Consider the following 54,831-nt stretch of genomic DNA (forward strand, 5'->3'; position numbering starts at 1 on the left):
TCAGGATTTGTCTTTCCAGGTACAGGTAGCGTAAAAAACCTCTAAGGCCTGATCGTTCATGTATTCTGGTTTCAGGGGCGTATTTCCTGTTTCTCTCAGCCAGAAAAGCATCCATATGTAAGACATCCAGGTCTTTAAGCTCCATGCCCTGGTTTTGCAGGTAGTCATTAAGTGCGGATAGAGTCCCCCGGACCCGGTAGATCTGAACATGTCCCACCTGGCGGGTTTGGGTGTAGAATTGCAGATACTCTTCATAAAGCCTGGGCAGCTGGGCTCTTTGGAGCTTGCTCCTGCCTCTGCCTTCAGGCAAAGCACCCGGCGGCAAGCAGATTATGCCATTCTGGTGCAGGTAGCGCATGAATCCGCGCAGGACAAACCCGGCATACTTAACCTGGACATGGTCCTTAAATGCCTGCAAGGTATCCCGGGCAAAGGTACGCTCCCAGGGGATGCTATTTAGCACCACAAAGTCCAGCAGCCGGTTTAGAATTTGGCTGTGTTGGGCCATTGTCCATGGAGCATACCCGGCATTGTTCATCCATTCCAGGTAGTCCTGGATCTGCCTGTCCAGCATAACCTCTACCTGCCCAGCCTTTGTTCCATGTCCTGCAAAAACTCCACTGCCTCCCGGAAATTTAAGCCCTTGACCACCATGACCAGGTCAATGGGGTTGAAATTTCTTTCGCAACGAAAACACCTGGCCAGGTTGGTTCTGGGATTACAGGCGGTCAAAAACTCGGAGCAAAGCGGGCACAGAAAGCGCAAGTATCCGTCCCTGACTTTGGAGGGCATATCCAGGATATGGACAATAACGTCATTGACCAAAACCTTGTTTCGCAACCGCTGCAGTTCCTCTCTGGAATATCTTTGGGCCATGATTTCCTCCTCGAGATAAGTGTCAGTGATTAAGATTTGACTTCCCTATCACCACCCCGGCAGTGGAGGCTATCGAGTCCTACCTTTGCAATCAGGACCAAATCATGCGCAACCCATTGATACTTCTGTGATTTTTACGATTTTCGCGTCCATCTTTGCAATCAGCAGATCCTGGACAGAAATCATGGCGTAAGTTCCTGATATGTCACTGTTTTCAGCTGATAACGCGTCCAGCTTTGCAATTTCGCTGGAAATGGATTCGATGGCCCTCCTGCGCCGGTTTCTATATCGCTGTTTTTCCCGGTTGCTTCGAGTATAGTCAGGGTTGTTTTCCCTGTAGTTATTCCAGTAGTCAGGGTTCCTGGCACTCCAGCGTTGGTCTGAAGCCCTTTTATTGAGCCTGTAGGCCTGGTCCACCTGCATTTTCTTTCTTTGCCACCGGCGCTTGCGCGCTCTCTGGCAATCAGGCTTGGAGCAATACTTTCTGGTCGGGGTTACGTTTGGTAAGGGGAAAAAGACACCGGCTCACTGCAGCGTTTTTTGGACATACAACCTCCAGGAGCAGTTACTCCAAGAGGTTGTAGTTTTGGAAAGAAGAAAAATGAATGAAAAGAATTCAGGCGGGGTCAAGAAAAAATCAGGGATCAGTGCTGAGTACTGGAGTCTGACCACTGAACATTCCGGGAACTGCCTCAAGGGCGGGGTATATGTCTATACCTGGTGAGGCGGGGTGGATTAATTCTGTTGAGCCGAAACTTCCCTTAGGGCATTCAATCAGGGCGGGGTATGCAGGGTATGTTAAAAAAAATACTAAAGGCAGGCGGGGTATAGCGGGATACTGGCAACATAACTAAACTCGCAACATAATGTCCCTTATGTTGCGCTGAAATAGTCAAGCCGCAGCAAAGATACCGAATTATCAGCAGGGATCTTTTGAAAAGACTGCTGGATATAGACGATGATTTATCCAAGGTATACTCTGGATGGGTCCAGGCAGCAGTAGATGAGCGTACTCCCAGGCAACCAGGCTGGACTGAAAGTGTTGCCGTGGGCTGTAAGGTTTTTGTAGAAAAGATCAAGGAATTGCTCGGCGGAAAAGCTTGCGGCCGCAGGGTTCATGAAGTAGACAAGACCGGATCATATGCACTGAAAGAACCTGTATCGGCTTACAATGATGTTTTTGGGGGTGAAATGGGGCTTCTAAGGTCTGAAAATAGGCTGTTTTGGGACATTTATCCTGATATTTAAGTATGATGGTTAGGTCCGACCCCCAAAGAGCAAAGAAAAGAGACACGCTCACGTCCTCACCGACTGGTGAGGACGAGTCTCCGTCAGGAGACGACGATCATTCTTGCCCTTCTTGCCATTCTTGCCTTTCTTGTCCATTATTGCCCTTCTTGTCTTTCTTCTTTCGTGTGCACTCTGTTGAGCACTCTGTTGTGCACTCTGTTGTGCACTCTGTTGTGTACGGTTCGGGGCTTAACCCTTACCACTGCTGAGCTGCGGCTGGGTACTATTTTGTTTGAGATTTCCGGTGGTTCATTTGCTATTTTGGTCATCAGAGGCGAGACTTCACTATGGACTTCCGTTCTCTCTCAGCCTCACTATTCAGATCTCGGGGCCAAAATCACATTATGTGGACAAAAGCAGTGTCCAGAATGGACAGAGCAATTTATCGAAAGACCTGGCTATCCACAAAAAGAGCCCGGGCGTGATGAAACACCCGGGCTGGAGATTTTAGCAGCAGTTGTGAACCCATCAGCGGATCTTTCTGTCCGCAGACATGGGCACAGTGCCCCGGCTTCTGCTTATGGTTTCCTCGCCGCTTCTGGCATACTCTGCACTGTACCACACATTCAGTGGATCATCTCCACTGGTCCATACAAAGTACATAACGGAATCGCCCTGGGGGATGTTTCGCAGCTCGAAATTGTCTGCTTCCACATCCCGGCGTCGGTCAAGCTCCTCAAAGAACTCGTCCATGATCTCCGCAGCCGAGAGAACCGGGGGCAGGACCTCCTCGGCCACCAGAACCCCACCATCCTTGATTAGTTCCCATGCGGCCTTGTCCTTGCTTCCGGGCATTATCTCCGAGGCTGGGAGCATGGAGATTATGGAGTGGGACATATCGAACTCCAGTTGAAAGTGCTCGTAGCGGGGGTTTTTCACCTGAAGCATGAAATAGGCGTTGCCCCCGGTTTCCGCAAAGTTGTAGGTCTCGATGCTGTAGGACTCTTCCGTGTAGGTGTTCTGGTTAAGCAGGTCTTCGGGGGCTCTCTGGGCATTGGCCACGGTTGTGCTTAGCATAACAGCCAGTATGGCCATGAAAACAGGCAGGGTGGGCACCAGATACGCTTTATTGCAAAGTGCCTTTGATCGCTTGGTCATAACCGCCTCCAATGTTTTTTGTCTGCACACCTTACACAAAGTTCATACTGGCTTTCAAGATCAAGACAGACATGCAGGAATAGACCGGCATAAAATAAGCCCTCCGGGTCGAAGGACTATCAAGGAGGTCAAATGAACCGGATTCATTCTGACTGTTTAGAAGTCGGGCACCTCTTGCTTTTCTGGAGCATGGTCTTCGTAGCCTTCAGAAGATTCACTGCCGTCTTGTCCAGCATATTGCATCCCTGGCTCTGCCATCGCGGGGGCAATAGGAATAGAAGATCAGGCAAATCCAGCAGTGACTGGGCACAGGAGGAAGAATTGGATACAAAGGTTTGAAGATAGCCAATAAGGCAGGGGCAACCCCATTTGACAAACCCGGACCGCAGAGCGGATAAGCCTGCTCATCCCGAATGCCTGAGAGCAGCTACCTGGTGATCTTGACCTGGGCCCCGCACCTGGAGCGCTTCACCCAGCCATCCAGATCGGGATTTTTCACACCCCTTTACCCTTAACTGCCAGGTTCCTCACAAGCGCCCTGGTCCACTCATCCCTGCCGCTTAAAGTCGGGATTTTGGCATCCTTCAGTCTCTTGGCCAGCTCTACGTAGGTTATCCCCGGGTCTTTCTCCTTCTCAGATCTGATCCACTGGGTTACGGCTGCTTTGTCCGGCTTGCCGTTATGGATGCTGTTTCTTACAAACTCCAGGTCTGCATAAGCATAGTCGTCCAGGGGCGCAGGTTCTTGTGCTTCCTCCGGGATTGACTCAGCATCTGCAATATTGATCGATGGATGGCTGACCTGCATTTTCTCAAGGTCCAGGTCGCTCAGCTCAACCCCTTCAGCTGGATCAGCCCCCAAATCATTTTCCAACTGCCCCAGCCTTTCCTCCAGATTCTTCATTACCTGCTGAATCTGGGTGATTGCTTTGTATACCTGTACCATGGAGCCGTTTATTTCCGCAGTAAGCTTTAAAAGGGTGTCCTCCAGAGCATCGGCCAGGGTCTTGTTTTTTTCCTGGACTACAAGTTCAGCTTGGCTGGGCAAGGTAGCCTGCAGCTCCTGTTGGAGTTCGTCTTTTAGCTTAAGGAGCTGGGATTCTGAAAGATTAGAACCTTGAATACCTTTCTCACCTGGTTCATCCTTTAATCCATCCATCCCGTCATCCAATACTCCATCCATTGAATCATCCCTTAATCCAGTCATCCCTCCATCCACTGATCCATCCATCCCTTCATCCGTTAATCCCTTAATCCGATCATCCGTTAATCCCTTCATCCCTTAATCCATCCATCCAACCATCCGTTAATCCATCCATCTGCAAATATGCTGCTTTAATCCTATTTTTCCAGATAGTTACCCACTCAATCAGTTTGTTATCTATGTTATCAGGGATGTCACCGTTTAGCATCATGCGGATCTGATCCACGGTGTACCCTTGATCTTTAAGTGCAAAAATCAACACAAAAAAGTCTGTATATTCAGGGGCATACTTCATCAGCCTGCCTTCAGATGTGCCGAATACGAATTCTGACAATTCTCGCTTACAAGAAATCAATGTTCTGTAATTGACATCAATTTCTTCCGCCATTTCGAGGAGTGTAACAAGCTTTTCCTTGCCCATATTGTCACCAACCTGTATTTTTTGATACTTTTGCGATTATGTTACCATTAACACCCAGTTTCAGACCTGTAAGCAGCGTTATCAGTCGTTATCAGGTGGTAACATCTGTTAACAGCCGACCTATTGGTGGGTGAGGCCTCCAAAATGCTCTGGTCACTCTCACTTAAGCCGCCTTAACCGCCTGGATTTACACAACCCACCAGAACAAAAACCCATCAGCAAAATTTTCACCTGCATATATCCCACCAGTCATCAGGCTGCAGTGTCAAAACTTTTCCATTTATATCAGAAGCTTAAGTGCCAAATTCATCCACCTTATATCCCACCAGACAACGGGTTTGAGTATCAGCTTTTTTGCCCTGAACCACTCTCACCCTGTCCATTCTGGATGCTGGACCAAGCCAGTTCCGTGGCATCTCGTAGAGTATCTTGTGTCAAATGCGCATATCTTTGTGTCGTGGATATGTTTGAATGACCCAACAGCTTTTGCACCTCGTACAGGCTTCTGCCGGAGTTTACCAATAGACTTGCAAAGTTGTGCCGCAGGTCATGAATGCGTACATCCGGGATGCCTGCATTCTTGCGTACCCGGTCCCATGTATTATGGAAATGCTTTATAGGCCCTCCTGTTTTGGGGTTGGGGAAAACGTACTCTGAGCCGTTATGCTTTCTTTTCTCCAGAATCCTCAGGGCTCCCTGGGACAGGGGTATCGTCTTCCTGGTCTTGGCCTTGTTTCTTTCCGGGGGAATTGTCCACAGACCCTGCTTAAGATCCAGTTCCTGCCATGGCAGATTGACCACCTCGGACTTCCTGGCTCCGGTTAGGATCAACAGCTCGATGATGTCCGGTACTACCTGACTCTTGCAGTTTTTAAGCTCACCCAGGAGCCTCTTTGTTTCCTCGCTGCTCAGATAGCGTTCCTTGCAGTTATTATCCTCAAGCCTGGAGATATGCCGGGCCGGGGTCTTCTCTATCACATCCCACTTCTCGGCCAGATTGAATATGTATTTGACCAGGGCCATGTAGCGGTTCACCGTCCCCGGTTTGCAGCCTGCCCGCAAAAAGTTGGACTGGAACTGCTGCACATCATCCCTGGTTATTTCAGACATCTTCATATTTCCCCAAAGAGGCAGAACACGCAGTTCAAGCATTTTACTGTCCTGATCCCAGGACCTCTTGTGCACCTGGATGTAGGGGATGTACTGATCCCGGATGAATTCCTTGAAAGTCGGTGTATTGCGGTTTTTCTCGGCTTCATCCCTGGGATCAAACCCCATTGTGGTCTGGGACCTGATCTGCTTGGCTTTTTGTCTGGCTTCTTCCAAAGTGATGGAATCAACCGGAGCTATCCTGGCCTGTTTGAGGCGACCGAACTTGTCCCTGTATCTCTGGTAATAAGTGGACTTGCCAGTGCTGCGTACCTCCATAATAAAGCCGGGAACGTCCGAATCAAAATAGTCAACCTTGGCCTTGTTCCTGACCCTGGGTGGGTTGGAGACGAATGAGGGGGTTAGATGGATTTTGGGCATGGTGACCTCCTTTTCTCAATAAAGAATATGGCCACTATATGACACTTTTAACGATCAATCAAGCATAAAAAAAGTCACAATTGACACTAAATGGTCATAGGCATACTTGACAAGATATCTATACCAAACAACTAAAAGAGAACCATGATTACTCCAGCCCAGATCCGAGCCGCTAGAGGACTACTTAGATGGTCGCAAAAAGACCTGTCGAAAAAGTCAGGAGTATCCCTGCGGGCGGTCAACAGGGTGGAAAGTGAGGAATGCGATCCAAGAATGAGTACTCTGAAGGCTTTGGAATATACCCTGGAACAGGCAGGCGTAGTTTTTATCAACGAAGAGCATAAAGTGGGAGTTTACTTACGCTCTACTGGTCAGCTTTTTTGAAGTCCTGCTTTTGCTAGAGCTCTTGAAAAAGACGGATTTAGAGATAGGCAAATTGGTGTGGAAATGGATACAACAGAGTTCTCAACGAAAGATTGTTTTAGATGTACCTTGGGCATAATTAAACCTCCTTGTTTTAGTCTGTTTCAGACTTATAACCGAAGAAGGCTTAATTTTTGAATCCACACAAGGCCAAATAACGGCCTTAGATAGCAAAAGATGAGGTAAGGGTCGGATAAAAGGCTGGAAGCTCTGTGAAAGGCTGTGAGGGCTATTCTTGAGGGTGTGAGAGTGAAAAGACCGGTCTACATCCTATTAACAACGAATTAAGGTCCAACCTGTTGACATTATAGCAGCTTTGCTATACACAGTATCTATGAGCAAATGGACTGTGGAATTTCTCAACGACTCCGTGGAAGCAGAGTTTGACAACCTTCCTCCACAGGTGAGGGCTAAAGCGGTTCAGATATCCAAGCTCATCGTAGAGTTTGGTCCTGCCGGTTTAGGTATGCCTTATATCCGCCATGTGCAGGACAAGATCTGGGAGATCAGAGCATCACACGGAAGGTGCTTGTATATCTCTGCAACCGGGCGTAAGGTGGTAATCTTGCGGTGCTTTGTCAAAAAATCAAATAAATTACCGAAAAAGGAACTCAAAATCGCCTTTGAGCGAGCCAGGGAGATAGACAATGGGTAAGAGCATAGAAGAAAAACACAGGGAGATGCTTGATCGTGATCCCGGGTACGCCCTTGAATATGCCCGCATGGAAGAAGAGTTCCAGTTTGTCCGGGAACTGATCCGGGCCAGAGTGCGGGCGGGAATGACTCAGCAACAGGTGGCAGATAAGATGGGAACCACACAGTCTACTGTTGCCAGGCTGGAATCCGGTGGTACTATGCCAAGCCTTAGGAGCCTTCAGAAATACGCCTGGGCTACCGGGAGCAAGGTCAAGATCTCGCTTGAGGGTTGAGCCTCAAGCCCTGAAGGTAAAAAGACGAGCCCAAGGGTCGGATTAAAGGCTGGAAGCTCTGTGTGAGGGCGTGAGGGCTGTTCTTGGGGGTCTATAGGAAAATACGCCAAATAATAAAAGCGACTATCAGCAAAATTACAATGAGAAAACCCCAAAAAAACTCTGATTCTTCGGATTTAGGCGGCTTGTACCCTCATTTTAATGCTACCAAGTCCATCAAAGTAATGCCGCACTGGTCCATACTTTGACTCCAGTCTACGCCACCTTTGAGAGTGCCCCCACAAGGGCGGGGTATGCAGGGTACGTAAATACTAAAGACAGGCGGGGTATAGCGGGATACAGGCAACATAACTAAACCCAGTTGAACAGACCGAAGGTCTACGGCACAGCCGTGTTCAACAGGGTAAACTGGCAACATAATGTCCCGGTTCTTCCATTCCTCCTCCCTCACGCACCTTAAAAGCATGTTTTTGGGGCCAAAAAAGTGCTTTTAAGGGCCAAAAATGGCCCATATTTTGAATTAAACTACTGAATTTATTGCAATCTGCTCGGTCCGACCCCAAGCGACCTCCTTCACTGTCCACCGACTACTAACTACAAAAAAATACAGTTGACGCGGGTATTTTTTTCTTATATCCTTACAAAAAGGAATTCTTACACAGGAGGAGCTGATAGTATGCTGGTCAAAGTTACCTCGAAAAATCAGATCACCATCCCCAAAAAGTATGCGGACAAGCTGCAAGGTACAAAATATCTGGATGTCCAATACCATGACGGAGCACTGCTGTTAAAGCCAGTGCAGACTTATGAAGCCGATCTGGAAACAATCCGCTCCAAGATGGAAAAGCTGGGTCTGGGAGCGGAAACTGTTCAGGATGCCATCAACTGGTCCAGATCCAGGTAATGGATGTTGTTGTAGATACCAATGTTGTGGTCTCAGGGCTTTTGTTTAAAGGGCTGCCTGGCAGGATTGTTTCCTTATGGAAGCAACGGGATATTATCCCCTATGTTACCCGGGAGATAGTTGACGAGTATATCCGAGTCTTGACCTATCCCAAGTTTCAATTATCCGGCCTGGAAATCGAGTATCTGGTTTACCAGGAAATCCTGCCTTATGTTGAAATCGTGAAGCCTTTGACCAGGGTGCATGTTGTGCATGATGATCCTGCTGACGATATGTTTCTTCATTGTGCCCTTGCCGGGCAGGTAAAGACCATCATTTCAGGAGATAAACACCTTCTTGATGTACAGGCTTATAAATCAATAAGCATATTAGATCCAGCCGATTTCTTGCAGAAGTTCAGTGGTTAAGTGCTAAAAATACCAAGTCATTTGTAATTTCCAAATGATAAGCGACGTACTGTCCACTGTACTGACGTACCGAACAAGGCTTGGAAAAAGGCAAAAAAGAAGAAGCCCAGGATACCACGCCAGGCACAAACAAAAAAGCCCACCAGCGTGAAACCAGTGAGCTTTAAATCATTATACGCACCTTAAAAGCATATTTTTGAGGCCAAAAAAGTACGTTTAAGGGCCAAAAATGGCCTGTTTTTTAGATTAACCTACTGAATTTATTGCAATCTGCTTGGTCCGACCCCAAATTGCATGGTGTCTTCCCCATCAATACTTACTTCATGCCTTGTACCTGCATGACCAGTGCAGGCAGTAACCTTATATCCAAAATAGTGAGCCATGATCTGCAGACCCCGGCACACTCCAAACATTGGAAGCTCATTTTCCAGGGCATATCTGATTAAAAGTCAACTAATCAACCTGTTGGCTTCTTTTTTTAAAGCTTAAAAACCGGATGAAAAAAGCAGGCGGGGTAAATCTGTGTATAGCAGGATACTGGCAACATAATGTCACAGTTGGCTCCTCTGGCCGGTAATGCCGGTTATAAGGGCCGTTTTCATGGGTGTTATTCCAGAGATTTTAGGGCTACATCCGGGGCTTTGGATACTATTGTAAGTAATGCAGCAGCTGGTCCGGACGGCTTACGTCTATGTTGTTCCCAGTTTTGCAAAGTTTTCACGCTGACTCGCATCAACCGGGCAAATTCACTTTGTGACAGCCCGACTCTCTCGCGCAGGGATTTGACATCAGTTGAGCTTACTTCAAAACGGCGTGAAGGCTGAGATTCGCCATGGGAAATTTTTTTAGCTTCTTTAAGACTGCTTACCAGATCATCGAATAATTGTTGTTCCATAATCATAGCTCCTTCACAAGTTTACGTAAGACAGCCAATTCCTTTGAGGACAAGGTGTCTTTTCTGCTTTTTGGATATGCGACAAGAAAATAAATATGATTTCTATCTTTCATCCAATAGTAAATCACCCTAATGCCTCCGCTTTTCCCCCGTCCTTGCAGTGCATAGCGGATTTTTCTGAGTCCGCCCCCGCCCTTGATGAGATCGCCTCTTTCTGGATTCTCCGATAAGAGATTTTGTAGTCCCAAGTATTCTTCATCGTGCATAAATTCGGTGATCATTTGAGTAAAAGTAGGAGTTTCTATGAATACCATAAAAAGATTCTATCCGCCTTTGGCGGAGAGGTCAAGTCAGATTGTTGTACCTTAACCGATGTTTTTCAATCCTTAATCATACCAGGGTGGCTATATTTGTCTATCGCATCCAGCTCCCAATCGCTTCATAGAATACAAACCCTCCACCCCGCCTACGGGCGTAAATTTCCGCTCATCCTTGGACCCCAGCAGGTGTTTGACCTGATCAAATACCTCCTGCACAAAGTCCTTCCCGCCGATAACCCCGGAATCGGTAAAATACCGGCATCTGTACCTGAAGCGCTCTACACGGGAGATCTTGTAGCCCTTTTTCCTGGCCTTCTCCACAACTTTTTTTTCAATGGTCTTGCCTTTGCCCGCATCCACTGCGCCTGTTTCATAGACGAACTGCCTGTACTTGCGGACAATCTCTTTGGGGTCCAGCTCGTTCCATTCCTTGAGCCCGAAATCAATATCCAGCAGACCGTCTTTATTACCTGTCTGGGTATGATAACCAAGTGAACTCCAGCGGTAATTCTCCGGTTTCTTAACAATACCGGCACGGATAGGGTTTAAGTCTACATAAGCAAGCAGGTTCACCAGAGTACTGCCTTCCTGTACAATCATACTCTTAAACCGGCCACCCCAGAAAAATCCCTTCCGCCTGTGCTTTTTGTTGTAATACCTGGTAAAGTTCTGCTTGATGTCCTTCACATAGGCCCCAAGGCTGCAAAGCCTCTTCTTGACCTCAGCCATCCGGTCAGTAGGCATCTCGACCTTGTCACCATAATAGTCCTGCCATCTCTTGATGATGTCTGAGTTGGAAATTTCATCCTCAGGGTGCATCCGGGCCACTAGGTGGAAATGGTTACCCATGACCGCAAACCCAAGCACGTCAACAAAGTAAAGCCTGCTCAGTCTTTTGATAAGCCCCAGCAGATAATCCTTGTCAGTATCCTTGATGGGCAGGCCGGGCAGGGCAGTACGTGATATGACATGGTAGACGGTTTGGCGGTCATTACGGATAAAACGGGCTATGCGGGGCATGAATTACCTCCTTTAAGGCTGGTGGTTGAGCTGTTGGAAGAATGGATAGCATAAGCTGAAATAAAACGCAAGAAGAGACTGTCCCCTTCTTCTCATTATGCTGCATGTCTTCATATCCCCCTGGTATCCATGAAGATATGAAGACCCCGCCAAATCCGGTTTATTTACATGCATATCAGCCTGTTACGAGAACTCGCAACATAAGGGACAGGTTCTTTGAGTTGCCCTTTGAGTTGCCCCCACCAAAAATGTTTCTAAACTGATAACGGGGCTAAGGAGCGGTTTTTGTCTATTGATGAACTGGAGAGGCTCCTGGCTGAGATCAAGAACTGCAAAAGCCCGGTAGTGCCAGACGTTATTGAATTCCTGATATTAACCGGAGCCAGAAAGTCTGAAGTAGCCCACCTGCCCTGGTCCGAGGTGGATATGGAGGAACATATCTGGACCCTGCCCCCTGAACGCAATAAAGCCAAGTGCCGCAAGATAATTCCTTTATCCCAGGGAGCTATGAAAATCCTGAAACGCAGAGCTGGCAATGGTTCCGACTATGTGTTTCCTAATCCTGATACAGGTCTGCCCATGAAGCACATGCATGGGACCTGGGACCGTATCAGGCTTAAGGCTGGTCTGCCTGATGTGCGGATACACGATCTGCGGCATTCGTATGCATCCTTCCTGGTAAATTCAGGCCGGAGTCTCTACGAGGTGCAAAAACTATTAGGACACGCCGACATATCAACTACTCAAAGGTATGCACATCTGACGAAGGATACACTCCAGGAAGCCACTGAAATCGTCTCAAAACTGATTCGCTGAGTGAGTATATGCTGGGTCAAAAAATCGAGTGTTAGGGCTTTGTTGAGCCATGCATCATGCTTTGCACCAATTTTGGTGGTCGGTATATGCTGGGTCAGTCCAATGTGCAGTAATGAGTGACACTAAAGGGATGTGGTATTTCAGTGCCTTACAGAAAGCCGAGTGAAGGTGTCGGTGGGCTGGTTTGGTGGGTGACTACAGTGATGCTTTTAAAAGGGGTGATGTGACCGGGGTTTGGGGTCGGACCTAATTAAAGTTCTAAATTGATTGAATAAATGGCCTTTACAGAGCCCAAAATTTGCCTTAGAATGCCCTTTTTAATGCTCAAAAACCAGTTGTAAGCAAATATGCCCAGAGCCAACAGATATTTTTTGCCTGATCATGTGTGGCATATTACCCATAGATGCCACAAAAAGGAATTTTTGTTGAAGTTCGCCAAGGACCGTAGCACATGGGTTAAATGGTTATTTGAAGCCAAAAAGAGATACGGGCTACAGGTATTGAATTACACGGTCACCTCGAACCATATTCACTTGCTGGTACACGGTCAGTTATACCCAGGTCCTTACAATTGGTGGTGTACTTTCGGCAGACGTGCGTAAGCAGATAAATTTCACGGCAGCTGGCGTAGGCTTTGCTTGGAGGGCCAGTTCAGGGGCTGGTCAATTTTCGGTTATCACAGCACAAGTTGAGACACCTCCTCCATGACTCAAGGTCCAGGAGGAGGGTCTGCTGATATTGCGCTGGCTTGGCGTGGAGGAGATTATTCGTTGGGGAGGTTTTCTCGATAGTTCCAGGGCATCCATTTTTGTGGAGCCGCGAGGGCCTCTTCTATGTTTTTCTGAAGCTGGGTCAGGTAGTCAAAGGAGTTCACTTTGTTAAGCTGACAGGTATGAATGAAGCTCATGAACAGATCGCCGATCCTGGCCCCGCGCAGGGTGCGGTAAAATAAAGAATTCTTCCGGTGCTGGATGGCTTTTTTCAGGGCACGTTCGCAGATATTGTTGTCCAGGGGAGCACCTGGTTCTCTCAAAAAAAGAGTCAGAGGATCCCAGTGTTTTTGCATGTAAGCCAGGGCTTTGCCCAATCCTGAATTGGGCTCTACTTTTTTCTCCTCCAGCTGGGCCCAGGCCCAGGACTTGAGTTCGCTCATAACCGGTGCGCTTTCCTGTTGATGCCATACAAGCCGTTCTTGAGCAGACATCTCCTGCTTTTTGGCCATGTCATCATTTTTATAGACAATAGCCAGCTGTTCAATGACATACCGGCACTCATCAGGGAAATTGTCCAGGATATCGACAAAGTTGCGTCTGCCATGGGTCAGGCAATTGGCTAAAATGATCTGTAAGCCCTTGGGAATGTTTCGGGCCAGGGCATCACACATGTGTATTGGCGGGGGCAGGTTGTGGTCTCTTTTTTTGAGAATCTCCTCCAGATTCTCCCCCGCATGCTGTCTGCCGGTGGCAAAGAGAGCAATATGGCGTCCCTGAAGTACAGAGACAATCCCGGTGGTGAACATGCCTTTTCTTTTCGGCCCGGCTTCCTTGTTCTCCTTGATAAGCTGCTGGATTTTCATGTTGGTGTCGTCGTTATGCACGACCTCACCTTGAGCCGCTTGGCGGATGAGTTCATCATACACAGGAAGAAGCTGTGTTCCAGTTTGTTCGACCAGATCCCATTGTGTTGCGGCCGGCAGGGGTATGCCCAGAGATTCCTGGAGCTTTTCCAAGCGATGAAAAGGAAACCCGCTCCCGTACTTCAAGATGGCGATCATGCTCCGGGCAGGTTCGTCGTATTTTTTTTCTCCAATGTCTTCTGGAGGATCTGCGGTGAACACCTCGAGACAGCAGTTACAGCGAAGGCTCTTAAGCTCATGGATCTTGGCTGTAAGTGGAGCTGTGGCTGTAATCCGAATGCGGAACTTCGGTTTTATGGGATAGACTTTTCCTTGACCGCACAAGGGGCAGATATCGCCCGGCTTCAGGGTTTGGTGAGGGTATATGCATTTTGCAGCCCCGGTATAGTCGTCTTTTCCGTTTCGGCCGTGTCCCTTGGGTGGTTTTTCATCAGGAGGCTTTTGTACAGGATCTTGACTACTCTTCTGGTCCTTGTTTTGCTGGTCATCCTCCTGGAACAGTTTCTTTTTTGTCTCTGAAGAAGCGCCAAAGATCGTGCGCAGGAGACGCTTGATGGAGGCAGCTTTATCGTCCACAGCCTGATGCAAAAGCTGGATGGCTTGGACCAAGGCTTTGATGATATCCAGATCTGTCTCTTCCAGCTCGTTTTTTGATGCGCGCTGTAAAAGGGCGTCGATCTGCTCTTGGTCCAGATCGATGGATTGGACTTTCTTTTTCACCGGTTGAGCCCCCGCAATCGCTTCCGAAAGTCTCGGGTCAGGGGATAGCCCAGGACAGCCTTGAGTGAACGGTTTGCTTTGCCTGTGTGGTCGTTTTTGCCCCGGCCTGTAGTCTGCCCGAGATAGAGCCAGTTGGCTGCAAAATAACAGGTTCCTTTGAAGCGCTCTTGATCAACAAAGGTTTCCAGGTAATATATCGGATGCTTGTAGATGCTCTCCCAGTCCCTTTGCACAATCTTGGTCATTTGGGCCAGGATATGGGAGGCCAAGCAGGAGACCTGGATCCAGGGCAGGATGAGGAACCTGCTGTTGTAGGCAATAAGAAAGAGATTCTTTTCCCTGTCTTTTTGGGTCCAGCCGATGAAATTGTCCCGGACGCCGATATGCCTTGGAGCTGAAGACCAGGAAAGACAGGCTATGGGCTGCTTGTTTGCAAAGACCAGGTACTTGAGGTGCTCGCCCACAGGCTGGGTGTAGCCCAGATAATGATGCTCCTTGAGGAGGCTGGAAAACAGGCTCTCAAAAGGTGTCTTGCGCACCTGTCGAAACTCAAGAGGGGTGATGTCCTTGAGTGAAGATGTAAGTGGGGTTTGATCCACCTGAACCGAGACTGGTTCTTTGCGATTGTACCCAGTGGCAGTTACTTTTTGTGCCGGCGGAAGAATTATGTGCCCCTGTCTGTGCAGGGCCAGCATGAGCCCCCTGCAGACCATGTCCTTGAGTTGGCCGTTTTGCTGGACCCAGTTCCATGCTGTGCAGAGCTTTTTGGACAAGGCCCACCGGCTGTCTCCAGGATGCTCGAAAATGAGCTGTCTGATGAACCGGACATCTTCTTCTGTGATGTCCCTGCCCCTGTATCTCAGTATCGTTTGCATGGGAGGGAATATAGAGGAAAACGGATAGGAACGCAAGCCCCTAAGTTAAAATTCCGTGAGAATTTTTCTCCATTGTGGTGCAACCTGCGCATTTTGAGGATTGCCGTTCCAGATCAAAAGCTGCAGCTCATGGACTGCCAGAGGACAAATGCCGCTCTGGCTTTTATCAGGCCACCACTGAAACGTGCCTTGGGATAATCGCTTCTGGCACAGCCAGAAGCCTTGACCATCGTAGGTGATTATCTTGATGGCTGTTTTCTTTTTGTTGCAAAAGACAAAGACACAGCCTGAAAAGGGATCTGATTTGATCCTCTGCCGGCAGATTTTTGTCAGCCCGTCGATCCCTTTTCTGAAATCAACAGGCTCCACAGCTACAAGGATGCGCATCTGGGGAGTGAGCTGAATCATGCCCCTTTGCTCCAGAAAGCCGAGAGGATCTCAAGGGGATTAGGCAGGTCTGGACCTTTAAGCTGCATTTTGAGCTTTGATCCATCTCGAGCTTCGGTCTCCAGGTGATATTCGGTGCAAGGCAAAGATGACGTGAGTTCAAATTCAACAAAGGAAGGACCTGGCTGTAGGGACTCTTGAGCCTGCTCGGCCAGGACCCGCTTTTTGAGGTGGCTGTGATTGAGGTGCAAGACCTTTGCTATTTTGCAGATGGAATAATCCTGAGCAAGGCTGACTGCACTGGCCCATAGGTGGTTGGGAATCGGAGATCGTGTGTGTCTGGTTTCCCGCCAGTGCTCGAACTGTCTCTTGACTTCTTCAAGGCCTGGCCGGGTGGCTGGGGCTGATTGCTGTAGCATCGGTTGTCCTCCTTATGGTTTGGTAACCGATAGTACCCCAGGCCCTCAAATTTTTCACGCAGGCTTGCCGGAAAGACACAAAAGGTTGAGTTGCTTTCGTCGTACAGTGCGACCTGTACATCTCCATCACCGTTCCAATCTCCGGCCAGTGCCTGGTAATCGCCGTCATCAGCTTTACCTGTGTTGCCAAAGCTGATTGTATCTGAACCATCCTGGAAATAAAAGTTTGAGTTGGTTTGGTCATACAGTGCGATCTGTACATTTCCATCGCCGTTCCAATCACCGGCCAAACTGTGTCGTCAGCATCAGGAATGGAAAACGTAATAAGATTTTTTTGGAATCGGCAAAAAATCGATTCAGGAAGATTATTTGGATGGACAAAAAAAGGTCACACCATGACAGTGTGACCTTATATGGATGGGAAAAGTTTATTGGTGTTATTGTGTAAGCGTCCAAACGGGTACACCTATCCATGGGCGGGTATCGTTGGTAGTATTCCCTGGCCCACTGGATATGCAGCAGGCCAGGGGTATGATGGTTGGGATCAGCAGGCAGTGGGGGAAGGCAGGACTTCCGGATCTATGTACTGAGGCATAAGGGCCTTCAGATCCTGCTCGGTCTTGGCCAGGGGCAAGTTTTCAAACAGGTGGCGTAAGTATGCGTAAGGCTCCAGGCCGTTCTTTTTGGCTGTCTCCACCAGGGAGAAGTACATAGCGCCTGCCTTGGCTCCATTGGGATGTCCGGCAAAAAGCCAGTTCTTGCGTCCCAGGGCGAAGGGTCTGATGGCGTTTTCCACCAGATTATTGTCAGGCCGCAGCCGGCCATCCAGTGTATAGCGCACCACTCTGTCCCACTGGTTCAGGGCATAATTTATGGCCGTGCCCAGTTTGCTTTTGTCCGGGGTGGTTTTACTTCTTTCGTCCAGCAGAGTTTTTATCTGGTTTAGTATGGGTATACTTTTTTCCTGACGTTCTTCCTGTATCCGGTCGGGCTTTAGCTTTCTGGTTTCAAAGGACTGTTCCAGGATATATAGCTTGGCGATAAGGTTCAGGATTTCCTGGGCGGTTCCGCCCTTGTGCTTTTGTTTCTTGGAGAGTTTGACCACATCCATAAACTTGCGCCGGACATGGGCCAGGCATCCTACATGGAATATGCCCGGCTTGTCGCCCAGGTCGTTGTAGACTGCATAGCCGTCACTTTGAATATAACCTTGATAGTCCTGGAGGAAATCCAGGGCCAGACCGCTTCGCGTGGGATGATAATCATAAAGGACAGTGGGATTTTCAGGATGGCCGCCAAGGAAAACCCACATATATGACTTGGAAGTGTTGGACCGGCCCGGTTCATCAAGTACCTGTACCGGGGTCTCGTCTATGCCCACCTGGAATCCGAGCATGATCTCCTTTTTGAACAGATCCAGGAAAGGCTCGCAGACCCTGGCCGCATGCATGGCCCAGGAGACCATGGTGGAACGGGAGATATCAATGCCCAGCCTTAAAAGCTGCTTGCACTGGCGATAAAAGGGTAGGCCGTCCACAAACTTGGCTGTGATGATATGAGCCATAAGACCTGGAGTCACTATGCCCTGGGGGATCAGCTGTTCCGGCATGGGAGCTATTTTGACTGCACCCTGATCATCTTCGGCTCCCTCGCAGTTTTTGCAGGCGTATTTGAGACGGATGTAGCGATTAACAATCAGCCTGGCAGGGATATAATCCAGTTTTTCGCTTACTTCCTGACCTATCGGGCTTAGCTCGACTCCGCAGGGGCATATCTTTTCCTCCCCAGAGAGGTCATGGATTATATCCTTTCTGGGAAGATCCTTGGGGATGGGCTTGCGGCCACGTTTCTTACGGGAATGTTCAGGTATGGTGATGGTTTTTTCCTGGGGCGTTTCCACCTCGGTTTCCATCTCAACAAGGCCAGGCATCATGGGCCAGGTCTCTTTGGAGCCGCATTTGGGTTTTTTATCGGATTTGGACCCATAGATGGCTTTTTGCAGGAAGTTCAGTTTCTCCTGCAGGTAGATAAGTTGCTGGTGGTAGTCAGCAACGATATCTTTGAGCGCATCCTTATCATCTGGCAAGTTGTTGATGTCCATAACTGAGTATTCATATACACACAACCATTTGGAATTGCAAGCTTTTTTTGCAAAAAAATCTAAAATAATGTGGAAAATTTTAACTCTTTGTGCCCCCTGACCTGCACAGGGTCCAGACCGTCTAAAAGCCAAACAAGCTGCCTCGCATCAAGCTCCATAACTTCCTGCTTTGATGCAGGCCACTTGAAGCTTTGCTTCTCCAGGCGCTTTTGCCACAGGCAAAAACCGTTTGTGTCCCAGTACAGGATCTTGATGATGGTTCGCTGCCTGTTGCAGAAGACAAACAGATGACCGGAAAAGGGGTCATGCTCCAGCTGAGCCTGGACCATGATGGACAACCCGTCTATGGCCTTGCGCATGTCGGTATGTCCGGTGACCAGATACACCTTGGCCTGACTTACCGCGATCACGTGATCTCCTCCAGAGTACGGACAAGCTTGGCCAGTACTTCCTGCTGGAAATCACCCGGGATATCCACTTGGTAACTATTGACCATCAGGCGCAGAGGCGTATGGGTTTTCTCCTGGACAACCTTCAGGGGCACCGGCACGATGGCATTTTCCTCCTGGGTTTTCCTGGAATTGGTGTGCCCAAGCTTTTTGCACCAGTAATAGAAGGCATGCTTGGACAGTTCTGCCCTGCGGCAGTATTCGGCCTTGGTCAGGCTGCCCTGCCTCCACTTGTTGATATGCGCGGACCAGAATCCGGCCCGCTCCTCAGGCGTGTACTTCTGTGACTTGGTTTGCATAACGGCCCCTCCTTGGTATTTGGGAGACCATTAGCACATCAGGCGGAGAAAAAAAGATGGGGTTAAATGGACGCTTACGTTATTGTGCTGCCCGATTTACGAGCTCGGTGAATTCTTCCAGGGACTGGGTTTTGTAAAACTTCCTGGTTAAGGTCCGCAGGCTATCGATGGAGTCTATAGATTTGATTTTATCCTGGAGAGAATTCGGTAAAGGGCCATGGAAGTCTCCAGCTACATCTATAAGGGTTTCTTGGGTTGCTTTAAGTTCACTTTGCTTCTCCCATATAGGTTTTTCTTGTAAAAACCTCTGTTCCGTCCTCTCATCCCCTTCTCTTCTAAACATTTCAGCTATGGTTCCCATATATTCCTCCCCTTCGTCTATCTCGGTTTCGGCAATCTTTTTTATATCAATATATTCCTTTTCGTCCCTGGTTACCTCCAGGTAGTGCAAAATCATTTGCACAAAATCAAGTAAGCGCGCCTTGGGATCAACCTTCTTTATCAATTGAAAGGCTTTTTGGACCCCTTGCATGAATTCTGGAGACCCGGAATACCGCCAGAGGGTAAAAAGAGCTTTTAAGGTTTCATCAAAATCGTAGTCTTCCGGGTCATCATTTACCGCATCATACAACAAAAAGTTAAAATCAGGAACGAAAATTTTGAAATCATCAGAGGGCAGGTCTACCAGGTCTGACACCTTGGTGGGCTTCCAGCCCTCCTCTGGATGAGCTATCAATATCGGGATAATAACCGGCAATCTGGTTTCACCGGTATTTTTCTGGTATTGCTCCCAGAACTCAAGAATATACCTCAGAAACTGCAGCGGGGTATTCTTCTTGAAGGTGCTCTTGTGCTCCAGGAGAAAAAATACCTTGGCTACATATAAGCCGCACTTGGTCGGCACGCTGACAACCAGGTCGGAATAGTAACCCTGCAGGCTCTTGGGCAGATATGAGTCCTTCTCGTAATAAATCTTATTAAAATTAAGCTGCTTCACGATTTTTTCAGGAAGCATGGATTTTAATAAGCTGATGGCATTCAGCCGGTCCGACAAAAAGTACTTGATGGTGCTGTCGTGAATATTTGTCGTGCTCATACTGGTATAATATTCCTTTTGAATCGGGTTGGCAAGCACTTTCACAAAGATCTCAACTTTGGGCCAAAAAATTGAGATATTTATTTTGGCATATTTCATATCATTTCAACAGGTTAATTGAAAATCGCCCCACAAGCACCTTCACAGCAAGAAAATTACATCAAATTTATTGACAATAATTACACTTTTCTTGATACTGACATCGGCAAAAAGTTGAACCTGCAAAACGTCAAAATATGAGGGCTGCGATGGTCATGCCGAATCAACCCAGAAAGGGAACCAGCACCAAGGTGGAACCAATCAGGAGACTTGAGGACATAAGGGCCATAAAAAACCTGTTGCAAAACGAACCAAGAAACCTCCTTTTATTTACCATGGGCATCAATAATGGGCTAAGGATCGGTGACCTGCTGCAATTAAAAGTCAGGGATATTCAAAACCTAAAAGTTGGAGACGTTCACCGCGTAATTGAACAAAAGACAGGGAAGGAAAACATTTTACTGATCAACAAGAGCACCCATAAGGCCTTACGAAATTACTTAGAGTATAAGCCGGGCCCGGATGAATACCTTTTCCGCAGCCAGAGAGATAAGTCAAGTCCCATAACAGTCAGCTATGCCAACCAGGTTATCAAGAAGTGGTGCAAACAAATTAATTTGACAGGGAATTATGGAACACATACTCTCAGAAAAACATTTGGTTATATCCAGCGGGTCCATTACGGGGTTGGATTTGAAATCTTGTGCAAGAGATTTAATCACTCCTCTCCGACAACTACCATGCGCTACCTGGGCATCGAGAATAAAGAGGTCAACAACATCCTGATGAACGACATATAAATCTCATAACATTTTGTTTTGACTATTATTTGACTGCACAATTATATGATTAACATATTAAATTAAGAAGTACTTTTTTGACAGCGGCAGATTCAGCACGAGTTACAGATCAATTTTTAAAGTATCATAAACGCCAGACAGAACCATCATGTATTATTTTTGTAAATTATAAGTCATTATTGTTTTTTTCACTAATTTACCCGACACAATATTAGAACCTGTTTTGCCGCTCAGGCAACGGGGAGTATAAAATCTGATCCAATTTAACATCTGCCCGGGTGTTGAATATTTCCTTGAGAGATGTTCACCCAAATTCCTTGCTTCCAGAAAATATCTGGTCATGGGCGTCAACCTGCCATAACGAAATGCTGTTTACTCTGAAATGGCCAGAATGCATGTCCGAACCCTGGAGGGCCTAAACAAAGATTATTGGGCCTTCCTGATGGTCGAAGGTGTTGGGCCTACTAAGCAGGATGTGTGATCTGGCGAAAACCCAGCCCGGGTACAGAGAGTAAAGCCGGTGATAGCTGGGTAGAAAGAATGCTGAGCCTGCCCCAGACTTGTCGCCAGCAAAAAACTTTCCTACTCTGTATTCAGAAGCGATAGTAAGCATTCGGAGCAGGACCAGGAGGGTTTCCGCAGTTTCCCTGCACAAATTCAAAATTACAGACGAGAAGTTTGCAGTCCCAAGGCGCCTGGTGCAGCAGTCAACACGAGGACCTGCTTACAAGTCATGACGCCTACTTTCATGGCCAAGAGCCGGACGTGAGCGGGATCGATGAGATCACATTTTTTCAAGCTGAGGCAGACTCCGCAACGGTATACGAGGCCAATATCAAAAAAATGAAAAAAAAATCCTGGTCAGTCCTTGACACCCCGCCCGACCCAATTTATAGTGTAGTTAGAGCTTGCTCAGAGTAGTCTGCAGCCGGCAAACCTACTAACCACATGATGAATTCTACTTTTTTCGAAAATCTTTTTTTGGAGGTGATGCTTATGAAGTAACCGCGAACAGGTTGGTAAGCCAAGTATACTTTAAAAAATTGAATCTACTATACCTGCCTCCCCGGCAGAGAAATACTGTTTTTGTCTTGCCATTTTACCTACCCTATTAGCTGTTGGAACAGCTGTATCTACTTAATCCACGTGTTTCTACTTCTGTGCTTTGCGCACGTCTTGTACTCCGTTTGGCCATAAGGCACTTCTGCGTCCTATTTTCTGGATCAAGCTATGCTTTTTGGCCGCTAAGCGTGTTGCAAGACAATTAGCTTTTTTCGGCATCTTAGCCAGTACTGCCATGCCCTCGGCAATGGTTTATGTACTGCTAACATTTTCAGGGACAATTGCGTACTTATTCGCCTTATTTTCAAGCCCTGATTAATAAAAAATGGCCTGTATGGTTCAGACAGGACAGGCTTATCTACTTTAAAGGAGCACAACAATGGAAACAACAATAAAGCAGATATATCTACAAAGGCTTATACAGATACTTATTATGCTGTGTACTTCTGTAACCACGAGATTCGAACTATCCATTAATAGTAGCACTATTTTTCAATACATTCATGAAGAAAGAGTGTTTGTGGATGTGGATTTTTCTGACTTCCAAAACCCTCCAATCAATCTTGATATTGTTGTTGATCAAGATAAGCTAAAAGATTTGAGCGCGCTGGCAAATGACGATGTAAGCATAATTGAGGATGTCGATAAAGGCATTGTGTCTTTCTATAATTCCTATGGCAGAGTTGAGCTAAGACATTGCTGTCCTCAGCTGACGTCTCCACCGAAATTGGTCAAGGACAACTTAGTCGGAACTGAAATCTCACTTATGGTTTGGGGTCGGTTTGGTTTGGGGTCGGACCTAACCATCATACTTAAATATCAGGATAAATGTCCCAAAACAGCCTGTTTTCAGACCTTAGAAGCCCCATTTCACCCCCAAAAACATCATTGTAAGCCGATACAGGTTCTTTCAGTGCATATGATCCGGTCTTGCCTACTTCATGAACCCTGCGGCCGCAAGCTTTTCCGCCGAGCAATTCCTTGATCTTTTCTACAAAAACCTTACAGCCCACGGCAACACTTTCAGTCCAGCCTGGTTGCCTGGGAGTACGCTCATCTACTGCTGCCTGGACCCATCCAGAGTATACCTTGGATAAATCATCGTCTATATCCAGCAGTCTTTTCAAAAGATCCCTGCTGATAATCCGGTATCTTTGCTGCGGCTTGACTATTTCAGGGTATCCCCCATGGCTCCACTCTTTGGGATGCTTAACCACTCTGGCCCTGACCATATTCATATCTATGTAAACCAGACATCGAACAAGGTGCTCATCAACATCCACTGCTGTAGCGTGATACCTGTCTTCCCAGAAAGCACCTTTCCGCTTTTTTCTTTGATTGTATTCCTGGCCGGTTCTGCCAGCCACCAATTGTAAGGACCTGGGTATAACATCTTTGTCTTCATGGCCGTGTACCAGCAAGTGAATATGATTCGAGGTAACCGTATAGTTCAATACCTGTAGCCCGTATCTCTTTTTCGCTTCAAATAACCATTTAATCCAAGTTGATCGGTCCTTGGCAAATTTCAGCAGGAATTCCTTTTTATGGCATCTATGGGTTATATGCCACACATGATCAGGCAAAAAATATCTGTTGGCTCTGGGCATATTTGCTTACAACTGGTTTTTGATTATTAAAAAGGGCATTCTAAGGCCAATTTTAGACCCTGCAGAGGCAATTTATACAATCAACTCAATGACTTGATTAGGTCCGACCCCAAACCCAGACAAACCCACAAACCCAAGCCATTATCCAGGGCAGCACAGGCAGCCAGGGTAACTCGCCTGTTCTTCTCGCACTCATTGAGGAAATTCAATGTGTCCTGCACAGGTTTGGTCAGATTGCCTTCCTGATCAAACAGCGGCTGTCCCTGGGAATCGTCCACAAGGTGGTCCTCCTGAATGCACAGCACCTGCTGCTTGTTCTCAGCAGTGAGCAGGCGGAAAGGATGGGAACGTAGGAAGGCTGGGACATAGGTAGCCAGCCATTTGCCGTCATGGTTTACATACAGGTTCTGGCCGCCTCCCAGGCCGGTCAGGGCTACTGGCTGGTATGTGTTTTCCTGCTGGATGAAGGCCAGAGGGTAGTGGGGGAGCAGTTTGGACAATTCTGCGAGGAGGATGGGGACTGCCTGCTGGTCTGCGGCAAAGGAGTAGCCCTGGCGGGGAAGGTAGTGCTTATTTGCATGTTGAGAGGGGGAAAGTGCGATCCAGTTGGGCATACTGACTCCAATAAAAAGGTGATTTTAATCTATGCTGTTGAAATTTCAGGATGAAAACAGCCCAGAAGCTTTGGTGGGCAGCGAACCGGCTTGGTATTCATTTGCTGCAAATACTATACATTCTTTCAGAGATTAACAAGAACCTATTCACTCCTTTCCAATGCCATAAACAGCATCGGTCCAGGGAGTTTTGCCGACAAGATAGATCTTGACAAGCATATGAAAAGACATTAAATTGATTTCTAATCATCCCCAAGGGTCAAACCTTGGCCCCCGTCGGGTTGCGATCCGGCGGGTTTTTTTATTCTTATGCCCACCAAGAAAATCACATACCTTGTGGACGGCTTTAATTTGTATCATTCCGTCCGAAAAGCAGGCAAGCAACTTAAGGCATCTACCAAGTGGCTTGACCTGAAAAGCCTTTGTATCTCAATGATCCACAATTTCAAACCGAAAGCTGACAAGCTTGAACTGGAAAATATCTACTATTTTTCAGCTTATGCTTATCATTTAAATGACCCGGACATGGTGCAGCGGCATAAGTCATTAGTGGCTTGTCTTGAAGATACCGGAGTCAAGGTGGAAATAAATAGGTTCAAGTATAAGGCAATTGACTGTCCATTCTGCAATAAGACTATTCCCAAATACGAAGAAAAGGAAACTGATGTTTCAATTGCCTTGAAATTACAGGAAATATTTATCAAAGATGAATGCGATGTAGCCATCTTGGTCAGTGGCGACACGGATCTGGCCCCTGCTGTTCGTTTGGCAATAAAACTATTTCCGGCAAAGCACACTTTTTTCGCCTTCCCCGCTTTTCGCAAAAACAATGAACTGGCCAAGCTTTGTTCTGGGTCAATAACCATCAAGCCAAAACAGTATTCGAAACATCAATTGCCCAACCCATATATCTTGCAGAACTCTTCAAAGATTTTTAAGCCCGCCTCCTGGTGACCAGACAGGTTCATTAAATACTTATACTGCTCACTCCTTTACCATGCCATAATTAGCATCGGTCCAGGGAGTTTTGCCGGTAAAACTGTGCCAGAGCATTTTCAAAGCCCCGGTGTTCTGAAAATAGTGTTCATAGCAGGCCTGTAGCTCATGAATTAGTCCAGTCAGGCCTTCCACCGGTGGATATGTTCTGCCCATAATGGTGATTGGCTCAAGGTTAAGCTTTTCTATTTCATCCTCTGCCACAACCAGGTCAGGGCATTTGCGAAGGGTGGAAACCCCCTTGTTGATTCTTTTTCTTATCTGCTTGGGATAAGATGGGAGTACACCCCAGGTGATATTGTCCGGATCAGGGTCAATGCTGGCTACGAAACCTTCTGGTTCCAGACAGCTTATCTCGCTGACAATGGCTTCCTCAAGGGATTGCTCTTTATCAGTCAGAATCAAGTATCCTAGCTGCTCCAGACAAAGAAGGTATGCTTCCTCTGTATGTGCCTCATGCCAAGTTAGACACTGTCTGTACTTGGTGATCCTTTTGGCATTTAGTTGTTCGGCAAACTCTTTTTCCAGGGTGGTAGGTATTATAATGTGGTGCTGGTACATGGTTTAAATCCCGGTATGGACAATAATCTGCCCTAAAGCTGGACAACAGCCATTTTTTCATATAAAGCCCACACTTTTGAATCTTATCAGGGAGAATGGTGATGGGCATTTTGGCAATATTGTTGTTTCTGGCGTTTATGAGCGGCTACTTCTTGGCTTTCTGGCAGTTTCGCTATGAGAAGCTGAGGAACCTGGCCTTGCGCCTCGAAATCATTGGTATGCGCAACCGAATACATCCGGGCAAAACGAATAAGGGGACCACATCTAGGCTTCAACCCAAGATGTCCTTTTTGAGCAAGGTGTTCCTGGGTTTACTCAGAAGATTTTTGCCTGATGCTGTGAACTGGAACCAGTTCGCCTCCAAAACCCTGGACAACTGGGCTCAAGCACTGACCAGGCCCAGCACCTATATCAAAGGGTTAAAGTCAATAGCCAGGATGAATAAACACCGCAAGGATACGAAAAAGGCCAAAAGGGGCAGACCTGCCACCTCTCAGTATATTGTGGACGCCATTCTGGGCATTAAAGGATATAACCCCGGATATGGTGTGCTATTGATTTCAAGAAAGTGCTCGATATATTAGGAAACGAGATGTACATCTTAAATATCATTCATCACGGCAGCAGACGACTCATCTGGGCCGCAGCAACGTACAATCCATCATCCCAGTGGATAGCCCAACAAATACGAGAAGCATTTCCGTATGACTCGGCTCCGGATATCATGCTCATGGACCGTGATCAGCTCTTTTTGCCTCTGGTGCACTATACCCTGCCCCACATGGGAATCCAGGTGAAGCGGATCGATTACAAATGCCCATGGCAAAACGGCGTTGTGGAACGGTTCATTCTGACCTTACGGATTGATCTTCTGGACATGATTGTGCCCTTAAATGAGACCCACATGAACAGGCTTCTTGATAAGTACATGTATTTTTACAACAATGTTCGACCGCACATGTATAATCAAGACTATCCTCCAGCAGTCCAGGCTCCCATAAACGCTGATTATCAATCTCAGGATAATAGCTGCAAGAAGATTGAAGCAGTGCCCTGGGTAGGCGGCTTCCACCACAGCTACCGCTGGGCTGCTTAAAATCTGATTGCTTCCCTCATATTTTGAAGCATTTGTGTGCTTATTGGATTCGTGCGTCCAATGATCTGGTTGGCGGCCTTTCTAACGGTGTTTCACTTAATATCGAGATTTGTTGTCAGCCTTTATAGCCTTCGTGAGTGCTACGTATGTTTTTATGATGGCATTGGTTGTTATTATCTTTTCGTTTTATGCTATTTGTTTACTTTATCGGAATTTTTCGACACTACCCCCCTGAATGATTACATTCTTGGCAAGGATGCTCAAAATCTGATCATCGGTATACTGCTCTGCCATCTCCTCCACAGTTTCTTTGCTCTCACCCAGCCACTCCGCTACTGCTGGATAAAAATACTTTTGAATCAATACGTCAGGCATAGTCTTTCTCCTTTTGAAGAAAGCCAGAGAGTTTATGTAGAAACAAAAAAAGCCACCCTATCCGCTAAAGGACAGAGTGGCTTGGGGGCTGGCAGGATAGAAAGGTTAATTTTGTGCTGCTCGGTTTACGAGTTCTGTAAACTCATCAAGGGACTGGGTTTTATAGACCTTTCTAGTTAAGGTCCGCAGGTTATCAATAGAGTTTATAGATTTGATTTTATTCTGGAGAGAATTCGGTAAAGGGCCGTGACAGTCTCCAGCCACATCTATAAGGATTTCTTGAGTAGCCTTAATCTCTGCCCGCTCTTCCCATATAGGTTTCTCAAGTAATATTGCTTCCCTTGCCTCTTCCCTACCCTGCTGTTTCCACTGATCAGCTAAAGTTTCCATTATAGTCTCACCTCCTTCTGGAAGTAGTTCCAGAGCCTTTTTATAATCTTCCTGGGTCAGATACCCAGTGCTTTTTACAAGATATCTAAAGAAAATATCTATGTACTCCAAGGCGGTTCTGTGACCCAAGGACTCAATCAGACCCCGTACCAGCCTTGGAGGAATTTCCTTTACACTGGGGTCGTTCTGATATTTTATTATCTCTACATAAAACTTGAGCAGGATCTTTTCCTGAACCTTGGCCTCATCCATACCACGAACATTGAAAAAGGCAAAGGAAAAGTCCGGGATATAGACCTTGAAGGACTCAGAAGGCATTTCCACCAAGTAATGAAAAGATGAGCACATATTTCTGTCGTCCTCCTGGCCCTGGTAGATGACTATGGGAATAATCGGAGGCAGCTTACCATCCACAAGCATGTGCTGTTCCTGGAGATCCAGCCATTGTAGAGCCATGTATTTGAGTACCTGCACCCCAGTCAGAGGGTCAGGAGAACTCTTGTGCTCAAAGAGCAGGTAAATCTTGGCGAACTGGTTTTTATAACCAACCAATCGTACGCTGAAAACCAGGTCTGAATAGTGCTTCTTGAGCTTCTCATCTACATAAGTTGTAGGCTCCAGTCGAAGAGTATCCAGGTCAAAGCGCTTCTGGAGTTCTTCAGACATATGTTTTTTCAGGAAGTGCCTGGCATTATCCAGATTCTGGAAGATCTTCAGGAACAGTCCTTCGTGTGGAGCTTGGTTTCTTTTAGTCGACATATAGATAATATAATCTATCCTGGAGGTGGGGGCAAGGGGAATTTCTGTAGGCGACAGAGAATTGGCCCCCTGAATATAACCAAAAAACATAAAGCCGGCAATCAGGGGAATTATGCAGTAGCAAAAGCCACCCTATCCGCTAAAGGACAGAGTGGCTTTGGGGCTGGCAGGAAAGAAAAGGTTAATTCTGTGCTGCTCTATTTACGAGTTCGGTAAATTCTTCAAGGGACTGGGTTCTGAGCACCTTTCTGTTCAGAGCCCTTAAGTTCTCCAGAGATTGAATGGATTTGATTTTCTCGTGGAGCGTACCAGGTAATGGGCCATATTGCTCGGTGGCGGCATCTATGAGATTTTCTTGGGTAGCTTCAAGCTTTGCGTGTTTCTCCCTTTCCACAAGCATTTTTTCCTGTTCCTGAATGAACTCGTTATACGCCTCTTGCCTTATCTGCTGTGCTGCTGTCTGCATGGCTTCGTCACCTCCCGGCAATCGCCTCGTGTACTCACCAAGCCTTTCAAGGCTGATAGGGCCTTGTACGGCTACATACTGGACAATTGCCTGTAAATATTGCTTAACCTTATCCTGGTCCGGGATAGTCTCCAACAGATCATATATCTCCTGAAGCTTGGTTTCAAGCTCAGGGTAGTGAATGTATTTGAAGAGCAAGTGAAAGATCTCCAAAATGGCGGTCGTCTTAAACTCATCGTCCTCCATGGAGGAGATGTCATGGATCATGTGCTTGAATTCCGGTACAAATGGCCTGAGCACTTCGGATGGCAAGTCGAACAGGTCTGAGAACTTACGGCTGAAATTCCACCTGCCCTTTCCATGGTATATAACCACCGGGATGATCACAGGCAAGTACCCTTGAAGCTGACCTTTTCTTTTTAGATCCATCCACTTCTGAACTTCGTAGTTCAGAATCTGAAGCCTGGTCAGAAACTCTGGAGTGCTTTTGTGCTCAAGCAGGATATAGATGTTTACATTTTCAGTATGTCCCTTGAGCTGCACTGTAACCATTACATCGGCATAATACTCCCTGTGCTCCTCGGATACAAACCCGCTCAAGTCAACCTGCAGGGTATCCAGATCGAGTAGAGAGCAGATTTCTTCAGGGATATGATACTTGATGAACGCCTTTACAAACTCCGGGTCCTTGAAAAAATCTTTGAAGCACGCATTATGTGGATTGGGTATTTCGAATGACATGGGAAAACCTTACACCTGTCTTGGGTCGTATGCAAGAGGTCGGAGCGACAAAAATGCCAACTTTTGATACAAAGTTGGCATTTTTCAAAACAGCCTTAACCCACGCCAATCATGGCTTAAAGCCGAATGAAAGACTTTTATGCACTCTACGCACAAAAAAATTAGCCAACTAAGATGCAATTTATATCATTATACTTGACATAAACAGCAAGCTATGGTAGTATTTAAAAATGGCAAACACAAATCACCCCAAAAAGGGGTCCAGCATCACAGTGGAACCGATTAGATCCCAGGAAGACATCAAGTCCATCAAGAAACTTTTATCGGGAAATCCCAGAGACTACCTTCTGTTCACCATGGGCATAAACAACGGGCTTAGGATCGGCGATCTTCTGCAACTTAAAGTCAGGGACGTGCAGGGTGTAAAACCAGGAGACACCATCCGGGTTAAGGAGCAGAAAACCGGCAAACCCAATGTCCTGGTCATCAACAAAGCCACGCACAAAGCCTTGCAGACGTATCTGTCCCAGACCTTGGCCGAACCGGAGGACTTCCTTTTCAAAAGCCAGAAAGGAAATACCCCCCTTACCGTCAGCTACGCCAACAGACTGATCAAATTATGGTGCAAAACTATTAATCTGCGTGGCAACTACGGCACCCATACTCTGCGCAAGACTTTCGGCTACATCCAGAGAGTGCATTACGGAGTGGGCTACGAGCTTCTGTGTAAGAGGTTCAATCACAGCAGCCCTGCGGTCACTATGCGGTATCTGGGAATAGAGGACAAGGAGGTGAACAATATTTTAATGCACGAAATATAAAATTTTATGCCAAATATAATTTATTCGTAGATTCACTCCAACAAACAATGGACAATCTTCCTACCTGCCATCTTTCTCTTACACTCTACTACACAAAATTTCAATATATTAACACTTGCTGTCATTCTATATTAACAGAAAAGAATTTTTATACTTTGAAAGCAAAGTGTTGCATGCCAATATTTTTTAATAATTTTTTCTTATCATATTACACTTTATTTACATCTAAACAGTACAAATACGTTGTATACAAAGGTTTTCGTATTAGATTGAATATTTTCATGTGAACTTGACATACGATATTCATGATGGTTTAATTGTTTTAATAATCAAAACAATATTTTTTATATGTATGGAGCAATGTATGTCAGTTAAGCTTTTAAAACAAAATTATGTTAACAAGCTGGAGTGCCTCGATGGTAAAGAGAAATTAAGAGTTTACGATGAGAAGTTAAAAGGACTAATGCTTGAAGTAAGACCCACAGGGATCAAAACTTATTTCTTAAAGTATAAAACACCACGAGGTGGTTACAAGCAAATAAAATTAGGTAGAAACTCTTTTTTAAGCGTTGAGCAGGCCAGAGATATTGCCGCAAAAGTATTAGCGGACGTGGCAATGGGCAAAGATCCTCAGGATGAAAAGAAAACCTTAAAAGTAGTACCAACGTTTGAAGACTTTGCCTGGAATAGCTACCTGCCATACGTACAAGGTTATAAGCGATCCTGGAAATCCGATCTGAGCTTCCTGCGTACTCATTTAGTACCAAAGTTTGGGAAACTGCACTTAGATCAGATTACCAGAGACGATATTATGGCCATGCACCAGGAAAGGCTTAAAAACGGAGCAGCTCCTGCCTCGGCAAACAGGCTGGTTATTTTGCTGCGCTATATGTTTAACCTGGCGATCCAGTGGGAGACCCCAGGAGTTACTGTTAACCCCACCAAGGGAGTCCCTCTGGCAGAAGAGAACAATCAGAGGGAAAGGTACTTAACCGAGGAAGAGGTACAAAGGCTCTGTAAGGCAGTTAAAGAAAGCGAGAACCCTTTGCTTGAGCCCATAATCTCCATGCTCATACTCACTGGTGCCAGGAAAAGCGAAGTGCTTAATGCCAAATGGGAAGACTTAGACTTGGAAAGGAAAAGGTGGAGGATTCCCTATACAAAATCAGGCAAGCCCAGGACTGTGCCTTTGTCAGAAAGTGCGCTGGAAGTTCTTAGGAGTGTACCCAAGGTGGAGGGCTCTGAATATATTTTCCCAAGTCCTGTGACGGGAAAGCCTTTCAACTCTATATATAATTCGTGGAACACAGCCAGAATAAAATCCGGGCTGGAGGATGTGAAAATCCATACCCTGAGACATAGCTTTGCCAGTTTCCTGGTTAACGCCGGTCGGAACTTGTATGAGGTAGGTAAACTGTTGGGGCATACCCAGATGAGGACAACAATGAGATATAGTCACCTCTCGGATGAGACACTGGCGGAAGCGGTGAATACCGTGCCTCTGAAGAAAGTAGCTTAAGGATAGCCACCCTGGGTGTATGGGCTCAGGGTGGCCTTATGGATAAGGTTAGTTCTGTGCTGCCCGATTTACAAGCTCGGTGAATTCTTCAAGGGACTGGGTTCTGAGCACCTTTCTGTTAAGAGCCCTTAAGTTCTCCAGAGATTGAATGGATTTAATTTTCTCGTGGACCATACCGGGTAGAGGGCCGTAGGCTTCTGTGGCGATATCTATGAGGGTTTCATGGGCATTTTTTAGTTCAGCTTGTTTCTCCCACACAGGTTTTTCCTTAATGGCCTTATTGTAACCTCGTTCTTCCAATACTTCTGCTGTGGTTCTCACGGTTTCTCCTCCTTTGGGAAGATGTTTGACCTTCTCTTCTGCCTCTTCGGGCGTTTCGTCCGTGGCTATAAGCAAATACTTGATCAGGATTGCAAAGATTTCATGAGCCTCTTTGGCATCCAAACCTTTAAACAACAGCTCTAAAGCTTCATATATCTGATCTCTTTTTTCCGGATAAAATATGTATTCAAGGACCAGGTGAAAAACCTCAAGGGTAATGGAGGATTTGACCTTTTTCTTATTGATCACCGGGACTTCATGCAGGAGATGTTCAAACTTTGGAATATACTTCCTGTAATGCTCCGACGGTAGATTAAAGAGGTCAGAAAACTCCAAGCTATAATTCCACCTGGCTGTTCCGTGATAAAAGACCAGGGGAACTATGATCGGCAGGGTTCCGGTTTTCTTCTGGATAAAGCTCTGCCAGACTTCATTCATGTATTTGAATAGCTGGATCTTGGTCCAGGCATCCAGATCACTCTTGTGTTCTACCAATATGTATATTTCAGCGGGCTCTCCAGTAATCAATTCCAGGGTGATCACGATATCGGTCATGCTCTCCTTGAGATTGTCGCTGACATATGACCTGGAGGACACCTTAACAGTATCCAGGTTCATGTCCCTGGTAATCTCTTCCGGCAGATGATACCTTACGAAATCCCTTGCCACGGGCTCTCGCCCCAGTATCGCCCTGAAAGTGTGATCGTGGTATTTGCTTGTATCACTCATGAAGGGAGAATAAGGCATAGTCTTCAGGTAGGCAAGGGGAAATTTTAGGTGCCAGGGAAACAGGACCAAATGCCAACTTTTGTGTTAAAGTTGATATTCGTAAAATCACTTTAAAAAACTATAATGAAAACAGTATGTTAAATAACAACACTCTCACACCCACCTTCACAAATAAAAAATTACGTCAAGTTTGTTGAGTTAAACATACTACAGTTGGTATGCACCAAGACATAGAGGCAAACCTACCCACCACGCATAACACATCATGGTTGACACAGAGTGAGAGTTTCTTCTACAAGCTCACTCAAAACAAAACCGGAGGTAACCCTTTATGTCTACAGAAGTATCCCAGCTCAACCCCTTACTGATTATCAGCGAGAACCCAGAGGCAAAAGAATTAGACCAAAGACTGAACTGTATGGTAACAGAAGCTATACCTGAAGGGATGGATGAGCGTGCCAAAGCAAACAGATTTATTGTCTGGATTGAGCAGAAAGACACAGGGGAACACGATGCCCTGATATATTATGGCACAGATGAAGAAAAGAACCTTACAGCCAAGAAGGAATATGCAGAAACCCTGCAGAATGCGTTAAAGCTGAACGCTGATATAGTTCAAGAAGAAGAGCCGAACCTGCTTGCACAGTGGCACCGGGATAATCGGCCTCAGACCAAATCCAAACATGCTATAAAGCTGGAGACAAAAGAGTTCGACTTAGATATTCTGACCACTGCACTAAGCGACACATTCGGGATACAGGAGCAGGAAGAGGACCAGCAGCTGGTTAAAGAGGCTTACGAAGAAGTGTACAATATAATGAACTCACATTTCAGCAAAGCCGTTGAAGATGTAGGCCAGTACCTGATTGAAAAGTTCTACAACAACAATATTGATAGAGCCCGGAAGAATAAGCCGGTAAAGCAGAAGTCGCTTAGAGCCTTAATTCAGAGCCTGGAGCATAATAACTACTCGCAAGCCTGGTTTTACAATGCCGTAAAGATAGCCCTGGATAAAAAGGAACTGGAGGGGACACATTACAACCAGCTGAGTGTAAGCCACAGAAGAGCCCTCACCAAAGTGAAAAACACACAACAAAAGGCCAAGCTGGCAGAGGAAGTGGTAAACAACGACCTGAGTGTAAGGGCGTTGGAGGAAAAGGTTAAGAAGCAAAAAACCGAGAAGGAAGGGTTCAGCCTTAAAAAGCTACCCAATAAAAACAAACTGAAGCTCAAACGCCTGGATGAGCTGGAGAGCATCAAAACAAAGATAGAACACAGAATAAATTCACTGGAAACTAAAATTGAGAAATTTAGAGAAGAGAAAAAAAACTATAACAACAACCTCAAGAAAGTTGAAGCCCTGATATCAGAAAAAAGTTCATCGTGAACGATCTAAAAAAGTTTCTACACGTGTAGAAACTTTTTTAGAATTAATAATTTTAATAACTTACAGAAATTTTGGGTGCAAAAATAGGCCATTTTTCACAGAGGGAATTGGGGTTTCCCTCTGTGAAAAGGCTATATTACCGCGATTATTATGAGTCCGATCACGGCTGCGCCGAGAACAGCTGTGGCTCTTTTGTAGAGCCTAAGCTTTCTCTCGTGGTAGTTCTCGGAACAAAGCCGAATCTCTTGCCTCAATCTCTCCCCCAGTCTTGAAACTCCATTGGTATCCTGCATACCTCTAATCCTCCTTGTCTTTATTATTTTGATCTTCCCTCAAGCATTCAGATATTATGTTTGCTATCACTGAGATAACTTTGCAAATTACGCTTCCGTTAGACATAACCTTGTACCTCCCTAGGCAGCCTTCTTGGTCAGATAGGCTTGGAATTTCTTCTTAAGCTTACCGTCAGCCTCACACCTCTGGAGGTTCTCAAGCTGCTCTCGAAGATGTTTGCTCGATAGGTTTTCCAGTGAGCTACCGTATTTCTCATGGATGTAGGTCTCGTATTCAGCGTACCTGTTTGCCAGGCCGAGTTTGAATAACTGTTGCATAACCTGGTTTAGCAGATTTTCCTGGGGCTGGGCTGTGCCTTGGAGCCACTGAGATAACTCTTCTCCAGTCTCTGTACTTGGGGTAAAGTATCTGCCATCGAACAGGCGTGTACGGTCTTTCGATGCAGTCGCTATGTGGCCGTCTACGCTTAGCTCCAGTACACAAGTGAACTCATATTCCAAACCATCGCGCTGTACTGGAGCCAAACCAACTTTTACAGGTTTAGTTTTTCCAGTTTTTTCATCCTTATTTACCTCCCAGGCGGTTTTTGAGCGCATCGTGACAATAATATGTAGGTTTGCTCCCAGAATTGTATCCACCAGGGCGTTGTGTTTCGGACTTGCCTCTCTCCATGCAGCGAAATTATTCCTCTGGGCCTGGCTTGCTTTATCGACAAATTCCAGTATCCCACCTTGACCACTCCAGGCGTGAGATAGAGAATCAATAATCAGTATTTCGTATCCGGCTTTTTCAGCTTCTTTTATGGCTTCTATGTACCTTTCCGGGCTGTATGGCGGAGTCAGCTCTGATATATCGTATTCCGCCATATCGGAATATAGGGAACCTGAGCCTCGTTCAGAGTCAAGCATCGCTATAGAGCCTCCAAGGCCTTGAGCTATAAGCAGAGCGCTGAAAGTCTTCCCTGATCCGCTGGGGCCTATCAGTGCCAGCCTTAGTTTAGACTGGCTTCGTTCAGCTTTCTTGAACATGTCTTTGTACCTCCTTTATCTGATCGTTAATGATAACCTTTGTTCGAGTTCTACTCCTGGAATATGCCAGCCTTGCTTCAATTCTTCAGCTATGCCTCGCTTATCGACTTTAACCTCGGTGACAATTTTCTTGAACTTCTCAGGAATACCATCAAGGTTGTTGAGCTTCACAGAGCTTACATTTCTGGTGTATATCGTGCTGGAAAGGCCCTTAACTTTCTGCAGGTTGTGCTTTTTGAGTACTGCCAGGAGATAGTCTTTGAATTCTTCAAGCCTGTTCTCCATAGATTTACGCCTATGGCGTATTCTTTCTTCCTCCTGTTTTAGAAAGTCTATCTCAGCCTTTCTTTTACGTACGGCATAGCCTATCGCATCTACTTTGGATTGTTCTTGAAGAGCCAGTTCCTCCAGGTAATTCAGGGCCGGTACGTGCTGATCCTCTGTTAGCTCTTCAGAAACTGATAAGAAATTGCTTATCTCATCTTGTATAGCATCGAATGATGGCATGGGTTTAACCTCCTTTATAAGTATCCGGATTCTAGAAAACTGAAATGTCCTCTGTCTGAGACAATCACATGATCCAGTACACGTATTCCCAAGTCACGGCAGACTCGCTCTATCCTTCTGGTTAAGTCACGGTCTTGCGATGAGGGGTGTGGGTCTCCACCTGGATGATTGTGCCCCAGGATAATTCCTGAGGCATGCTTGATTATAGCCAGGCGTACTATTTCTCTGGGGAACACTGGAGCCTGGTCTACGGTTCCATTAGTCAAAACCTTCTTGCAGATCAGCCGGTTCTTGTTATCAACCAGTAGAGCGATAAAATGCTCAGTCTTTTTCTTCCTGTAGGGCAGTAAAGGAATTACCGCTGTCTCTGTGTTGGATATGAAGTAATCAGGCTTGGATTCTGTGAGCGCCAACCTGAATATGTCTTAATTATGCCGGTTTGAAATTGTTAATATCTTATTCTTGTATCTTCTTCTAAAAGAGAAAAGAAAAAAATATTTTTTATTTTATCTTCTTTTCTGTCCTTCTTTTTCTTCCTCTTCTTCTGTCTTGCCGTTACTGCCTTCTTTGCCTGTCTGAGGCAAAGGAGGGTAAGTTCTTGGGTCGCAAACAAAGCCAACAAGTTGTCTGCCTGCACTGTGGCGAAGCCTTTTGTCCCGACTACCGAAACAGGGGCAAGCAAAAATACTGCTCCAAAGTGCCTTGTCGGGCAGCCAGTAAGAAAGCCAGTCAAAAGGCCTGGCTGGATAAGCCTGAAAACAGGGATTATTTCCGGGGGCCGGCCCATGTGGACAGGGTCCGGAACTGGAGAAAGCAAAATCCCGGATATGCCAGGCGCAAGACCACTGCTCCCAGGAAAACGTTACAAGATCACTGCCTCCAAAAAAGCGTTGAAAATCAACGTGTTGAGGAAACGTTACAAGATCACTGGATCACGCAACCATCTGTTATTATAGGACTAATCTCCTCCTTATGCGGGAGTGCGTTACAAGATGACATCGTCAGGGCCGCCCGGCAGATGTACACCCTGGGCTGTGACGTCATCAACAACCCCAAAGGAGGATTTCATGTACCAAAAGTATCCGATTCATCCCCAGAGACTGCGCAAGGTTCCCAGACAGTTCAGCTGGGTGGACCACAGGCTGGTTCGTGACGGTCATATTGAGAGGTTAAGCCATGCTGCAGCAGCCTTGTACCTGTTCCTGGTGACCGTGGGCGATCAGCAGGGGCTTAGCTACTACTCCGACCCCATTGTCATGCAGCGCCTGGGCATGGATGAAGTCACTTTGCAGCAGGCGCGCTTCAATCTGATCCAGGCTGACCTCATTGCCTGGAAGAAACCGCTTTATCAGGTTCTATCCATCCAGGTCCCACCCGTAAATCAGGCCAGGACAGCACAGGCCGGGCCTGTGCACTTCTCAGACGTTCTCAAAAAACTTGCCGGGGGTAACACATGATTGATTATGAGCTTTATGCCAGAATAAAGCACTACCATGAACAAAAAGGACTTACCCCGGCCCAGATAGCAAAAGAACTGCAGCTGGATCCGCGTACAGTGGGCAAATGGCTCGAAGCAAAGCAGTTTCATCAAAGAAAGTCAGTAACAAGACCAAGCAAGCTTGATCCCTTCAAGGATACCATCGTCAGGATGCTGGAGGAGCACCCCTACACAGCCGTCCAGGTTTTGCGCAGCATCAAGGAGCAGGGCTATACAGGAGGCTCCTCCATTCTCAAGGAATACATAAGCAAAGTCAGGCCCAAAAGGTCCAGGGCCTTTTTAAGTCTGGCCTTTGCCCCAGGAGAGTGCGCCCAGGTTGACTGGGGAAATCACGGCTCCATCCAGGTGGGAGACAGCAGGCGCAATCTCAGCTTCTTTGTCATGGTCCTTTGCTACAGCAGGATGATGTATCTTGAGTTCACTGTCTCCCAAAGCATGGAGCACTTCCTGGCCTGTCATCAAAACGCCTTTGACGCATTCGGGGCGGTCCCCAGAAAAATCATGGTGGACAACCTGAAATGTGCAGTGCTCAAGCACCCCTTTGGCCAAAAACCGGTTCTAAACCCCAAATATCTTGACTTTGCAAGGCACTGGGGTTTTGAGATCAGTGCCTGCGGAGTCAGAAAGCCCCATGAAAAAGGCCGGGTGGAGAATGCCATAGGTTATGTCAAAAAGAACTTGCTGGCCGGCCTTGAACTGCCGGATTACCGGGCCATCAACCATTACGCCCGCCACTGGTGCAGGGCAACAGCCAATGTGCGTATCCATGCCCAGACCGGCAAGAAGCCGGTGGACATGCTTGAAGAAGAAAGAGAGCACCTTTTGCCCCTGCCTGTTAACACCTATGATATCGGAGTCTTAACCCAGGTCCGGGCCTCGTCGCAGTTCCGGATCACCCTGGAGTCCAACCGCTATTCCGTGCCAGCCAGGTACGCAGGCAAACGCCTGACCTTGAAGACTTATCCTGATCGCTTATGCATCTATGACGGCAACAATCTTGTGGCCAGGCATGTCCGCAGCTTTGATAAAAAAAGGGACATTGAAGACCCCGATCATGTCCAGGAGCTTATTGCCCAGCGCCGGGCAGCCAGGGATCAGCAATTGTTTTCCCGGTTCCTGGCTTTGTCCCCAAGAGCAAAGGATTACTTTTTTGAGTTGGAGAAAAAGCACTTGAACATCAAACACCATGTCCAGAAGATTGTAGCCTTAAGCGAAATCTATGGCTCTGAAGCCGTGTCCAGGGCCATGGACGACGCATTCACCTACAGTGCCTTCTCCTGTGAGTATGTAGCCAACATCCTGGAGCAAAGAGCCAGGACCATGCCCGCACCAGGAGCCCTGCATCTGACCAGGCGAGAGGATCTGCTGGATATTGAAGTCAAAGACCCTGATCTAAGTATTTACGACAAACCCAAGGAGAAAAACCCATGACCAACAAACACCAAAGTGAGGTGCACAGGCTGGAAGAAAATCTCCAGCTGCTCAAGCTAACCTGTATAAAAGAGCAGTACAGGCCGGCGGCTGACAAGGCTGCCAGGCAGAACTGGGATCATCTGGGCTATCTGGCCAGGCTGGTCCAGGCAGAAGCAGATGCCAGGCATGATCGCTCCATCCAACGCCGTATCAGGATGGCCCGTTTCCCAGGCATAAAAACCATGGAGAACTTCGACTGGACATGGCCGACCAAGATCAACCGCCCGGCCATCCAAAACCTCTTTCGCCTTGGATTTATGAAGGACAAGGCCAACATAATAATCCTCGGAGGAGTAGGCCTGGGCAAATCACACATAGCCACAGCCCTGGGTTACAGTGCATGCCTGGAAAAGCATTCTGTGCTGTTTGCCACCACCATAGATGTCATAAACACCCTCTCGGCCGCACAGGCTGCACACAAGCTCAAAATAGAGCTCAAGAAATATGTAAGTCCTGAACTGCTCATTCTGGATGAGCTTGGCTACCTGCCCATAGACAAGCAAGGTGCAGACCTGCTCTTCCAGGTCATAAGCCAGCGCTACGAACAAAAATCAACCATCCTGACCACCAACAGAGCCTTCAAGAAATGGCCCGAGGTGTTCAACAACGACAGCACCCTGACCTCAGCCATGTTGGACAGACTTCTGCACCATGCCGAAACTATCCTCATTGAAGGCAAAAGCTATCGGATGAAAGACCAGGTTCAGGAACAATAGCTCCGCATAGGCAACCGCCGGCATCAACCTTTATGTCTGGAGCTGGCGGTTGCTCCAAAACAACATTTTTAAACCGGCGTTTTATGGCATCTTCAAGCCGGCGCTAACACCCGGAAAAGCTCTTTTCTATTTCATCAATCCAAACCAGGCAGTTTCCGAAGGCCTCGATGGTCTTCGTGGCTTCCCGGATCTTCTTCTCTGACTCACCCACCAGGGAGCCTTTCAGAGCTCCAATATCCAAACGCAGTAAAGGCCATCCCAGTAGTGAAGCCACAGCTTTACTTGTCAGCGTCTTTCCTGTTCCTGGAATGCCTGCCAGCAGTATCCCTTTTATCCGGGGAAGGTTTGTGTCATGGTTTGTAATAGCCGTCATTCTGTTGGATATGTAATCCTTTAGCTGCCCCAGGCCTCCGACGTTCTGAATATCTTCTGGCTGCCAGTATTCAAGTAAGCCGGATTTCTTCAGGGTCTGAGCTTTAACTTTGTTTATCTCATCTGCAGAGAATCCCCGAGTACGTACCAGTGACAGTGCAAAGGCGGCCTCAGCCTCCAACCCTGTCAGACCTTTCGCCAGATGAGCAGTATGTGAGTCCGTTTCCAAACCCAGACTGTCTGCGATGTCTTTTTGAATGTTTAGAAGCTCTTCAGGACTGGGAAAGGGAAAGTCCACCAGAGCAAAGCATTTCTCAAGTTCTGCAGGTAAGGTTACCTGTGGGGCGAGGATAATCAGACAATTACCCAGAGACTTCCAGCGTTCTATGCCGTTGGCTATAGTCTGGTTAAGTTCCGGGTTGTCAAAGAATAAGTGTGATCAAAATTACTGAAAGTCAGATCCCTGGAGCTTGCAGGATTGATCATTACCAGATTAGTCCCATCTATATTTACCATGTCCAGTTCGGCATTATCGTTGATAGACCTGATCTGGATGGTTTCTATATTTATAAGAGTGGGAGCTGGATTATCATTGCCTAAAACGGCATTGAGTTGGTCATTATCATCTGTACTTGGATCTTCGATATAAACATCATCACCCAAATTTGTGCCAGCATTAATCGTGTCATTCGCACCTGTCAGGAAAACATCGTCTGGGTCCACCCCATTGGAGAAATCTTGGGTCAAAGTGGCGTCATCTTCAGTAAGGGTGAATGTCTTACCTTCCAGGCCACCTTCATAGTCTACATTATCATTGATAGCATCCAGAGCATCCCGCTGCTCCTGGGTAGTTGCTGTGGTCACCGTAATGGAGTCCGGATCATCAAGCAGATCAACCAGATCTTCCTCTACCGCTCCATTGGAGAAGAATGCATCGGCTTCGTCCTCAAGGGAGTAGGTGTAGTCATCTGTATTGGCTGCACCACTGAGCATGTCTGCTTCTTCCTGGGACAGGATGTCTTCAACTGTGAGGCCTTCAAAAGCAGCAGCATCGTCAGTCAGTGTGTAACTGTCTGCATTGCCAACCACGCCCTCATCCAAGCCTACCAGGTTCTCCAGGCTGTCCTCGAGGCTGTATGTGTAATCTGCCCTATTAGTTGCATTATCAAAAACAGCAAACATATCTGCATCCATGGCCTCAGCTGCAGGCAAAGCCTCAAAGGCATCAGCTTCATCTGTCAAGTTGTACTCACCTGCATCACCAACCACGCCCTCTTCAGCTGCCACCAGGTTGTCCAGGGTGTCCGCCAGTTCGTACTCAAAGTCTTCAAAGCCTTCATCGACCATATCGTTGTATTCGGCAACAGTCATGGGCTCGCTGACTGCATAGCTCTCAGCGCCTTGAACCAGTTCACTGTCGCCTTCTTCAATATAGTTTTCAGCGGTGTCTTCCAGGTTGTAGGTGTTCAGGTTGTCGTAGCCGCGATCCTGATAGTCCTGGATCTGGGCGATGGTGGCAACACCGTCCACATTTGCTTCCTGGGCATCATTGATAATCAGTACTTCCGAAGCCTTGTTTGTCAGCAGGTTCTCGATGGTGTCTTCCAAGCTGTAGACACCGTCAAAGTTCTCCAGCTCACTTAGGGCAGTAGCATCTGCAACAGTTACGGCGTCAGTGACGGAGACTTCTTCTGCAGCAGCGACGACCTCTTGAGCTTCTTCAGCCAGGATGTTTTCTGCTGAGTCTGAGAGGTTGTAGACACCGTCAAAGTTGTCCAGCTCCAGGAGTGCTTCGGCCTGCTCAACAGAGGCGTATTCGTCATCAGCCAGGCCCACTGAAGCAGCACCGGTTACTGTTGCTTCTTCTTTAGCATCAAGAATATTTTCGGCTGTGTCGGCAATGCTCCACTCAAAAAGGTCTTCCAGCTCCAGCTCATCAGCATTCTGGGCGCCGTCCAGAATCGTCTCGACCTTGGCGTAAGCTTCGCCTGCGTCCTCAACTGTGACTGCGCCTGCATCAAAAGCTTCTGCAGGATCGATTTTGTACTCTTCAGGAAGCTCTTCCATGGCAAAAGCTTCAGTGAGCGTGAAAAATGCAACTTATTGAAAATGCCCGTGTTTATTGGGCTGAAAGTGGTTATTTTGGTGGGAGTTAAAAAAGAGGTCTCAACATGCCCTCAAAGCGGAAGTAAAAAAAGAAGGAAATTTTGTCTATAATTCAAAAATAATACTTTTATTTCAAATAGTTAATGATAAAGTGAGGGCCATTTTCTGCCCTCAATATGCCCTCATACAGAAACCATTTTCTCAGATGTAGCCTACACCAGCTTTCTTTTTTCAAAAAGCCGGAAATATAGGTGGCCATCCTTTTGGTTAAGGACAGCCACCTTGGCAGTTAATGTTGAGTAGCCCGATTTACAAGCTCAGTAAACTCTTCAAGGGACTGGGTTTTGTAAACCTTCCTGGTTAAAGTCCGCAGGTTATCAATGGAGTCTATGGATTTGATTTTATCCTGGAGAGACTTCGGCAAAGGGCCGTGGCAGTCCCCAGCCACATCTATGAGGGTCTCTTTAGCGTTTTTTAGTTCGGCTTGCCTCTCCCATTTATCCTTTTCCTGCTTTATCCACTCTTCAGCCCGGTGTCTTTCTTTCTGAGCGCCCTGCTCCATCCACTGATCAGCTAAAGTTTCCATTATACTCTCACCTCCTTCTGGAAGTAGTTCCAGAGCCTTTTTATAGTCTTCCTGGGACAGATACCCAGTGCTTTTGACAAGATACCTAAAGAAAATCTCAATATACTCCAGGGCAGTTCTGTAACCCAAGGACTCAATCAGACCCCGAACAAGCCTTGGAGGGATCTCCTTTACACTGGGGTCGTTCTGATATTTTATTATCTCTACATAAAACTTGAGCAGGATCTTTTCCCGAACCTTGGCCTCATCCATACCACGGACGTTGAAAAAGGCAAAGGAAAAGTCCGGGATATAGACCTTGAAGGACTCAGAAGGCATTTCCACAAGGTCATGGAAAGAAGAACACATATTTCTGTCGTCCTCCTGGCCCTGGTAGATGACTATGGGAATAATCGGAGGCAGCTTGCCATCCACAAGCATGTGCTGTTCCTGGAGATCAAGCCACTGAAGAGCCATGTACTTGAGTACCTGAACGCCTGTAAGTGGATCAGGAGAACTCTTGTGCTCAAAGAGAAGGTAAATCTTAGCGAACTGGTTTTTATAACCTATCAATCGTACGCTGAAAACCAGGTCCGAGTAGTGCTTCTTGAGCTTCTCGTCCACATAAGTTGTAGGTTCCAGTCGAAGAGTATCCAGGTCAAAGCGTTTCTGGAGTTCTTCAGACATATGTTTTTTCAGGAAGTGCCTGGCGTTATCCAGATTCTGGAATATCTTCAGGAACAGTCCTTCGTGTGGAGCTTGGTTTCTTTTAGTCGACATATAGATAATATAATCTATCCTGGAGGTGGGGGCAAGGGGAAATTTCTATAGGCGGCAGAGAGTTGGAGCCTGGAATGTAACCACAAAACATAAAAGCCGGTAATCAGGAAAAAACCACCCTATCCGCTAAAGGACAGAGTGGCTTTTGGGCTGGCAGGATAGAAAAGGTTAATTCTGTGCTGCCCGATTTACGAGCTCAGTAAACTCTTCAAGGGATTAGGTTCTGATTACCTTTCTGTTCAGAGCCCTTAAATTCTCCAAAGATTGAATGGATTTGATCTTCTCGTGGAGCATATCAGGTAGAGGGCCGTATGCTTCTGTGGCTACATCTATGAGATTTTCACGGGCATATTCAAGCTTAGCGTGTTTTTCCCAATAAGGTTTTTCTTTTTGGAGAACATCTTCTCTTATTTCTCGTGCGGCTACACCTATCATTTCCTCACCCCCTGAAAAACGTTTGGTATGCTCAAGCAGTCTCTTCTCTGGAATAGCACCAGAAGCCATAACGTATCTGACAATAATGAACAGGTAATCAGTCAGCTTATCGTTATCAGGCAATTTTTCCAAAAGATCATAAATTTCATGGATTTTAGTATCCAGCTCCAGTGTTGTCCGGTTAAGAAATTGCATGACCTCCATTCACTACAAGTCAGTTCAAGGACCACTGTGCTGGGAAAAGCTGGGCGGTGCTCCACCAGCTGAAATGGCCTCGTTTTGGATCTGGATGCGCAATTCCCTGAAGCGTTTGATACTTACCCTCTCTCCGAATTCTTCCTGGCAGTATATAGCCAAAAGAAGGTAAGTGATCAGGCCTGCAAGAATCTGGATCAACAGACCGTATTTGGAGCGAAACAATATATGGTACACATTCAGGTGGCGTTTCCACCACTTGAAAAATTTTTCGATGTCCCAGCGCAGCTTGTAAATCAAGGCGATGTCATCAGGTCCTAAGTCCAAACGATCAGTGGCCACCCCGTATCTGGTGCCGAGAACTTCATAGCCTACCAGACGCAGAGGTTTTTGTGTCTGGTTGATTTCAGGCTTTCCCAGCAGGACTACAGCGTCATAGAAAGCAATACTGTCTTCGGGAAGCGTAAACTGTTCTATTACTGTCTTTTGGGTATTGGCTTTTATGCGACAGTGAAAAATGCAACTTATTGAAAATGCCCGTGTTTATTGGGCTGAAAGTGGTTATTTTGGTGGGAGTTAAAAAAGAGGTCTCAACATGCCCTCAAAGCGGAAGTAAAAAAAGAAGGAAATTTTGTCTGTAATTCAAAAATAATACTTTTATTTCAAATAGTTAATGATAAAGTGAGGGCCATTTTCGGCCCTCAATATGCCCTCATACAGAAACCATTTTCTCAGATGTAGCCTACACCAGCTTTCTTTTTTCAAAAAGCCAGAAATATAGGTGGCCATCCTTGTGGTTAAGGACAGCCACCTTGGCAGTTAATGTTGAGTAGCCCGATTTACAAGCTCAGTAAACTCTTCAAGGGACTGGGTTTTGTAAACCTTCCTGGTTAAAGTCCGCAGGTTATCAATGGAGTCTATGGATTTGATTTTATCCTGGAGAGACTTCGGCAAAGGGCCGTGGCAGTCCCCAGCCACATCTATGAGGGTTTCTTGAGTAGCCTTAAGCTCCCCCCTTTTCTCACTTTCCAGACGAACCTTTTCCTTTTCCTGCTTGAACTCATTATACATCTCTTGCCTTATCTGCTGTGCTGCTGTCTGCATGGCTTCGTCACCTCCCGGCAATCGCCTCGTGTACTCACCAAGCCTTTCAAGGCTAACAGGGCCTTGTACGGCTACGTACTGAACAATTGCCTGTAAATATTGCTTAACTTTATCCTGGTCCGGGATAGTCTCCAACAAATCATATATCTCCTGAAGCTTGGTTTCAAGCTCAGGGTAGTGAATGTACTTGAAGAGCAAGTGAAAGATCTCCAAAATGGCGGTCGTCTTGAACTCATCATCCTCCATAGAGGAGATGTCATGGATCATGTGCTTGAATTCCGGCACAAAGGGCCTGAGCACTTCAGATGGCAAATCGAAAAGGTCTGAGAACTTACGGCTGTAATTCCACCTGCCCTTTCCATGGTATATAACCACCGGGATGATCACAGGCAAGTACCCTTGGAGCTGACCTTTTCTTTTAAGATCCATCCATTTCTGAACTTCGTAATTCAGAATCTGAAGCCTGGTCAGAAACTCTGGAGCGCTTTTGTGCTCAAGCAGGATATAGATATTTACATTTTCAGTATGGCCCTTGAGCTGCACTGTGACCATCACATCGGCATAATACTCCCTGTGCTCCTCGGATACAAACCCGCTCAAATCAACCTGCAGTGTATCCAGATCGAGTAAAGAGGTGATTTCTTCAGGGATATGGTACTTGATAAAAGACTTTACAAACTCCGGGTCCTTGAAAAAATCCTTGAAGCACGCATTATGTGGATTGGGTATTTCGAATGACATGGGAAAAACTTACACCTGTCTTGGGTCGTATGCAAGAGGTCGGAGCGACAAAAATGCCAACTTTGAAGTAAAAGTTGGCATTTTTCAAAACAGCCTTAACCCCCGTCAATCATAGCTTAAAGCCGAATGAAAGACTTTTATACACTCTACGCACAAATAAATTAGCCAACTAACATGCAATTTATATCATTATACTTGACATAAATAGCAAGCTATGGTAGTATTTAAAAATGGCAAACACAAATCACCCCCAAAAAGGCTCAAACATCACAGTAGAACCCATAAGGTCACTTGAGGATATTAAGTCGATCAAGAAATTGCTATCTGGAAACCCCAGGGACCACCTCCTCTTCACCATGGGCATAAACAACGGGCTCAGAATAGGCGATCTTCTGCAGCTTAAAGTCAGGGACGTGCAGGGTGTAAAACCAGGAGACACCATAAGGGTCAGGGAGCAGAAAACCGGCAAGACAAACATCCTGGTCATCAACAAGGCCACGCACAAAGCCCTGCAGACGTATCTGTCCCAGACCTTGGCCGAACCGGAAAACTTCCTTTTCAAAAGCCAGAAAGGAAATGCCCCCCTTACCGTCAGCTACGCCAACAGGATGATCAAAGACTGGTGCAGGCAGATCAACCTCCGGGGCAACTACGGCACCCATACTCTGCGCAAGACTTTCGGCTACATCCAGAGAGTGCATTACGGGGTGGGCTATGAGCTTCTCTGTAAGAGGTTCAATCACAGCAGCCCTGCGGTTACTATGCGTTATTTGGGCATAGAAGACAAGAAGGTGAACAATATCTTAATGCACGAAATATAATTATTAATTATATTAACAAATTAATGTTTGCAAGCATCTTTATTACCTAAAAGGGCATAACCCTATAGAAATTACATAAACAAGATAAAATTTTGGAAACAGTTAAAACTTTAAAATTGATTTTCAATCTTCGATATTAAACATAATTAGTATATAATCTGTAATATATAAAACTTATAACAATAAACCTGATAAATAAATATTAGTTTCGAACAAGGAATAGCATTGCTATGCATACAAGGTGAAAAACAGTCTTATATGCATAGCAATAAGTTTTTAGATCGTATATAATCAATTAGAGCTTAATCCGATTATTTCTTGAAGATCATTTACCATTATATATTCTATTACATCTTTTTTTATCTGTGGGTCTTGATCAAGCATTATCAAAAACATATTTACCATATCAATATTTAATCCCTCGCCAATCATTGCTGTCTTATCATTCTTACTGTAAGCATAAATAAAAGCATCTTGATCACGTTTACCTTCTTTTTTTAAATGCATAATTAACTTTTGCATTGGAAAGGCTAAATCAATAATAAATTTGTCTTTGTCATGATAACTGTTTTGCATATCCCAAATATTTACCACTGCCCTGCAAAGTTTCTCTAGTTTTGTGTGTTGCATAATACAAACCTCCATAATTATTTTATAGACTAAACATAATATATCATAATTGCCTATGTCAAACCAATAAATAAGTTTTAACAACGAATGACTGGGCCAACAACTATTGTGGTTGCGCCATGATATTCATGTTTGGCCAAGTATTTGGCTGATAAATTAAAATAATATCTTATTATATTGCTCTATATGTGATACCTCAGATTAAAACTTTCTGGTCATTAGCCCTGCCCTTAATCATATCCGTTAAGCTTTTTCTATCCACAAACCACGCCAAATCTTGATCACCGTAGCGCAAATATATTGAACTAAATATAAATATAATTAGTTATTAATTAATAACTATATTTATTTTTTTCTTAAATATTATCAATTTGATTGTAATTTAGCTAATTTTTATTTTAGACCCGTCCATGTCTATTACACTGGAAAGTAAAAAAATTGTTGCATATAAACGATTTTTTTAAAAAACATGTATTTTATGACCAAGTTTGACATAAATCTTTCTATGATGTTTCAATTGTTTTAATAATCAAAACAATATAAAATTCATCATGGAAGGAGTAATGTATGTCAGTAAAACTACTAAAACAAAACGAAGTAAACAAAATGGAGTGCCCTAAAGGAAAAGAAAAGCTGAAGATCCATGACCAAAAGTGCAGGGGATTGATACTGGAGGTTAGACCTACAGGGATCAAGACATACTTTATGAGGTATAAGACGCTACGTGGACGCTATAAGCAAATAAAGCTCGGCAGAGCTACCGATCTGTCTGTGAATCAAGCCAGAAAGCTGGGACACAAGATACTTGGAGACGTGGCAATGGGGAAAGACCCGCAGCAAGAGAAGAAAGTGCTACAAAACGTGCCCACATTTGAAGAGTTCGTGTGGCATGAATATTTACCTTATATTGAATCATACAAAAAGTCCTGGAAAACAGATGTCATCTTGCTGCGTAATCATCTGATACCCAAATTTGGAGGCATGCTGTGAGCGCCAACCTGAATATGTCTTAATTATGCCGGTTTGAAATTGTTTATATCTTATTCTTGTATCTTCTTCTGAAAGAGAAAAGAAAAAATATTTTTTATTTTGTCTTCTTTTCTGTCCTTCTTTTTCTTCCTCTTCTTCTGTCTTGCCGTTACTGCCTTCTTTGCCTGTCTGAGGCAAAGGAGGGTAAGTTCTTGGGTCGCAAACAAAGCCAACAAGTTGTCTGCCTGCACTGTGGCGAAGCCTTTTGTCCTGACTATCGAAACAGGGGCAAGCAAAAATACTGCTCCAAAGTGCCTTGTCGGGCAGCCAGTAAGAAAGCCAGTCAAAAGGCCTGGCTGGATAAGCCTGAAAACAGGGATTATTTCCGGGGACCGGCCCATGTGGACAGGGTCCGGAACTGGAGAAAGCAAAATCCCGGATATGCCAGGCGCAAGACCACTGCTCCCAAGCAAACGTTACAAGATCACTGCCTCCCAAAAAGTGTTGAAAATCAACGTGTTGAGGAAACGTTACAAGATCACTGGATCACGCAACCATCTGTTATTATAGGACTAATCTCCTCCTTATGCGGGAGTGCGTTACAAGATGACATCGTCAGGGCCGCCCGACAGATGTACACCCTGGGCTGTGACGTCATCAACAACCCCAAAGGAGGATTTCATGTACCAAAAGTATCCGATTCATCCCCAGAGACTGCGCAAGGTTCCCAGACAGTTCAGCTGGGTGGACCACAGGCTGGTTCGTGACGGTCATATTGAGAGGTTAAGCCATGCTGCAGCAGCCTTGTACCTGTTCCTGGTGACCGTGGGCGATCAGCAGGGGCTTAGCTACTACTCCGACCCCATTGTCATGCAGCGCCTGGGAATGGATGAAGTCACTTTGCAGCAGGCGCGCTTCAATCTGATCCAGGCTGATCTCATTGCCTGGAAGAAACCGCTTTATCAGGTTCTATCCATCCAGGTCCCACCCGTAAATCAGGCCAGGACAGCACAGGCCGGGCCTGTGCACTTCTCAGACGTTCTCAAAAAACTTGCCGGGGGTAACACATGATTGATTATGAGCTTTATGCCAGAATAAAGCACTACCATGAACAAAAAGGACTTACCCCGGCCCAGATAGCAAAAGAACTGCAGCTGGATCCGCGTACAGTGGGCAAATGGCTCGAAGCAAAGCAGTTTCATCAAAGAAAGTCAGTAACAAGACCAAGCAAGCTTGATCCCTTCAAGGATACCATCGTCAGGATGCTGGAGGAGCACCCCTACACAGCCGTCCAGGTTTTGCGCAGCATCAAGGAGCAGGGCTATACAGGAGGCTCCTCCATTCTCAAGGAATACATAAGCAAAGTCAGGCCCAAAAGGTCCAGGGCCTTTTTAAGTCTGGCCTTTGCCCCAGGAGAGTGCGCCCAGGTTGACTGGGGAAATCACGGCTCCATCCAGGTGGGAGACAGCAGGCGCAATCTCAGCTTCTTTGTCATGGTCCTTTGCTACAGCAGGATGATGTATCTTGAGTTCACTGTCTCCCAAAGCATGGAGCACTTCCTGTCCTGTCATCAAAACGCCTTTGACGCATTCGGGGCTGTTCCCAAAAAAATCATGGTGGACAACCTGAAATGTGCAGTGCTCAAGCACCCCTATGGCCAAAAACCGGTTCTAAATCCCAAATATCTTGACTTTGCAAAGCACTGGGGTTTTGAGATCAGTGCCTGCGGAGTCAGAAAGCCCCATGAAAAAGGCCGGGTGGAGAATGCCATAGGTTATGTCAAAAAGAACTTGCTGGCCGGACTTGAACTGCCGGATTACCGGGCCATCAACCATTATGCCCGCCACTGGTGCAGGGCAACAGCCAATGTACGTATCCATGCCCAGACCGGCAAGAAGCCGGTGGACATGCTTGAAGAAGAAAGAGAGCACCTTTTGCCCCTGCCTGTTAACACCTATGATATCGGAGTCGTAACCCAGGTCCGGGCCTCGTCGCAGTTCCGGATCACCCTGGAGTCCAACCGCTATTCCGTGCCAGCCAGGTACGCAGGCAAACGCCTGACCTTGAAGACTTATCCTGATCGCTTATGCATCTATGACGGCAACAATCTTGTGGCCAGGCATATCCGCAGCTTTGACAAAAAAAGGGACATTGAAGACCCCGATCATGTCCAGGAGCTTATTGCCCAGCGCCGGGCAGCCAGGGATCAGCAATTGTTTTCCCGGTTCCTGGCTTTGTCCCCAAGAGCAAAGGATTATTACTTTGAGTTGGAGAAAAAGCACTTGAACATCAAACACCATGTCCAGAAGATTGTAGCCTTAAGCGAAATCTATGGCTCTGAAGCCGTGTCCAGGGCCATGGACGACGCATTCACCTACAGTGCCTTCTCCTGTGAGTATGTAGCCAACATCCTGGAGCAAAGAGCCAGGACCATGCCCCGCACCAGGAGCCCTGCATCTGACCAGGCGAGAGGATCTGCTGGATATTGAAGTCAAAGACCCTGATCTAAGTATTTACGACAAACCCAAGGAGAAAAACCCATGACCAACAAACACCAAAGCGAGGTGCACAGGCTGGAAGAAAATCTCCAGCTGCTCAAGCTGACCTGTATAAAAGAGCAGTACAGGCCGGCGGCTGACAAGGCTGCCAGGCAGAACTGGGATCATCTGGGCTATCTGGCCAGGCTGGTCCAGGCAGAAGCAGATGCCAGGCATGATCGCTCCATCCAACGCCGTATCAGGATGGCCCGTTTCCCAGGCATAAAAACCATGGAGAACTTCGACTGGACATGGCCGACCAAGATCAACCGCCCGGCCATCCAAAACCTCTTTCGCCTTGGATTTATGAAGGACAAGGCCAACATAATAATCCTCGGAGGAGTAGGCCTGGGCAAGTCACACATAGCCACAGCCCTGGGTTACAGTGCATGCCTGGAAAAGTATTCTGTACTGTTTGCCACCACCATAGATGTCATAAACACCCTCTCGGCCGCACAGGCTGCACACAAGCTCAAAACAGAGCTCAAGAAATATGTAAGTCCTGAACTGCTCATTCTGGATGAGCTTGGCTACCTGCCCATAGACAAGCAAGGTGCAGACCTGCTCTTCCAGGTTATAAGCCAGCGCTACGAACAAAAATCAACCATCCTGACCACCAACAGAGCCTTCAAGAAATGGCCCGAGGTGTTCAACAACGACAGCACCCTGACCTCAGCCATGTTGGACAGACTTCTGCACCATGCCGAAACCGTCCTCATTGAAGGCAAAAGCTATCGGATGAAAGACCAGGTTCAGGAACAATAGCTCCGCATAGGCAACCGCCGGCATCAACCTTTATGTCTGGAGCTGGCGGTTGCTCCAAAACAACATTTTTAAACCGGCGTTTTATGGCATCTTCAAGCCGGCGCTAACACATGCACATGGACCAGATAAAAAGAGACCATATAATCAGCCTGCATCAACAATGTCTGCTTGCGGATTACAAACCTGCAACTGCCAACAGGCTGGTCATTTTGCTACGCTACATTTTCAACCTGGCTCTAAAGTGGGATACAGCAGGTGTTCGGACGAATCCAACCAAAGAAGTCTCGTTAGCCGAAGAGAACAATCAGCGAGACAGATACCTGGATAAAAATGAACTGGACAGGCTCTGCAAGGCCTTGAAAGAAAGTGAGAACCCCTTATTAGAACCAATTATTTTAATGCTGCTACTGACCGGAGCCAGGAAAAGCGAAGTGCTCAAGGCAAAATGGCATAACTTCGATTTTGAAAGACGGACATGGCAAATTCCAGGAACAGACACCAAAACCGGAAAAACTCGAACAATACCTTTGTCTGATAGCGCTTTGGAAGTGCTGGATAAAATAAAATATGTAGATGGCTGTCCTTATGTTTTTCCAAACCCGGAGACCCAAAAGCCATTTACTTCCATTTTCAGGTCCTGGGATACAGCCAGGAAAAAAGCCGGGCTTGGAGAAGTACGGATACATGATCTCAGGCACAGTTTTTCCAGCTTTCTGATCAACTCTGGCCGCAGCATATACGAGGTGGGCGAACTTTTGGGACATACCCAGATTAAAACAACCATGCGCTATGCTCATCTGGCCAACCAGACACTTTTGGATGCTGTAAACAGTGTCCCATTAAACAATGTAGCATAATTTTTTGTAATAACCTGCATATATAAGGATAACCAACAAAAAAAACGTAACCCATTCTTTACATAAGAACGGGCACATTTTTTGTCCCGTTCTTATGGCGGCTGGTTCCATAAGTTGAACAGTGAAGCGTAATACGCTCACTGTTCAACTTATGGAAATCACGGAGGCTGGAAGCCGGAGTGATAAGCCGCCATGATGGTCCTTCCATACCGTCATGGACAACCAAACAAGGAGAGTATCCATGGGTAAGATCAGCAAATCAGAAGCCAGAAAAATTGCCAGCCACATTATAACACATACATCAAACAACACCCAGCAAACAAACGAACATCTCTTTAAAATTTTTCACCGGATATACAAATATGGCAGCCTTCAAACCTATGCTCAAACTTTTAATCTGAAAAAGACCACATGGTACAAATACAAAGCTGCTTACCAATTCGGAGCTGCTTTGATGATTCGAAAATTATTAAGAGACGCTGACAAACTGGAAAAAACTGACAAGACCAAGGCTAAGTTATATAGGGAAGAGGCGTTGAGGCTTGGCGAAGAGCTTAAGAGCCTGTCTCCGGACTACGAAAAAAAACACAGACTTAATCATCCAGCACCAAGCAACCAAGCTAAACCTTATACCAAGAGTAAAATCGAAGGGAAACGCAAAGCTCTACGTGGACTGCCTACAAACTGGGTTGGCCGGCTCATCGATGAGCTCCCCATCCAGCACCAGAAGGCGGCCTTGGTCATGGCCTTAACAGGATGCAGGCCTGCAGAGTTGGAGAAGGGTGTATGGCTGGAGGCTGTGGACCATGACCATCTTAAGATTACTATAAAAGGTGCTAAATATATTAAAAATAAACAGGGGCAAAAGCAACGGGTTCTCAAGTTTGCACTCGAAGATGCGCACAGACTTTTCAATTTGGCCTACGAAGAACCCCGCCTGGTTTGGATCAATAAAGAAGCCTTCAGAAAAGCCATCCGCCGGGCAGCAGGTAATCTTGGGTTCAAAGGAGTTTCTCCTTATTCCTTGAGGCATCAGTTTTCAGCCAACCTAAAAAGAGAATCTGGGGAAAAATGGACACATGAGGACATGGCAAAAGCGCTTGGACATATTACGGACAGGTGCCAACAGTTTTACGGACACCCCAACCAAGCCAGGGGAAGAGGCAGTGGAATACTCAATGTCCAGGCTTCCAGCCAAATAAAATCAAATCGAGGTACGATACCAGAAAAAACATCTGGCCCAAGGCTGAGTTGAATTCATTTTGCCTTTTGAGGCCTGCCTGCCCCTTTTCTATACCCACCGTGTGATTTTCTTCTCTTGGTTGTGGCCATGATCCATGCTTCCGCCAGCAAGATGTTTTTCTTTGCCAAACCAAGATCCCGTATAAAGCAATCATTTAGTTTTTCTCTTGGGATCTCTTCTGTCTCGTAGGTGCTTGGCGGACTAAGGATATGAACCAGGTCTTCTATACAATGTGGGTTAAGAGCATGGTTTTTTATATAGCTGTCAAGATATGGCAGCCTATTCATTATTTCACCTAAATCATGCTCTTTTTTTATAATCTTTTTCGGGGCTGGAGCCCTGAAAAAATTATCATTGAAGAAATACAGCATATTGCCTGGGTCAGGCATGAAATCTTGCAGCCGATCTCTAACCTCTGACTTTAAATGGACAATTTTACCATGGTCTTTGTTTTTTCCTCCCAAGATCCTGTATGCCCGCTGATACTCCAGCCGATTAAACTGAGGATTGTGTACATCACAAAACGGTGGTTTCTTCAGGTTCTCGGAACATACAGGCACAATTCTCCAGCATAGTGAACAGGTTATAAACTTATCAAAATAATTAAGACTGTTTAAATACTTGGATCTTGACTTGACCACATGCCCAGGCGGGCGAATAAACGGCAGTGCGCCGTAGAAAGCATTTATGAATTCTTTTTCCTCTGGAGATGAACAGAGCCTGAACAAAAATCTTGTCTTCTTGGCAAGTCCATCCCAGGTAACATTATAGGGTATTTTTTCTGCTGTCATTCGCAGT

General features: G+C 46.2%; 63 protein-coding genes and 2 pseudogenes (1 of these 65 only partly in view). 25 read left to right on the top strand and 40 right to left on the bottom strand.

Features of this window, described 5'->3' with window-relative positions; translation table 11 throughout:
- The 3 genes from DTHIO_RS18770 to DTHIO_RS18780 all read right to left on the bottom strand — a co-directional run.
- The coding region (locus tag DTHIO_RS18770) for a site-specific integrase (RefSeq protein ID WP_008871821.1) at window positions 1-574 on the bottom strand (574 nt) is incomplete at its 3' end.
- Window positions 575-579: 5 nt separating this feature from the next.
- Entirely contained in the window at window positions 580-876 is a 297-nt protein-coding gene (locus DTHIO_RS18775; protein ID WP_008869518.1) for a CHC2 zinc finger domain-containing protein, read from the bottom strand.
- Window positions 877-978: 102 nt separating this feature from the next.
- Complete coding sequence (locus DTHIO_RS18780) at window positions 979-1,299, bottom strand: hypothetical protein (protein ID WP_008870505.1); 321 nt, start codon at window positions 1,297-1,299, stop codon at window positions 979-981.
- Window positions 1,300-1,477: 178 nt separating this feature from the next.
- Between DTHIO_RS18780 and DTHIO_RS22775 the strand changes: the two genes are divergently transcribed.
- Window positions 1,478-1,600 (top strand): hypothetical protein, encoded by a 123-nt coding sequence (locus tag DTHIO_RS22775; RefSeq protein ID WP_008869520.1) that lies wholly within the window; start codon window positions 1,478-1,480, stop codon window positions 1,598-1,600.
- Window positions 1,601-1,809: 209 nt separating this feature from the next.
- Entirely contained in the window at window positions 1,810-2,124 is a 315-nt protein-coding gene (locus DTHIO_RS18785; RefSeq protein WP_244156413.1) for a hypothetical protein, read from the top strand.
- 510 nt (window positions 2,125-2,634) lie between these two features.
- On the opposite strand, the gene DTHIO_RS18790 is transcribed toward DTHIO_RS18785, so the two are convergent.
- The 4 genes from DTHIO_RS18790 to DTHIO_RS18810 all read right to left on the bottom strand — a co-directional run bounded on the left by DTHIO_RS18790 (window position 2,635) and on the right by DTHIO_RS18810 (window position 6,418).
- Window positions 2,635-3,264 carry a hypothetical protein gene (locus DTHIO_RS18790; RefSeq protein ID WP_008871822.1) on the bottom strand — a complete coding sequence of 210 codons (630 nt, stop codon included), beginning with the start codon at window positions 3,262-3,264 and terminating at the stop codon, window positions 2,635-2,637.
- Window positions 3,265-3,759: 495 nt separating this feature from the next.
- The gene (locus DTHIO_RS18800; RefSeq protein ID WP_144311580.1) at window positions 3,760-4,446 is read right to left on the bottom strand and encodes a hypothetical protein; all 687 of its coding nucleotides are present in this window, start codon (window positions 4,444-4,446) and stop codon (window positions 3,760-3,762) included.
- 76 nt (window positions 4,447-4,522) lie between these two features.
- Window positions 4,523-4,888, bottom strand: a complete 366-nt coding sequence (locus DTHIO_RS18805; RefSeq protein ID WP_008871825.1) for a hypothetical protein — start codon at window positions 4,886-4,888, stop codon at window positions 4,523-4,525.
- Window positions 4,889-5,233: 345 nt separating this feature from the next.
- Window positions 5,234-6,418 (bottom strand): tyrosine-type recombinase/integrase, encoded by a 1,185-nt coding sequence (locus tag DTHIO_RS18810; RefSeq protein ID WP_008871826.1) that lies wholly within the window; start codon window positions 6,416-6,418, stop codon window positions 5,234-5,236.
- A gap of 144 nt (window positions 6,419-6,562) precedes the next feature.
- Between DTHIO_RS18810 and DTHIO_RS18815 the strand changes: the two genes are divergently transcribed.
- The 5 genes from DTHIO_RS18815 (at window position 6,563) to DTHIO_RS18835 (ending at window position 9,081) form a co-directional block, all read left to right on the top strand.
- Window positions 6,563-6,802: a helix-turn-helix domain-containing protein gene (locus DTHIO_RS18815; protein ID WP_008871827.1), complete on the top strand. Its 240-nt coding sequence runs from the start codon at window positions 6,563-6,565 to the stop codon at window positions 6,800-6,802.
- 373 nt (window positions 6,803-7,175) lie between these two features.
- Window positions 7,176-7,496 (top strand): type II toxin-antitoxin system RelE/ParE family toxin, encoded by a 321-nt coding sequence (locus tag DTHIO_RS18820; protein WP_008871828.1) that lies wholly within the window; start codon window positions 7,176-7,178, stop codon window positions 7,494-7,496.
- Entirely contained in the window at window positions 7,489-7,770 is a 282-nt protein-coding gene (locus DTHIO_RS18825) for a helix-turn-helix domain-containing protein (RefSeq protein ID WP_008871829.1), read from the top strand. Before DTHIO_RS18820 ends, DTHIO_RS18825 begins: the two co-directional genes overlap by 8 nt.
- A 676-nt stretch (window positions 7,771-8,446) precedes the next feature.
- Window positions 8,447-8,674 carry an AbrB/MazE/SpoVT family DNA-binding domain-containing protein gene (locus DTHIO_RS18830; RefSeq protein WP_008871830.1) on the top strand — a complete coding sequence of 76 codons (228 nt, stop codon included), beginning with the start codon at window positions 8,447-8,449 and terminating at the stop codon, window positions 8,672-8,674.
- Window positions 8,674-9,081 (top strand): putative toxin-antitoxin system toxin component, PIN family, encoded by a 408-nt coding sequence (locus DTHIO_RS18835; RefSeq protein WP_008871831.1) that lies wholly within the window; start codon window positions 8,674-8,676, stop codon window positions 9,079-9,081. The genes DTHIO_RS18830 and DTHIO_RS18835 overlap by 1 nt, the downstream gene beginning before the upstream one ends.
- A gap of 260 nt (window positions 9,082-9,341) precedes the next feature.
- On the opposite strand, the gene DTHIO_RS23055 is transcribed toward DTHIO_RS18835, so the two are convergent.
- From DTHIO_RS23055 to DTHIO_RS18850, 4 genes are all read right to left on the bottom strand, one after another.
- Window positions 9,342-9,524 (bottom strand): glutamine amidotransferase-related protein, encoded by a 183-nt coding sequence (locus tag DTHIO_RS23055; protein WP_353740058.1) that lies wholly within the window; start codon window positions 9,522-9,524, stop codon window positions 9,342-9,344.
- Between the two features lie 164 nt (window positions 9,525-9,688).
- Window positions 9,689-9,976: a NadS family protein gene (gene nadS, locus DTHIO_RS18840; RefSeq protein WP_008871832.1), complete on the bottom strand. Its 288-nt coding sequence runs from the start codon at window positions 9,974-9,976 to the stop codon at window positions 9,689-9,691.
- A 2-nt stretch (window positions 9,977-9,978) separates the two neighbouring features.
- Window positions 9,979-10,290 (bottom strand): type II toxin-antitoxin system RelE/ParE family toxin, encoded by a 312-nt coding sequence (locus DTHIO_RS18845; protein ID WP_008871833.1) that lies wholly within the window; start codon window positions 10,288-10,290, stop codon window positions 9,979-9,981.
- A gap of 90 nt (window positions 10,291-10,380) precedes the next feature.
- Window positions 10,381-11,316, bottom strand: a complete 936-nt coding sequence (locus DTHIO_RS18850) for a transposase (protein ID WP_008871834.1) — start codon at window positions 11,314-11,316, stop codon at window positions 10,381-10,383.
- A gap of 285 nt (window positions 11,317-11,601) precedes the next feature.
- Between DTHIO_RS18850 and DTHIO_RS18855 the strand changes: the two genes are divergently transcribed.
- The gene (locus DTHIO_RS18855) at window positions 11,602-12,132 is read left to right on the top strand and encodes a site-specific integrase (RefSeq protein WP_050775254.1); all 531 of its coding nucleotides are present in this window, start codon (window positions 11,602-11,604) and stop codon (window positions 12,130-12,132) included.
- Window positions 12,133-12,895: 763 nt separating this feature from the next.
- Here the strand turns inward: DTHIO_RS18855 and tnpC (DTHIO_RS18860) are convergent.
- The 8 genes from tnpC (DTHIO_RS18860) to DTHIO_RS18895 form a co-directional block, all read right to left on the bottom strand.
- The gene (tnpC, locus tag DTHIO_RS18860; protein ID WP_008870863.1) at window positions 12,896-14,488 is read right to left on the bottom strand and encodes an IS66 family transposase; all 1,593 of its coding nucleotides are present in this window, start codon (window positions 14,486-14,488) and stop codon (window positions 12,896-12,898) included.
- Entirely contained in the window at window positions 14,485-15,363 is an 879-nt protein-coding gene (locus DTHIO_RS18865) for a Druantia anti-phage system protein DruA (RefSeq protein WP_008871835.1), read from the bottom strand. The genes tnpC (DTHIO_RS18860) and DTHIO_RS18865 overlap by 4 nt, the downstream gene beginning before the upstream one ends.
- Window positions 15,364-15,408: 45 nt before the next feature.
- Window positions 15,409-15,771 carry an IS66 family insertion sequence element accessory protein TnpB gene (gene tnpB / locus DTHIO_RS18870; protein WP_008869371.1) on the bottom strand — a complete coding sequence of 121 codons (363 nt, stop codon included), beginning with the start codon at window positions 15,769-15,771 and terminating at the stop codon, window positions 15,409-15,411.
- On the bottom strand, window positions 15,768-16,169 hold the full coding sequence (locus DTHIO_RS18875; protein WP_008871836.1) for a hypothetical protein: 402 nt from the start codon (window positions 16,167-16,169) through the stop codon (window positions 15,768-15,770). Before DTHIO_RS18875 ends, tnpB (DTHIO_RS18870) begins: the two co-directional genes overlap by 4 nt.
- 544 nt (window positions 16,170-16,713) lie before the next feature.
- Entirely contained in the window at window positions 16,714-18,270 is a 1,557-nt protein-coding gene (gene tnpC, locus DTHIO_RS18880; RefSeq protein WP_008868370.1) for an IS66 family transposase, read from the bottom strand.
- 59 nt (window positions 18,271-18,329) lie between these two features.
- A complete protein-coding gene (gene tnpB, locus DTHIO_RS18885) occupies window positions 18,330-18,680 on the bottom strand; it encodes an IS66 family insertion sequence element accessory protein TnpB (protein ID WP_008868369.1) in 351 nt (116 codons plus the stop codon).
- Window positions 18,677-19,018 carry an IS66 family insertion sequence element accessory protein TnpA gene (gene tnpA / locus DTHIO_RS18890; RefSeq protein ID WP_008868404.1) on the bottom strand — a complete coding sequence of 114 codons (342 nt, stop codon included), beginning with the start codon at window positions 19,016-19,018 and terminating at the stop codon, window positions 18,677-18,679. The genes tnpB (DTHIO_RS18885) and tnpA overlap by 4 nt, the downstream gene beginning before the upstream one ends.
- Before the next feature lie 79 nt (window positions 19,019-19,097).
- Window positions 19,098-20,114 carry an Rpn family recombination-promoting nuclease/putative transposase gene (locus tag DTHIO_RS18895; RefSeq protein ID WP_008871837.1) on the bottom strand — a complete coding sequence of 339 codons (1,017 nt, stop codon included), beginning with the start codon at window positions 20,112-20,114 and terminating at the stop codon, window positions 19,098-19,100.
- A gap of 248 nt (window positions 20,115-20,362) precedes the next feature.
- Here DTHIO_RS18895 and DTHIO_RS18900 point away from each other — a divergent pair, with 248 nt between their 5' ends.
- Entirely contained in the window at window positions 20,363-20,953 is a 591-nt protein-coding gene (locus DTHIO_RS18900; protein ID WP_008871838.1) for a site-specific integrase, read from the top strand.
- Between the two features lie 1,874 nt (window positions 20,954-22,827).
- On the opposite strand, the gene DTHIO_RS18905 is transcribed toward DTHIO_RS18900, so the two are convergent.
- Window positions 22,828-23,622, bottom strand: coding sequence for a transposase (locus DTHIO_RS18905; RefSeq protein ID WP_008871839.1), 795 nt, complete (start codon window positions 23,620-23,622; stop codon window positions 22,828-22,830).
- A gap of 80 nt (window positions 23,623-23,702) precedes the next feature.
- Window positions 23,703-24,236, bottom strand: coding sequence for a SapC family protein (locus DTHIO_RS18910; RefSeq protein WP_008871840.1), 534 nt, complete (start codon window positions 24,234-24,236; stop codon window positions 23,703-23,705).
- A 309-nt stretch (window positions 24,237-24,545) separates the two neighbouring features.
- On the opposite strand from DTHIO_RS18910, the gene DTHIO_RS18915 reads away from it, so the two are divergent.
- Window positions 24,546-25,190: an NYN domain-containing protein gene (locus DTHIO_RS18915; protein WP_008871841.1), complete on the top strand. Its 645-nt coding sequence runs from the start codon at window positions 24,546-24,548 to the stop codon at window positions 25,188-25,190.
- Between the two features lie 30 nt (window positions 25,191-25,220).
- Here the strand turns inward: DTHIO_RS18915 and DTHIO_RS18920 are convergent, their stop codons facing one another.
- Window positions 25,221-25,793, bottom strand: coding sequence for a hypothetical protein (locus DTHIO_RS18920; protein WP_008871842.1), 573 nt, complete (start codon window positions 25,791-25,793; stop codon window positions 25,221-25,223).
- 137 nt (window positions 25,794-25,930) lie between these two features.
- On the opposite strand from DTHIO_RS18920, the gene DTHIO_RS18925 reads away from it, so the two are divergent.
- Both DTHIO_RS18925 and DTHIO_RS18930 read left to right on the top strand, forming a co-directional pair.
- Complete coding sequence (locus tag DTHIO_RS18925; protein ID WP_161598708.1) at window positions 25,931-26,377, top strand: hypothetical protein; 447 nt, start codon at window positions 25,931-25,933, stop codon at window positions 26,375-26,377.
- Window positions 26,378-26,385: 8 nt separating this feature from the next.
- Window positions 26,386-26,889 (top strand): integrase core domain-containing protein, encoded by a 504-nt coding sequence (locus DTHIO_RS18930; RefSeq protein WP_083804057.1) that lies wholly within the window; start codon window positions 26,386-26,388, stop codon window positions 26,887-26,889.
- 204 nt (window positions 26,890-27,093) lie between these two features.
- Here DTHIO_RS18930 and DTHIO_RS21525 read toward each other — a convergent pair whose 3' ends face one another.
- From DTHIO_RS21525 to DTHIO_RS18940, 3 genes are all read right to left on the bottom strand, one after another.
- A complete protein-coding gene (locus DTHIO_RS21525; protein WP_008871843.1) occupies window positions 27,094-27,264 on the bottom strand; it encodes a hypothetical protein in 171 nt (56 codons plus the stop codon).
- A gap of 105 nt (window positions 27,265-27,369) precedes the next feature.
- Entirely contained in the window at window positions 27,370-28,413 is a 1,044-nt protein-coding gene (locus tag DTHIO_RS18935) for an Rpn family recombination-promoting nuclease/putative transposase (RefSeq protein ID WP_008871844.1), read from the bottom strand.
- Between the two features lie 181 nt (window positions 28,414-28,594).
- Window positions 28,595-29,620: an Rpn family recombination-promoting nuclease/putative transposase gene (locus DTHIO_RS18940; protein ID WP_008871845.1), complete on the bottom strand. Its 1,026-nt coding sequence runs from the start codon at window positions 29,618-29,620 to the stop codon at window positions 28,595-28,597.
- A gap of 230 nt (window positions 29,621-29,850) precedes the next feature.
- Between DTHIO_RS18940 and DTHIO_RS18945 the strand changes: the two genes are divergently transcribed.
- Window positions 29,851-30,441: a site-specific integrase gene (locus DTHIO_RS18945; RefSeq protein WP_008871846.1), complete on the top strand. Its 591-nt coding sequence runs from the start codon at window positions 29,851-29,853 to the stop codon at window positions 30,439-30,441.
- 364 nt (window positions 30,442-30,805) lie between these two features.
- Window positions 30,806-31,960 (top strand): site-specific integrase, encoded by a 1,155-nt coding sequence (locus tag DTHIO_RS18950; RefSeq protein ID WP_008871847.1) that lies wholly within the window; start codon window positions 30,806-30,808, stop codon window positions 31,958-31,960.
- A gap of 48 nt (window positions 31,961-32,008) precedes the next feature.
- Here DTHIO_RS18950 and DTHIO_RS18955 read toward each other — a convergent pair whose 3' ends face one another.
- Window positions 32,009-33,010 (bottom strand): Rpn family recombination-promoting nuclease/putative transposase, encoded by a 1,002-nt coding sequence (locus tag DTHIO_RS18955; protein ID WP_083804061.1) that lies wholly within the window; start codon window positions 33,008-33,010, stop codon window positions 32,009-32,011.
- 331 nt (window positions 33,011-33,341) lie between these two features.
- Here DTHIO_RS18955 and DTHIO_RS18960 point away from each other — a divergent pair, with 331 nt between their 5' ends.
- Window positions 33,342-34,397 carry a ParB-like helix-turn-helix domain-containing protein gene (locus tag DTHIO_RS18960; RefSeq protein ID WP_008871849.1) on the top strand — a complete coding sequence of 352 codons (1,056 nt, stop codon included), beginning with the start codon at window positions 33,342-33,344 and terminating at the stop codon, window positions 34,395-34,397.
- A gap of 131 nt (window positions 34,398-34,528) precedes the next feature.
- Here the strand turns inward: DTHIO_RS18960 and DTHIO_RS21530 are convergent, their stop codons facing one another.
- From DTHIO_RS21530 to DTHIO_RS22575, 5 genes are all read right to left on the bottom strand, one after another.
- Window positions 34,529-34,690 carry a hypothetical protein gene (locus DTHIO_RS21530; protein ID WP_008871850.1) on the bottom strand — a complete coding sequence of 54 codons (162 nt, stop codon included), beginning with the start codon at window positions 34,688-34,690 and terminating at the stop codon, window positions 34,529-34,531.
- Between the two features lie 120 nt (window positions 34,691-34,810).
- Entirely contained in the window at window positions 34,811-35,719 is a 909-nt protein-coding gene (locus tag DTHIO_RS18965; RefSeq protein WP_008871852.1) for an ATP-binding protein, read from the bottom strand.
- Window positions 35,720-35,734: 15 nt separating this feature from the next.
- On the bottom strand, window positions 35,735-36,226 hold the full coding sequence (locus DTHIO_RS18970) for a siphovirus Gp157 family protein (RefSeq protein ID WP_008871853.1): 492 nt from the start codon (window positions 36,224-36,226) through the stop codon (window positions 35,735-35,737).
- Between the two features lie 14 nt (window positions 36,227-36,240).
- Window positions 36,241-36,639: a JAB domain-containing protein gene (locus DTHIO_RS20755; protein WP_244156414.1), complete on the bottom strand. Its 399-nt coding sequence runs from the start codon at window positions 36,637-36,639 to the stop codon at window positions 36,241-36,243.
- 35 nt (window positions 36,640-36,674) lie between these two features.
- Complete coding sequence (locus tag DTHIO_RS22575) at window positions 36,675-37,043, bottom strand: hypothetical protein (protein ID WP_244156415.1); 369 nt, start codon at window positions 37,041-37,043, stop codon at window positions 36,675-36,677.
- Window positions 37,044-37,293: 250 nt separating this feature from the next.
- On the opposite strand from DTHIO_RS22575, the gene DTHIO_RS18980 reads away from it, so the two are divergent.
- Genes DTHIO_RS18980 through istB (DTHIO_RS18990) form a run of 3 tightly spaced genes read left to right on the top strand, consistent with a single transcriptional unit; the run spans window position 37,294 to window position 39,913 of the window.
- Window positions 37,294-37,683: a helix-turn-helix domain-containing protein gene (locus DTHIO_RS18980; RefSeq protein ID WP_008868686.1), complete on the top strand. Its 390-nt coding sequence runs from the start codon at window positions 37,294-37,296 to the stop codon at window positions 37,681-37,683.
- A complete protein-coding gene (gene istA, locus DTHIO_RS18985; protein ID WP_008871855.1) occupies window positions 37,680-39,155 on the top strand; it encodes an IS21 family transposase in 1,476 nt (491 codons plus the stop codon). The genes DTHIO_RS18980 and istA (DTHIO_RS18985) overlap by 4 nt, the downstream gene beginning before the upstream one ends.
- Window positions 39,152-39,913 (top strand): IS21-like element helper ATPase IstB, encoded by a 762-nt coding sequence (gene istB, locus DTHIO_RS18990; RefSeq protein ID WP_008871504.1) that lies wholly within the window; start codon window positions 39,152-39,154, stop codon window positions 39,911-39,913. The genes istA (DTHIO_RS18985) and istB (DTHIO_RS18990) overlap by 4 nt, the downstream gene beginning before the upstream one ends.
- Before the next feature lie 103 nt (window positions 39,914-40,016).
- On the opposite strand, the gene DTHIO_RS18995 is transcribed toward istB (DTHIO_RS18990), so the two are convergent.
- From DTHIO_RS18995 to DTHIO_RS19025, 6 genes and pseudogenes are all read right to left on the bottom strand, one after another.
- Complete coding sequence (locus DTHIO_RS18995) at window positions 40,017-40,466, bottom strand: AAA family ATPase (RefSeq protein WP_144311581.1); 450 nt, start codon at window positions 40,464-40,466, stop codon at window positions 40,017-40,019.
- A gap of 215 nt (window positions 40,467-40,681) precedes the next feature.
- Complete coding sequence (locus DTHIO_RS19000; protein ID WP_008871856.1) at window positions 40,682-42,352, bottom strand: hypothetical protein; 1,671 nt, start codon at window positions 42,350-42,352, stop codon at window positions 40,682-40,684.
- Window positions 42,353-42,680: 328 nt separating this feature from the next.
- Entirely contained in the window at window positions 42,681-43,736 is a 1,056-nt protein-coding gene (locus DTHIO_RS19005) for an Rpn family recombination-promoting nuclease/putative transposase (RefSeq protein ID WP_008871857.1), read from the bottom strand.
- A 216-nt stretch (window positions 43,737-43,952) separates the two neighbouring features.
- A pseudogene (locus DTHIO_RS23100) lies at window positions 43,953-44,129 on the bottom strand (Rpn family recombination-promoting nuclease/putative transposase); the annotation flags it as partial.
- A gap of 312 nt (window positions 44,130-44,441) precedes the next feature.
- Window positions 44,442-44,882, bottom strand: a pseudogene (locus DTHIO_RS22585) (transposase); the annotation flags it as partial.
- A gap of 303 nt (window positions 44,883-45,185) precedes the next feature.
- Window positions 45,186-46,211 (bottom strand): Rpn family recombination-promoting nuclease/putative transposase, encoded by a 1,026-nt coding sequence (locus DTHIO_RS19025; RefSeq protein WP_008871859.1) that lies wholly within the window; start codon window positions 46,209-46,211, stop codon window positions 45,186-45,188.
- A 230-nt stretch (window positions 46,212-46,441) separates the two neighbouring features.
- Here DTHIO_RS19025 and DTHIO_RS19030 point away from each other — a divergent pair, with 230 nt between their 5' ends.
- The gene (locus tag DTHIO_RS19030) at window positions 46,442-47,032 is read left to right on the top strand and encodes a site-specific integrase (protein ID WP_008871860.1); all 591 of its coding nucleotides are present in this window, start codon (window positions 46,442-46,444) and stop codon (window positions 47,030-47,032) included.
- 291 nt (window positions 47,033-47,323) lie between these two features.
- Here DTHIO_RS19030 and DTHIO_RS19035 read toward each other — a convergent pair whose 3' ends face one another.
- Entirely contained in the window at window positions 47,324-47,662 is a 339-nt protein-coding gene (locus DTHIO_RS19035; RefSeq protein WP_008871861.1) for a hypothetical protein, read from the bottom strand.
- Between the two features lie 567 nt (window positions 47,663-48,229).
- Here DTHIO_RS19035 and DTHIO_RS19040 point away from each other — a divergent pair.
- Window positions 48,230-48,652, top strand: coding sequence for an Arm DNA-binding domain-containing protein (locus DTHIO_RS19040; RefSeq protein ID WP_244156416.1), 423 nt, complete (start codon window positions 48,230-48,232; stop codon window positions 48,650-48,652).
- A 50-nt stretch (window positions 48,653-48,702) separates the two neighbouring features.
- Here the strand turns inward: DTHIO_RS19040 and DTHIO_RS21535 are convergent, their stop codons facing one another.
- Window positions 48,703-49,062, bottom strand: a complete 360-nt coding sequence (locus DTHIO_RS21535; RefSeq protein WP_153305077.1) for a hypothetical protein — start codon at window positions 49,060-49,062, stop codon at window positions 48,703-48,705.
- Between the two features lie 250 nt (window positions 49,063-49,312).
- Between DTHIO_RS21535 and DTHIO_RS19050 the strand changes: the two genes are divergently transcribed.
- The 5 genes from DTHIO_RS19050 (at window position 49,313) to DTHIO_RS19070 (ending at window position 54,045) form a co-directional block, all read left to right on the top strand.
- On the top strand, window positions 49,313-49,702 hold the full coding sequence (locus tag DTHIO_RS19050) for a helix-turn-helix domain-containing protein (protein WP_008868686.1): 390 nt from the start codon (window positions 49,313-49,315) through the stop codon (window positions 49,700-49,702).
- Window positions 49,699-51,120 (top strand): IS21 family transposase, encoded by a 1,422-nt coding sequence (gene istA / locus DTHIO_RS19055; protein ID WP_008871862.1) that lies wholly within the window; start codon window positions 49,699-49,701, stop codon window positions 51,118-51,120. The genes DTHIO_RS19050 and istA (DTHIO_RS19055) overlap by 4 nt, the downstream gene beginning before the upstream one ends.
- Window positions 51,121-51,171: 51 nt before the next feature.
- The gene (istB, locus tag DTHIO_RS19060) at window positions 51,172-51,933 is read left to right on the top strand and encodes an IS21-like element helper ATPase IstB (protein ID WP_008868684.1); all 762 of its coding nucleotides are present in this window, start codon (window positions 51,172-51,174) and stop codon (window positions 51,931-51,933) included.
- A 116-nt stretch (window positions 51,934-52,049) separates the two neighbouring features.
- Window positions 52,050-52,790, top strand: coding sequence for a tyrosine-type recombinase/integrase (locus DTHIO_RS19065; protein ID WP_244156417.1), 741 nt, complete (start codon window positions 52,050-52,052; stop codon window positions 52,788-52,790).
- A 241-nt stretch (window positions 52,791-53,031) separates the two neighbouring features.
- Window positions 53,032-54,045, top strand: a complete 1,014-nt coding sequence (locus DTHIO_RS19070; protein ID WP_008871863.1) for a site-specific integrase — start codon at window positions 53,032-53,034, stop codon at window positions 54,043-54,045.
- A 2-nt stretch (window positions 54,046-54,047) separates the two neighbouring features.
- On the opposite strand, the gene DTHIO_RS19075 is transcribed toward DTHIO_RS19070, so the two are convergent.
- Window positions 54,048-54,831 carry the 3' portion of a hypothetical protein gene (locus DTHIO_RS19075; protein WP_161598711.1) on the bottom strand. It continues 140 nt past the right edge of the window, so 784 of the gene's 924 nt are visible here — the last part of the coding sequence; its start codon lies off the right edge, out of view; the stop codon is at window positions 54,048-54,050.

The sequence above is a fragment of the Desulfonatronospira thiodismutans ASO3-1 genome, from assembly GCF_000174435.1.
Lineage (GTDB): Bacteria > Desulfobacterota > Desulfovibrionia > Desulfovibrionales > Desulfonatronovibrionaceae > Desulfonatronospira > Desulfonatronospira thiodismutans.

What these genes read in the sequence shown, in the direction of transcription:
- DTHIO_RS18775 (WP_008869518.1), bottom strand. Translation starts at nt 876, where the DNA reads ATGGCCCAAAGATATTCCAGAGAGGAACTGCAGCGGTTGCGAAACAAG.
- DTHIO_RS18780 (WP_008870505.1), bottom strand. Translation starts at nt 1,299, where the DNA reads ATGCAGGTGGACCAGGCCTACAGGCTCAATAAAAGGGCTTCAGACCAA.
- DTHIO_RS22775 (WP_008869520.1), top strand. Translation starts at nt 1,478, where the DNA reads ATGAATGAAAAGAATTCAGGCGGGGTCAAGAAAAAATCAGGGATCAGT.
- DTHIO_RS18790 (WP_008871822.1), bottom strand. Translation starts at nt 3,264, where the DNA reads ATGACCAAGCGATCAAAGGCACTTTGCAATAAAGCGTATCTGGTGCCC.
- DTHIO_RS18800 (WP_144311580.1), bottom strand. Translation starts at nt 4,446, where the DNA reads ATGGATGGAGTATTGGATGACGGGATGGATGGATTAAAGGATGAACCA.
- DTHIO_RS18805 (WP_008871825.1), bottom strand. Translation starts at nt 4,888, where the DNA reads ATGGGCAAGGAAAAGCTTGTTACACTCCTCGAAATGGCGGAAGAAATT.
- DTHIO_RS18810 (WP_008871826.1), bottom strand. Translation starts at nt 6,418, where the DNA reads ATGCCCAAAATCCATCTAACCCCCTCATTCGTCTCCAACCCACCCAGG.
- DTHIO_RS18815 (WP_008871827.1), top strand. Translation starts at nt 6,563, where the DNA reads ATGATTACTCCAGCCCAGATCCGAGCCGCTAGAGGACTACTTAGATGG.
- DTHIO_RS18820 (WP_008871828.1), top strand. Translation starts at nt 7,176, where the DNA reads ATGAGCAAATGGACTGTGGAATTTCTCAACGACTCCGTGGAAGCAGAG.
- DTHIO_RS18825 (WP_008871829.1), top strand. Translation starts at nt 7,489, where the DNA reads ATGGGTAAGAGCATAGAAGAAAAACACAGGGAGATGCTTGATCGTGAT.
- DTHIO_RS18830 (WP_008871830.1), top strand. Translation starts at nt 8,447, where the DNA reads ATGCTGGTCAAAGTTACCTCGAAAAATCAGATCACCATCCCCAAAAAG.
- DTHIO_RS18835 (WP_008871831.1), top strand. Translation starts at nt 8,674, where the DNA reads ATGGATGTTGTTGTAGATACCAATGTTGTGGTCTCAGGGCTTTTGTTT.
- nadS (WP_008871832.1), bottom strand. Translation starts at nt 9,976, where the DNA reads ATGGAACAACAATTATTCGATGATCTGGTAAGCAGTCTTAAAGAAGCT.
- DTHIO_RS18845 (WP_008871833.1), bottom strand. Translation starts at nt 10,290, where the DNA reads ATGGTATTCATAGAAACTCCTACTTTTACTCAAATGATCACCGAATTT.
- DTHIO_RS18850 (WP_008871834.1), bottom strand. Translation starts at nt 11,316, where the DNA reads ATGCCCCGCATAGCCCGTTTTATCCGTAATGACCGCCAAACCGTCTAC.
- DTHIO_RS18865 (WP_008871835.1), bottom strand. Translation starts at nt 15,363, where the DNA reads ATGCAAACGATACTGAGATACAGGGGCAGGGACATCACAGAAGAAGAT.
- tnpB (WP_008869371.1), bottom strand. Translation starts at nt 15,771, where the DNA reads ATGATTCAGCTCACTCCCCAGATGCGCATCCTTGTAGCTGTGGAGCCT.
- DTHIO_RS18875 (WP_008871836.1), bottom strand. Translation starts at nt 16,169, where the DNA reads ATGCTACAGCAATCAGCCCCAGCCACCCGGCCAGGCCTTGAAGAAGTC.
- tnpC (WP_008868370.1), bottom strand. Translation starts at nt 18,270, where the DNA reads ATGGACATCAACAACTTGCCAGATGATAAGGATGCGCTCAAAGATATC.
- tnpA (WP_008868404.1), bottom strand. Translation starts at nt 19,018, where the DNA reads ATGCAAACCAAGTCACAGAAGTACACGCCTGAGGAGCGGGCCGGATTC.
- DTHIO_RS18895 (WP_008871837.1), bottom strand. Translation starts at nt 20,114, where the DNA reads ATGAGCACGACAAATATTCACGACAGCACCATCAAGTACTTTTTGTCG.
- DTHIO_RS18900 (WP_008871838.1), top strand. Translation starts at nt 20,363, where the DNA reads ATGGTCATGCCGAATCAACCCAGAAAGGGAACCAGCACCAAGGTGGAA.
- DTHIO_RS18905 (WP_008871839.1), bottom strand. Translation starts at nt 23,622, where the DNA reads ATGCCCAGAGCCAACAGATATTTTTTGCCTGATCATGTGTGGCATATA.
- DTHIO_RS18910 (WP_008871840.1), bottom strand. Translation starts at nt 24,236, where the DNA reads ATGCCCAACTGGATCGCACTTTCCCCCTCTCAACATGCAAATAAGCAC.
- DTHIO_RS18915 (WP_008871841.1), top strand. Translation starts at nt 24,546, where the DNA reads ATGCCCACCAAGAAAATCACATACCTTGTGGACGGCTTTAATTTGTAT.
- DTHIO_RS18920 (WP_008871842.1), bottom strand. Translation starts at nt 25,793, where the DNA reads ATGTACCAGCACCACATTATAATACCTACCACCCTGGAAAAAGAGTTT.
- DTHIO_RS18925 (WP_161598708.1), top strand. Translation starts at nt 25,931, where the DNA reads ATGAGCGGCTACTTCTTGGCTTTCTGGCAGTTTCGCTATGAGAAGCTG.
- DTHIO_RS18930 (WP_083804057.1), top strand. Translation starts at nt 26,386, where the DNA reads ATGTACATCTTAAATATCATTCATCACGGCAGCAGACGACTCATCTGG.
- DTHIO_RS21525 (WP_008871843.1), bottom strand. Translation starts at nt 27,264, where the DNA reads ATGCCTGACGTATTGATTCAAAAGTATTTTTATCCAGCAGTAGCGGAG.
- DTHIO_RS18935 (WP_008871844.1), bottom strand. Translation starts at nt 28,413, where the DNA reads ATGTCGACTAAAAGAAACCAAGCTCCACACGAAGGACTGTTCCTGAAG.
- DTHIO_RS18940 (WP_008871845.1), bottom strand. Translation starts at nt 29,620, where the DNA reads ATGTCATTCGAAATACCCAATCCACATAATGCGTGCTTCAAAGATTTT.
- DTHIO_RS18945 (WP_008871846.1), top strand. Translation starts at nt 29,851, where the DNA reads ATGGCAAACACAAATCACCCCAAAAAGGGGTCCAGCATCACAGTGGAA.
- DTHIO_RS18950 (WP_008871847.1), top strand. Translation starts at nt 30,806, where the DNA reads ATGTCAGTTAAGCTTTTAAAACAAAATTATGTTAACAAGCTGGAGTGC.
- DTHIO_RS18955 (WP_083804061.1), bottom strand. Translation starts at nt 33,010, where the DNA reads ATGAGTGATACAAGCAAATACCACGATCACACTTTCAGGGCGATACTG.
- DTHIO_RS18960 (WP_008871849.1), top strand. Translation starts at nt 33,342, where the DNA reads ATGTCTACAGAAGTATCCCAGCTCAACCCCTTACTGATTATCAGCGAG.
- DTHIO_RS21530 (WP_008871850.1), bottom strand. Translation starts at nt 34,690, where the DNA reads ATGCAGGATACCAATGGAGTTTCAAGACTGGGGGAGAGATTGAGGCAA.
- DTHIO_RS18965 (WP_008871852.1), bottom strand. Translation starts at nt 35,719, where the DNA reads ATGTTCAAGAAAGCTGAACGAAGCCAGTCTAAACTAAGGCTGGCACTG.
- DTHIO_RS18970 (WP_008871853.1), bottom strand. Translation starts at nt 36,226, where the DNA reads ATGCCATCATTCGATGCTATACAAGATGAGATAAGCAATTTCTTATCA.
- DTHIO_RS18980 (WP_008868686.1), top strand. Translation starts at nt 37,294, where the DNA reads ATGTACCAAAAGTATCCGATTCATCCCCAGAGACTGCGCAAGGTTCCC.
- istA (WP_008871855.1), top strand. Translation starts at nt 37,680, where the DNA reads ATGATTGATTATGAGCTTTATGCCAGAATAAAGCACTACCATGAACAA.
- istB (WP_008871504.1), top strand. Translation starts at nt 39,152, where the DNA reads ATGACCAACAAACACCAAAGTGAGGTGCACAGGCTGGAAGAAAATCTC.
- DTHIO_RS19000 (WP_008871856.1), bottom strand. Translation starts at nt 42,352, where the DNA reads ATGGAAGAGCTTCCTGAAGAGTACAAAATCGATCCTGCAGAAGCTTTT.
- DTHIO_RS19005 (WP_008871857.1), bottom strand. Translation starts at nt 43,736, where the DNA reads ATGTCGACTAAAAGAAACCAAGCTCCACACGAAGGACTGTTCCTGAAG.
- DTHIO_RS19025 (WP_008871859.1), bottom strand. Translation starts at nt 46,211, where the DNA reads ATGTCATTCGAAATACCCAATCCACATAATGCGTGCTTCAAGGATTTT.
- DTHIO_RS19030 (WP_008871860.1), top strand. Translation starts at nt 46,442, where the DNA reads ATGGCAAACACAAATCACCCCCAAAAAGGCTCAAACATCACAGTAGAA.
- DTHIO_RS19035 (WP_008871861.1), bottom strand. Translation starts at nt 47,662, where the DNA reads ATGCAACACACAAAACTAGAGAAACTTTGCAGGGCAGTGGTAAATATT.
- DTHIO_RS19040 (WP_244156416.1), top strand. Translation starts at nt 48,230, where the DNA reads ATGTCAGTAAAACTACTAAAACAAAACGAAGTAAACAAAATGGAGTGC.
- DTHIO_RS19050 (WP_008868686.1), top strand. Translation starts at nt 49,313, where the DNA reads ATGTACCAAAAGTATCCGATTCATCCCCAGAGACTGCGCAAGGTTCCC.
- istA (WP_008871862.1), top strand. Translation starts at nt 49,699, where the DNA reads ATGATTGATTATGAGCTTTATGCCAGAATAAAGCACTACCATGAACAA.
- istB (WP_008868684.1), top strand. Translation starts at nt 51,172, where the DNA reads ATGACCAACAAACACCAAAGCGAGGTGCACAGGCTGGAAGAAAATCTC.
- DTHIO_RS19065 (WP_244156417.1), top strand. Translation starts at nt 52,050, where the DNA reads ATGGACCAGATAAAAAGAGACCATATAATCAGCCTGCATCAACAATGT.
- DTHIO_RS19070 (WP_008871863.1), top strand. Translation starts at nt 53,032, where the DNA reads ATGGGTAAGATCAGCAAATCAGAAGCCAGAAAAATTGCCAGCCACATT.